Origin of the sequence: Moraxella sp. CTOTU47915, assembly GCF_031986685.1 — a bacterium.
Taxonomy (GTDB): Bacteria; Pseudomonadota; Gammaproteobacteria; order Pseudomonadales; family Moraxellaceae; genus Faucicola; species Faucicola tetraodonis.
Map to the genome: position 1 here is coordinate 1 of NZ_DAMAAE010000005.1, position 57,671 is coordinate 57,671.

General features: G+C 45.7%; 55 protein-coding genes and 2 pseudogenes (1 of these 57 running past the window's edge). 40 read left to right on the top strand and 17 right to left on the bottom strand.

Going from position 1 to position 57,671, the window contains the following annotated elements; translation table 11 throughout:
- On the top strand, nt 1-593 hold a 593-nt coding region (locus RTL34_RS05235; RefSeq protein WP_409455441.1), incomplete at its 5' end, for an AMP-binding enzyme.
- A gap of 59 nt (nt 594-652) precedes the next feature.
- Here RTL34_RS05235 and RTL34_RS05240 read toward each other — a convergent pair.
- Nucleotides 653-1,603, bottom strand: a complete 951-nt coding sequence (locus RTL34_RS05240; RefSeq protein ID WP_219332367.1) for a GlxA family transcriptional regulator — start codon at nt 1,601-1,603, stop codon at nt 653-655.
- Nucleotides 1,604-1,754: 151 nt separating this feature from the next.
- On the opposite strand from RTL34_RS05240, the gene RTL34_RS05245 reads away from it, so the two are divergent.
- From RTL34_RS05245 to urtE, 15 genes and pseudogenes are all read left to right on the top strand, one after another.
- Nucleotides 1,755-3,017, top strand: coding sequence for an aminopeptidase P family protein (locus RTL34_RS05245; RefSeq protein WP_312115170.1), 1,263 nt, complete (start codon nt 1,755-1,757; stop codon nt 3,015-3,017).
- Between the two features lie 77 nt (nt 3,018-3,094).
- The gene (locus RTL34_RS05250; protein WP_312115462.1) at nt 3,095-4,402 is read left to right on the top strand and encodes an MFS transporter; all 1,308 of its coding nucleotides are present in this window, start codon (nt 3,095-3,097) and stop codon (nt 4,400-4,402) included.
- A gap of 152 nt (nt 4,403-4,554) precedes the next feature.
- The gene (locus RTL34_RS05255) at nt 4,555-5,517 is read left to right on the top strand and encodes a DMT family transporter (protein WP_172823595.1); all 963 of its coding nucleotides are present in this window, start codon (nt 4,555-4,557) and stop codon (nt 5,515-5,517) included.
- Nucleotides 5,518-5,646: 129 nt separating this feature from the next.
- Nucleotides 5,647-6,600 carry an urease accessory protein UreD gene (locus tag RTL34_RS05260; RefSeq protein WP_062333399.1) on the top strand — a complete coding sequence of 318 codons (954 nt, stop codon included), beginning with the start codon at nt 5,647-5,649 and terminating at the stop codon, nt 6,598-6,600.
- 50 nt (nt 6,601-6,650) lie between these two features.
- Complete coding sequence (ureA, locus tag RTL34_RS05265; protein ID WP_060995978.1) at nt 6,651-6,953, top strand: urease subunit gamma; 303 nt, start codon at nt 6,651-6,653, stop codon at nt 6,951-6,953.
- Nucleotides 6,954-6,977: 24 nt separating this feature from the next.
- Nucleotides 6,978-9,098: an urease subunit alpha gene (gene ureC, locus RTL34_RS05270; protein WP_312115180.1), complete on the top strand. Its 2,121-nt coding sequence runs from the start codon at nt 6,978-6,980 to the stop codon at nt 9,096-9,098.
- A gap of 238 nt (nt 9,099-9,336) precedes the next feature.
- The gene (gene ureE / locus RTL34_RS05275; protein ID WP_312115182.1) at nt 9,337-9,897 is read left to right on the top strand and encodes an urease accessory protein UreE; all 561 of its coding nucleotides are present in this window, start codon (nt 9,337-9,339) and stop codon (nt 9,895-9,897) included.
- Entirely contained in the window at nt 9,894-10,730 is an 837-nt protein-coding gene (locus RTL34_RS05280; protein WP_312115183.1) for an urease accessory protein UreF, read from the top strand. The genes ureE and RTL34_RS05280 overlap by 4 nt, the downstream gene beginning before the upstream one ends.
- 36 nt (nt 10,731-10,766) lie before the next feature.
- Complete coding sequence (gene ureG, locus RTL34_RS05285; protein WP_100285263.1) at nt 10,767-11,468, top strand: urease accessory protein UreG; 702 nt, start codon at nt 10,767-10,769, stop codon at nt 11,466-11,468.
- A gap of 27 nt (nt 11,469-11,495) precedes the next feature.
- Nucleotides 11,496-12,140, top strand: a complete 645-nt coding sequence (locus RTL34_RS05290; RefSeq protein WP_050325605.1) for a HupE/UreJ family protein — start codon at nt 11,496-11,498, stop codon at nt 12,138-12,140.
- 549 nt (nt 12,141-12,689) lie between these two features.
- The gene (gene urtA, locus RTL34_RS05295) at nt 12,690-13,943 is read left to right on the top strand and encodes an urea ABC transporter substrate-binding protein (protein ID WP_060996033.1); all 1,254 of its coding nucleotides are present in this window, start codon (nt 12,690-12,692) and stop codon (nt 13,941-13,943) included.
- Nucleotides 13,944-14,208: 265 nt separating this feature from the next.
- On the top strand, nt 14,209-15,864 hold the full coding sequence (gene urtB / locus RTL34_RS05300) for an urea ABC transporter permease subunit UrtB (RefSeq protein WP_409455442.1): 1,656 nt from the start codon (nt 14,209-14,211) through the stop codon (nt 15,862-15,864).
- Nucleotides 15,865-15,882: 18 nt separating this feature from the next.
- Nucleotides 15,883-16,929 (top strand): annotated as a pseudogene (gene urtC, locus RTL34_RS05305) (urea ABC transporter permease subunit UrtC); the annotation flags it as partial.
- 231 nt (nt 16,930-17,160) lie between these two features.
- The gene (urtD, locus tag RTL34_RS05310; RefSeq protein ID WP_138018347.1) at nt 17,161-17,979 is read left to right on the top strand and encodes an urea ABC transporter ATP-binding protein UrtD; all 819 of its coding nucleotides are present in this window, start codon (nt 17,161-17,163) and stop codon (nt 17,977-17,979) included.
- A gap of 9 nt (nt 17,980-17,988) precedes the next feature.
- Nucleotides 17,989-18,687 (top strand): urea ABC transporter ATP-binding subunit UrtE, encoded by a 699-nt coding sequence (gene urtE, locus RTL34_RS05315; protein ID WP_007116004.1) that lies wholly within the window; start codon nt 17,989-17,991, stop codon nt 18,685-18,687.
- Between the two features lie 164 nt (nt 18,688-18,851).
- Here urtE and fumC read toward each other — a convergent pair whose 3' ends face one another.
- Complete coding sequence (gene fumC, locus RTL34_RS05320; protein WP_312115190.1) at nt 18,852-20,267, bottom strand: class II fumarate hydratase; 1,416 nt, start codon at nt 20,265-20,267, stop codon at nt 18,852-18,854.
- A 432-nt stretch (nt 20,268-20,699) separates the two neighbouring features.
- Here fumC and RTL34_RS05325 point away from each other — a divergent pair, with 432 nt between their 5' ends.
- Both RTL34_RS05325 and RTL34_RS05330 read left to right on the top strand, forming a co-directional pair.
- Nucleotides 20,700-22,076 carry an MATE family efflux transporter gene (locus RTL34_RS05325; protein WP_312115191.1) on the top strand — a complete coding sequence of 459 codons (1,377 nt, stop codon included), beginning with the start codon at nt 20,700-20,702 and terminating at the stop codon, nt 22,074-22,076.
- 103 nt (nt 22,077-22,179) lie between these two features.
- Nucleotides 22,180-22,311, top strand: coding sequence for a hypothetical protein (locus tag RTL34_RS05330; RefSeq protein ID WP_309574253.1), 132 nt, complete (start codon nt 22,180-22,182; stop codon nt 22,309-22,311).
- Between the two features lie 96 nt (nt 22,312-22,407).
- Here the strand turns inward: RTL34_RS05330 and RTL34_RS05335 are convergent, their stop codons facing one another.
- From RTL34_RS05335 to RTL34_RS05355, 5 genes are all read right to left on the bottom strand, one after another.
- Nucleotides 22,408-23,064: a trimeric intracellular cation channel family protein gene (locus RTL34_RS05335; protein WP_062333426.1), complete on the bottom strand. Its 657-nt coding sequence runs from the start codon at nt 23,062-23,064 to the stop codon at nt 22,408-22,410.
- Between the two features lie 301 nt (nt 23,065-23,365).
- Entirely contained in the window at nt 23,366-24,103 is a 738-nt protein-coding gene (locus RTL34_RS05340; RefSeq protein ID WP_065253868.1) for a proteasome-type protease, read from the bottom strand.
- A 59-nt stretch (nt 24,104-24,162) separates the two neighbouring features.
- Nucleotides 24,163-25,014, bottom strand: coding sequence for a transglutaminase family protein (locus RTL34_RS05345; protein WP_219332375.1), 852 nt, complete (start codon nt 25,012-25,014; stop codon nt 24,163-24,165).
- A gap of 60 nt (nt 25,015-25,074) precedes the next feature.
- Complete coding sequence (locus tag RTL34_RS05350) at nt 25,075-27,225, bottom strand: circularly permuted type 2 ATP-grasp protein (RefSeq protein WP_312115197.1); 2,151 nt, start codon at nt 27,223-27,225, stop codon at nt 25,075-25,077.
- Nucleotides 27,226-27,733: 508 nt separating this feature from the next.
- Nucleotides 27,734-28,582, bottom strand: a complete 849-nt coding sequence (locus RTL34_RS05355) for a LysR family transcriptional regulator (RefSeq protein WP_312115199.1) — start codon at nt 28,580-28,582, stop codon at nt 27,734-27,736.
- Nucleotides 28,583-28,762: 180 nt separating this feature from the next.
- Here RTL34_RS05355 and RTL34_RS05360 point away from each other — a divergent pair, with 180 nt between their 5' ends.
- The 5 genes from RTL34_RS05360 (at nt 28,763) to RTL34_RS05380 (ending at nt 33,883) form a co-directional block, all read left to right on the top strand.
- Nucleotides 28,763-29,167 (top strand): DoxX family protein, encoded by a 405-nt coding sequence (locus RTL34_RS05360; RefSeq protein WP_312115201.1) that lies wholly within the window; start codon nt 28,763-28,765, stop codon nt 29,165-29,167.
- A 53-nt stretch (nt 29,168-29,220) separates the two neighbouring features.
- Entirely contained in the window at nt 29,221-30,027 is an 807-nt protein-coding gene (locus RTL34_RS05365) for a DODA-type extradiol aromatic ring-opening family dioxygenase (protein WP_007115993.1), read from the top strand.
- Between the two features lie 349 nt (nt 30,028-30,376).
- Nucleotides 30,377-32,242, top strand: a complete 1,866-nt coding sequence (locus tag RTL34_RS05370) for an ABC transporter ATP-binding protein (RefSeq protein WP_312115206.1) — start codon at nt 30,377-30,379, stop codon at nt 32,240-32,242.
- Between the two features lie 137 nt (nt 32,243-32,379).
- Complete coding sequence (locus tag RTL34_RS05375; protein ID WP_312115209.1) at nt 32,380-33,264, top strand: alpha/beta fold hydrolase; 885 nt, start codon at nt 32,380-32,382, stop codon at nt 33,262-33,264.
- Nucleotide 33,265: 1 nt separating this feature from the next.
- Nucleotides 33,266-33,883 carry an alpha-ketoglutarate-dependent dioxygenase AlkB family protein gene (locus RTL34_RS05380; protein WP_203172476.1) on the top strand — a complete coding sequence of 206 codons (618 nt, stop codon included), beginning with the start codon at nt 33,266-33,268 and terminating at the stop codon, nt 33,881-33,883.
- 28 nt (nt 33,884-33,911) lie between these two features.
- On the opposite strand, the gene hisA is transcribed toward RTL34_RS05380, so the two are convergent.
- Entirely contained in the window at nt 33,912-34,661 is a 750-nt protein-coding gene (gene hisA, locus RTL34_RS05385; RefSeq protein ID WP_050325620.1) for a 1-(5-phosphoribosyl)-5-[(5-phosphoribosylamino)methylideneamino]imidazole-4-carboxamide isomerase, read from the bottom strand.
- A gap of 146 nt (nt 34,662-34,807) precedes the next feature.
- Here hisA and nhaD point away from each other — a divergent pair, with 146 nt between their 5' ends.
- From nhaD to rplS, 5 genes are all read left to right on the top strand, one after another.
- On the top strand, nt 34,808-36,268 hold the full coding sequence (gene nhaD, locus RTL34_RS05390; RefSeq protein ID WP_312115216.1) for a sodium:proton antiporter NhaD: 1,461 nt from the start codon (nt 34,808-34,810) through the stop codon (nt 36,266-36,268).
- Between the two features lie 301 nt (nt 36,269-36,569).
- Nucleotides 36,570-36,827, top strand: a complete 258-nt coding sequence (gene rpsP / locus RTL34_RS05395) for a 30S ribosomal protein S16 (RefSeq protein ID WP_007115987.1) — start codon at nt 36,570-36,572, stop codon at nt 36,825-36,827.
- Nucleotides 36,828-36,861: 34 nt separating this feature from the next.
- Entirely contained in the window at nt 36,862-37,419 is a 558-nt protein-coding gene (gene rimM, locus RTL34_RS05400; protein ID WP_312115220.1) for a ribosome maturation factor RimM, read from the top strand.
- A 126-nt stretch (nt 37,420-37,545) separates the two neighbouring features.
- Complete coding sequence (gene trmD / locus RTL34_RS05405; RefSeq protein ID WP_312115223.1) at nt 37,546-38,316, top strand: tRNA (guanosine(37)-N1)-methyltransferase TrmD; 771 nt, start codon at nt 37,546-37,548, stop codon at nt 38,314-38,316.
- Nucleotides 38,317-38,440: 124 nt separating this feature from the next.
- Complete coding sequence (gene rplS / locus RTL34_RS05410; protein WP_007115984.1) at nt 38,441-38,821, top strand: 50S ribosomal protein L19; 381 nt, start codon at nt 38,441-38,443, stop codon at nt 38,819-38,821.
- A 126-nt stretch (nt 38,822-38,947) separates the two neighbouring features.
- On the opposite strand, the gene RTL34_RS05415 is transcribed toward rplS, so the two are convergent.
- From RTL34_RS05415 to argH, 3 genes are read right to left on the bottom strand one after another with little or no spacing between them, the layout of a single operon-like run.
- Nucleotides 38,948-39,235 (bottom strand): oxidative damage protection protein, encoded by a 288-nt coding sequence (locus RTL34_RS05415; RefSeq protein ID WP_007115982.1) that lies wholly within the window; start codon nt 39,233-39,235, stop codon nt 38,948-38,950.
- 21 nt (nt 39,236-39,256) lie between these two features.
- Complete coding sequence (locus tag RTL34_RS05420; protein WP_312115226.1) at nt 39,257-39,601, bottom strand: gamma-glutamylcyclotransferase family protein; 345 nt, start codon at nt 39,599-39,601, stop codon at nt 39,257-39,259.
- A 1-nt stretch (nt 39,602) separates the two neighbouring features.
- The gene (gene argH / locus RTL34_RS05425) at nt 39,603-40,979 is read right to left on the bottom strand and encodes an argininosuccinate lyase (protein ID WP_312115464.1); all 1,377 of its coding nucleotides are present in this window, start codon (nt 40,977-40,979) and stop codon (nt 39,603-39,605) included.
- 81 nt (nt 40,980-41,060) lie between these two features.
- Here argH and RTL34_RS05430 point away from each other — a divergent pair, with 81 nt between their 5' ends.
- The 4 genes from RTL34_RS05430 to RTL34_RS05445 all read left to right on the top strand — a co-directional run bounded on the left by RTL34_RS05430 (nt 41,061) and on the right by RTL34_RS05445 (nt 45,193).
- Entirely contained in the window at nt 41,061-42,239 is a 1,179-nt protein-coding gene (locus tag RTL34_RS05430) for a histidine kinase (RefSeq protein ID WP_312115229.1), read from the top strand.
- A 270-nt stretch (nt 42,240-42,509) separates the two neighbouring features.
- Nucleotides 42,510-43,247, top strand: a complete 738-nt coding sequence (locus tag RTL34_RS05435; protein WP_312115232.1) for a LytR/AlgR family response regulator transcription factor — start codon at nt 42,510-42,512, stop codon at nt 43,245-43,247.
- Between the two features lie 176 nt (nt 43,248-43,423).
- A complete protein-coding gene (hemC, locus tag RTL34_RS05440) occupies nt 43,424-44,383 on the top strand; it encodes a hydroxymethylbilane synthase (RefSeq protein ID WP_312115235.1) in 960 nt (319 codons plus the stop codon).
- A 21-nt stretch (nt 44,384-44,404) separates the two neighbouring features.
- Entirely contained in the window at nt 44,405-45,193 is a 789-nt protein-coding gene (locus RTL34_RS05445; protein WP_312115238.1) for a uroporphyrinogen-III synthase, read from the top strand.
- Here the strand turns inward: RTL34_RS05445 and mutY are convergent.
- Nucleotides 45,176-46,405, bottom strand: a complete 1,230-nt coding sequence (gene mutY / locus RTL34_RS05450) for an A/G-specific adenine glycosylase (protein ID WP_409455443.1) — start codon at nt 46,403-46,405, stop codon at nt 45,176-45,178. The two genes, RTL34_RS05445 and mutY, sit on opposite strands and share 18 nt — an antisense overlap.
- Before the next feature lie 201 nt (nt 46,406-46,606).
- Nucleotides 46,607-47,347: a dienelactone hydrolase family protein gene (locus RTL34_RS05455; protein WP_239743485.1), complete on the bottom strand. Its 741-nt coding sequence runs from the start codon at nt 47,345-47,347 to the stop codon at nt 46,607-46,609.
- A gap of 205 nt (nt 47,348-47,552) precedes the next feature.
- Here RTL34_RS05455 and RTL34_RS05460 point away from each other — a divergent pair, with 205 nt between their 5' ends.
- The 4 genes from RTL34_RS05460 to RTL34_RS05475 all read left to right on the top strand — a co-directional run bounded on the left by RTL34_RS05460 (nt 47,553) and on the right by RTL34_RS05475 (nt 51,344).
- Entirely contained in the window at nt 47,553-48,026 is a 474-nt protein-coding gene (locus RTL34_RS05460; RefSeq protein WP_138018364.1) for a YcgN family cysteine cluster protein, read from the top strand.
- A 156-nt stretch (nt 48,027-48,182) separates the two neighbouring features.
- Nucleotides 48,183-49,082 (top strand): CBS domain-containing protein, encoded by a 900-nt coding sequence (locus RTL34_RS05465; protein ID WP_138018365.1) that lies wholly within the window; start codon nt 48,183-48,185, stop codon nt 49,080-49,082.
- Nucleotides 49,083-49,134: 52 nt separating this feature from the next.
- Entirely contained in the window at nt 49,135-50,709 is a 1,575-nt protein-coding gene (gene lnt / locus RTL34_RS05470; RefSeq protein ID WP_312115252.1) for an apolipoprotein N-acyltransferase, read from the top strand.
- A 146-nt stretch (nt 50,710-50,855) separates the two neighbouring features.
- Nucleotides 50,856-51,344: a hypothetical protein gene (locus tag RTL34_RS05475; protein ID WP_159676776.1), complete on the top strand. Its 489-nt coding sequence runs from the start codon at nt 50,856-50,858 to the stop codon at nt 51,342-51,344.
- A gap of 93 nt (nt 51,345-51,437) precedes the next feature.
- Here RTL34_RS05475 and RTL34_RS05480 read toward each other — a convergent pair whose 3' ends face one another.
- From RTL34_RS05480 to hisF, 4 genes are all read right to left on the bottom strand, one after another.
- Nucleotides 51,438-51,965: a dihydrofolate reductase gene (locus tag RTL34_RS05480; protein WP_312115256.1), complete on the bottom strand. Its 528-nt coding sequence runs from the start codon at nt 51,963-51,965 to the stop codon at nt 51,438-51,440.
- A 43-nt stretch (nt 51,966-52,008) separates the two neighbouring features.
- Entirely contained in the window at nt 52,009-52,869 is an 861-nt protein-coding gene (locus RTL34_RS05485; protein WP_144918432.1) for a thymidylate synthase, read from the bottom strand.
- A 31-nt stretch (nt 52,870-52,900) separates the two neighbouring features.
- On the bottom strand, nt 52,901-53,800 hold the full coding sequence (gene lgt / locus RTL34_RS05490; RefSeq protein ID WP_100285369.1) for a prolipoprotein diacylglyceryl transferase: 900 nt from the start codon (nt 53,798-53,800) through the stop codon (nt 52,901-52,903).
- A 129-nt stretch (nt 53,801-53,929) separates the two neighbouring features.
- The gene (gene hisF, locus RTL34_RS05495; RefSeq protein WP_036600629.1) at nt 53,930-54,688 is read right to left on the bottom strand and encodes an imidazole glycerol phosphate synthase subunit HisF; all 759 of its coding nucleotides are present in this window, start codon (nt 54,686-54,688) and stop codon (nt 53,930-53,932) included.
- Nucleotides 54,689-54,780: 92 nt separating this feature from the next.
- On the opposite strand from hisF, the gene RTL34_RS05500 reads away from it, so the two are divergent.
- The 4 genes and pseudogenes from RTL34_RS05500 to RTL34_RS05515 form a co-directional block, all read left to right on the top strand.
- Nucleotides 54,781-55,764 carry a homoserine kinase gene (locus tag RTL34_RS05500; RefSeq protein WP_312115265.1) on the top strand — a complete coding sequence of 328 codons (984 nt, stop codon included), beginning with the start codon at nt 54,781-54,783 and terminating at the stop codon, nt 55,762-55,764.
- 3 nt (nt 55,765-55,767) lie between these two features.
- Nucleotides 55,768-56,535, top strand: a complete 768-nt coding sequence (locus tag RTL34_RS05505; protein WP_065253845.1) for a DUF3800 domain-containing protein — start codon at nt 55,768-55,770, stop codon at nt 56,533-56,535.
- A 138-nt stretch (nt 56,536-56,673) separates the two neighbouring features.
- The gene (locus RTL34_RS05510; protein ID WP_203172463.1) at nt 56,674-57,558 is read left to right on the top strand and encodes a class II glutamine amidotransferase; all 885 of its coding nucleotides are present in this window, start codon (nt 56,674-56,676) and stop codon (nt 57,556-57,558) included.
- Nucleotide 57,559: 1 nt separating this feature from the next.
- Nucleotides 57,560-57,671: pseudogene (locus tag RTL34_RS05515) on the top strand (histone deacetylase family protein); it runs 792 nt beyond the window's last position.

Here is a 57,671-nt window from a genome sequence, read left to right on the forward strand (position 1 = left end):
AGCAAAACCAAGGGATTTGGGTAACTGACACGGACAATCAAACTTGGTTTAATTCAGGCGATTTGGGCTATCAAGATGCAGACGGCTACTTTTTCTTGACGGGTAGAAAAAAAGAGTTAATTATCCGAGGGGGACACAATATTGACCCAAAAATGATCGAAGAGGTGGTTTATCAATATGACGGGGTAGCCGGCTGTGCTGCCATTGGTAAGCCTGATAGATATACAGGCGAGTTACCTGTTTTATTCGTTGCCCCTAAGCCGGGTGTCAGCTTAGACACTGATAAACTCATACAATTTTGCCAACAAAACATTGGCGAAAAAGCGGCGATTCCTAAAGCCATCTACGTGATCGATGCATTACCCTTAACCGCCGTGGGTAAAGTATTTAAACCTGCACTAAAACGTCAAACAACCTTGATGGCTGTTAGTGAATTACTACAACAACACCATATCAAGGCTACTATCAGCAGCAAAGATGACCCTACTTATGGGTTTATTGTGCTAGTCAAGCTAGATGGCGATGCGTCGCATCAACCACAAGCCAAAACAGTGTTAGACCAGTTAGCCATTCATTGGCAGTGGGCTGAATAAGTTTTTTAAATAATTAAGGCAACTACTAAATTAAGCGGTGGTACAAGACGCATTAACCCCTACAGCGTTTTTCGAAAATCACTGGCTGACATATTAAACTGCTGTTGAAAGGCTCTGGAAAAAGATGCCAGATTAAAAAAGCCAGTCGCCATTGAAATGGTGGTCACTGGCATGGTGGTATGTTGGAGTAGATTTTTAGCATAGTCTAATCGTAAATTCAGATAATACTGTTGGGGTGAGACCCCTAGCTGTTTGGCAAACTGCCGCTGTAGTTGTCTTTCAGAAATGCCAACATATTTAGCAATGTCCGCTAGCGTGAGCGGTTCTTCGATATTGGTTTTCATTAATGTGATAGCATCGATGACATGAGCATAGCTATGACTAAGGCTCTTTGGTTTGGGTAAATGTTGGATGCTCGCTGGCTCTCGGATAGTGGTGATGACAAACATGTCTTGAATTTTTTCAACGATTTCTCGCCCAAAGTGCTGCTTGATGATGTGCAGGGTCATATCAAGCGCGCATACCCCGCCAGAGCAGGTATAGAGCCGATCCCCAATGGTAAAAATATGGTTTAAGAATTTTACATTGCCAAATTGTTCCTGAGCCAGTGTAACATTTTCCCAGTGCAGCGAGGCCGATTGATTGGCTAACAACCCTGCATTCGCAAGCGCTATTGCCCCGGTACAAAGCCCCCCTAGCGCAATATCCCGAACGGCTAAACGCTCCACAATACCCTTTAGCGCGTCTGTCATTAAATTTTCGGCTTCATAGCCCCCGCAAATAAACACGAGTTCACAATCAAATAGATGTTTGATTTCAGCGGTATGAGTGACTTGTACCCCATTACTGGCACTGGTCTGATGACCTGCAAAACCACTAATAATCCAGCTATATACGGGCTGACTACTGACATAGTTTGCCATTCGTAACGGCTCGATGACATTGCTAAAAGCCATCATGGTAAAGCCATCAATCAATAAAAAACCAATTTTTTTAATATTCGCTGTCATAAGTAAAGTATTAATAGACAAGCAGTGTTGTCGTAATTAGTCAAAAAAATGTCGTCTTATGAAAAACTGATTTTTTAAATTTACGTATGATGAGGGATGTGGAGAGCAGAGAATTTCTTAACATCAACCTAAACCTCGTGAGGCGCAAACAATGAATCAGTCAGTTGAACATATGATCAATAATGCGGGTAGCCTGGATACTGCACTTAGCATGCCAAGCTTAATCCAAATCAGAAATGGCGAGAAGGTCAAGCCGACTTTTAGCGCCCAAGAATACCAAAACCGCCAACAAAAGCTTAAAGCCTATATGGCAAAAAGCGACATTGATAGCGTGTTATTCACCTCCTATCACAATATTAACTACTATGCCGACTTCTTATATTGCTCATTTGGACGTTTCTATGGTCTGGTCATCGACCAAGACAAAGTAGTGACTATCTCCGCCAATATCGACGGTGGACAGCCTTGGCGACGTACTATGGGCGATGACAATATCGTCTATACCGACTGGCAACGTGATAATTACTTTAAAGCCGTGGCAAGTCAAATCAAAAATAAAGGCAGAGTGGGGATTGAATACGATCACTTACCCATCGAACGTTTGAAAAAACTACAAGACGCCTTGCCCAATGTCGAATTTGTCGATATCAGCCAAGCTTGTATGAAAATGCGAATGGTGAAATCAGCCGAGGAAATCGCCCTTATCAAGCAAGGTGCACAGGTTTGTGACATTGGTGGTGCAGCGCTCGTCAACGCCGTGCATGAAGGGGTTCCTGAGTATGAGGTAGCGTTAGCCTCTACGCAAGCGATGGTACGAGAAATCGGGCAACGCTTTGAGCATGTTGAGCTCATGGATACTTGGACGTGGTTTCAATCAGGTATCAACACCGATGGCGCACACAATCCTGTGACCAATCGCAAAGTGCAGCGCAATGATATTTTAAGCTTAAACTGCTTTTCGATGATTGCAGGCTACTATGTGGCGCTGGAGCGTACGCTGTATTTTGGTGAACCTGATGCGGCAACGCTCAACTATTGGGAAATTAACTGCAAAGTGCATGAAGAAGGCATAAAACTCATCAAACCTGGCGTTCGTTGCTGTGATATCGCCTTGGAGCTCAACAAAATCTATGCCGAATATGGCATTTTAGACCGCCGCACCTTTGGTTATGGGCACTCATTTGGCGTGTTGTCACACTACTATGGCCGTGAAGCAGGGTTAGAACTGCGTGAAGACATTGATACGGTACTTGAGCCAAATATGGTCATCTCAATGGAACCGATGATTATGATTCCAGAAGGTATGGCAGGGGCAGGCGGTTATCGTGAACATGATATTTTGGTTTTAACTGAAACAGGCGCTGACAATATCACAGGCTTTGCTTATGGTCCTGCGCATAACATTATCAGTTAGCTTACTTTAGCATGACTTACTACCAACCAAGGGGAAACTAAATGACAACTTTTGCACTTTCACCCACTGCCGTAGCAATGCAACAACCCGCTGCAGAGCCATATGTTAAAGATCCTGTGTTACTCAAAAAAGCCGCTAAAGCCAGTTTTATTGGTAACTTTGTCGAGTGGTTTGATTACGCATCGTATGGCTATTTTGCCACTGTCATCGCTAGCGTATTTTTTGCTAAAACCGATGCAACCGTCGCATTGATGTCAACTTATGCAATTTTTGCGCTATCCTTTATTGTCCGTCCGTTTGGGGGTATTTTTTGGGGACATATTGGCGATAAATACGGTCGAAAAGCGGCTTTATCTTGGTCGATTTTGATTATGTCGGGTGCTACTTTCTTAATCGGATTGTTGCCAAGCTACGCCACTGTGGGTATCTTAGCGCCTGTGTTGTTGTTATTGCTGCGCATGATTCAAGGTTTTTCAGCTTCAGGAGAGTACGCAGGGGCATCAGCATTTATGGCAGAGTATGCGCCGCCCGACAAAAAAGGGTTTTATACCAGTATCGTACCTGCCAGTACATCCGCGGGTCTATTACTGGGCTCACTGATTGCGGCAGCTATGACCGCCTTTATGGATGCTGACTTTGTACAAACTTGGGGATGGCGTATTCCGTTTTTACTGGCTGCACCACTGGGTCTAGTGGGTCGATATATGCGGTTGAATCTTGAAAAAACCCCGGCTTTTAAGGCGTTTGAAGAAAGCACCATTGAAAAACCGGTGCCAATCAAAAATTTGTTTGCCAACCATAAAAAAACCTTGTGTATTGCGTTTATGTTATGTAGTTTGAATGCGGTAGCTTTTTACTTAATCCTAAGCTATATGCCGACTTATTTATCGACCCAAATGCACATTAATGAAACGCAGTCGCTGCTAGCTGCCTCCATTTCATTAGTCGCTTATATCGGTATGATTTTCACCATGGGTAAACTGTCAGACAAATACGGTCGCAAAACCATGCTGATCATCGCATCTGTGTTGTTTATCGCGTTGACAGTGCCTTTGTTTCATATCCTAAGCCTGGGTGGGTTTTTAACCATTGTGTTGATTCAACTGGTGTTCTCGCTCTTATTATCCGTCAATGACGGTACACTACCGGCATTTTTAAGTGAGATTTTCCCAGTCGAGGTGCGTTATTCAGGTTTTGCTTTCACCTTTAACTCAGCCAATGCCCTACTCGGTGGCACAACCCCCTTGATGGCAACTTGGTTAATGAGCAAAACAGGCAGTCAAATCGCACCAGCTTGGTTATTGGTGATAGCAAGCGTAATTGCACTGGTAGCAACGGTGATGTATAAAAAATCCGATAGTGTGTCTATGTTAGAAAAAGGTTAGAAAAAGGTTAAAAAGATGTTAGAAAAATAATTGATTAATCACGGTTATCAATAACCCCATGAAGTTAATTTAAGTTTTTTCCCAAAGTGGTTTTAGCCAACCTTGTTTGCTAGAATCACTTTTTTTATCCCCCGTTTTTTTAGGAATTGCCAGTGACTCGTAAACCTGCTTTCGCTACCAACCAATCCCCTAACACGCGCAATCATGCGACGATGGGTGGCTTACAAGTCATTGTGGCGGCTATCTGTTGGGGCACGCTGGGTATCTTTACCACTTATCTCCATCAACTGGGTTTTGATAGTGTGCAAATTGCCATTTTAAGAGTGGTGACCGCTGCTATGATGCTACTGATGTTATTGCCATCGTTGTGGACGTCTATTAGGCAGTTATCAGTCGGCGAGATATTACAGTTGAGCCTGCAATCGTTGATTGGTGTGCTAGGCATGACGGTTTGCTATTTTATCGCGGTCAATTTTGTGGGCGCGGGCATTGCGGTATCGCTGCTATATACGGCGCCGATTTTTAGTCTGGTACTGGCATTTTTTTTATTAAAAGAGCCGATAACAAAAAAATCATTTACCTTAGCTTGCATCGCGGTATTGGGCGTGGCACTGACAACGCTGAGTGAAAATTTTACATTGAGTTGGGGGATTGTGTTTGGTTTATTGTCTGGGGTGTGCTATTCACTGTATGGCATTTTAGGAAAAAAAGCCTTACACAAACACTATCCACCGACCTTGGTGTTCTTTAGCTCAGTGGTGATTAGTGCGATAGCTTTATTATTGCTACCGATGACCTATCAAACCTATGCCACAGCGTTTACCATGCCTGCTATCACTTGGTTGTGGGTGATGGGACTCAGCCTAGTGGGTACCGTGATTCCGTTTTTCTTGTATATGTCAGCCCTGCACAAACTCCCTGCGACTAAAGCCTCGGTATTCACCGTGTTTGAGCCGTTTACCGCAATTGTATTGTCGATCGTATTACTGCACCAATCGCTCAATGGCATGCAGTACTCAGGGATGATATTAATTCTTTTAGCCACCCTCCTAAACTCTATCAAATTGCCCATGCAGCGTCATCGGCAACTGACAGAAGTCGACGCTCAAGTCTAATAATAGCCCAACACTCTGTAAATATCCCTAATTTGGGCTTTACCATGCTGGTATCAAGGCTCACTGCCGCAATGTGGCACAGCCCTTGCATTCTATAAAACCATATATTTTTCATATAGTTAGATAGATATGGCTTGGCACTCAGTCCTTACCTTAGCTTTTGACGCCCAACATGCGGGTGAGCATGCGCGCACCAATTTGGTACAACGCCATCACCAAGGCGCCTTGCGGGTACAAAAAGCCTTGTATCCTGAAAGCGGTGAACAGCAAGGTATTTGTCATGTCATCATGCTGTATCCGCCTGCTGGCATCGCCTTAGGCGATAAACTCGATATTGACATTGGCGTAAAACATCACGCCCACGCTGTGATTACCACGCCCGGGGCAAATAAATGGTACGGTAATTTACCGAGTTACACCGCTAACAAGCAAACCGATGATAGCCCATCAGCCAGAAAAACCCAAGAAACCAAAAAAAACCAAGAAACTCAAGAGAATTCAAATAGTTATGCTGTTCAAAATGTCACGGTTTATCTACAAGATGACAGCCGTTTTGAATGGCTACCGCAAGAAAACTGTTTTTATAACGCAAGTTTTGCCCATGCCACCAATCAGTTTTTTATCAGCCCAGCTGCCAGTGTTATCGCTTGGGAAATTAACCTGTTAGGGCGAGAGTATCATGGCGAGCGCTACAGTACAGGCGAGATGCGGTTATCAAACCTATTTTGGCGCGTGGATGAGCAGCCCAAATTGCTGCTTGCTGATACCTTACATCACTGTGCCGAACACGATTGGTTTGGCTCAGCCGTGGGTCTCAATAACCATAGCGTCTTTGCGAGCTTATGGGTTGTGCCAAGCGTTGATGCGCAAAAACAGCTGATTGAATGGGTCAAGCAATTACGCTTATTTATCGACCACCATAGCTTGCCTGTCTCTTGCACCCAAACAGGCGAGGTGATGATTATTCGCTATTTGGGGGATGATGTCCGCCAATGTTTTGACAGTTTTGGTGCAGTTCGTGGTGAGATTCGCACTTTAATGTGGCAACAAGACAGTCATTTGCCCCGAATTTGGGCAACCTAATGGCAGTGAAGGTCTAATTTTTAACACTGAAAAAATAATTGGAGTAACCCATGCATTTAACCCCCGCCGAAAAAGATAAATTACTCATTTTTACCGCAGGACTGGTTGCCGAGCGCCGCAAACAACGTGGCTTAAAACTTAACTATCCGGAAGCAATAGCCTATATCAGTATGTTGGTGCTCGAAGGCGCAAGAGAGGGCAAAACAGTGGCACAGTTGATGGGCGAAGGCACCACGTGGCTTAGGGTTGAGGATGTGATGGATGGTATCGCCGAGATGATTGACGATGTGCAAGTGGAAGCCACCTTTCCAGATGGTACCAAACTGGTGACCATTCACCAACCGATTGTGTAATTTAAACAGTATAAGAGGTAAACCATGAAAGTTGGCGAATATAAGCTAAAAGACCAAGCCATTATCCTGAATGAAGGGCGCGCCGTCCAAACTATTTTGGTCAAAAATACCGGCGACAGACCGATTCAAATCGGCTCTCACTACCATTTTGCCGAAGCCAATGACGCACTGGCGTTTGACCGTGACAAGGCGCTTGGGTTTCGCTTAAATATCTTATCGGGTACAGCAGTGCGTTTTGAGCCAGGGCAAGCGCGATCAGTCGAACTGGTCGAGTTTGGTGGCAATAAGGCGATTTTTGGGTTTGCTGGGCGGGTGATGGGGCAAGCCACCGCATCTGTGGATACCGCAAGTTTACCAAAATCACAAAAAACCGTACCCCGCCAAATGTATGCCGAGCATTTTGGCTTAACCGTGGGCGATAAACTGCGTCTTGCTGATACCGAGCTGTGGCTCGAAGTGGAAAAAGACTTTACCAGCTATGGTGAAGAGGTCAAATTTGGTGGTGGCAAAGTGATTCGTGATGGCATGGGGCAAGGGCAGCGCCCGTTTGCTGAGGTGGCTGACACCGTGATTACCAACGCGCTTATCTTGGATTATACCGGGATTTATAAAGCCGATGTGGCGATAAAAGACAGCCGAATTTGGGCGATTGGCAAGGCGGGCAACCCCGATATTCAGCCCAATGTCACCATTGCTATTGGCGCAAGCACTGAGATTATTGCAGGTGAAGGCAAAATTTTGACCGCGGGCGGGATTGACACCCATATTCACTTTATCGCGCCACAGCAGGCGGAAGTTGCGTTGATGTCTGGGGTGACCACCATGATTGGCGGTGGTTCAGGGCCTGCCCAAGGCACGCTTGCTACCACCTGCACCAACGGCAAATACCATATCGAAACCATGCTCAAAGCCCTTGATGACATTCCCATGAACATTGGGCTACTGGGCAAAGGCAATGTCAGCTTACCGCAGCCGATTATCGAGCAAATCGAAGCGGGTGTGGTCGGTCTAAAACTGCATGAAGACTGGGGCACCACGCCGCAAGCGATTGACAACTGCTTGAGCGTTGCCGAAGAGTATGATGTGCAAGTGGCGATTCACACCGATACGCTCAACGAAAGTGGCTATCTAGAAAGCACGCTAAATGCCTTTAAAGACCGCTGTATTCACACCTTTCACACCGAAGGCGCAGGCGGCGGGCACGCCCCTGATATTTTGCGGGCGATTGGCGAGCCGCATGTGTTGCCGTCTTCGACCAACCCCACGCGTCCATTTACTATCAACACCATCGATGAGCATCTCGACATGCTGATGGTCTGTCACCATTTGAGCCCTGCGATTGCCGAAGATATCGCCTTTGCTGAGAGCCGTATCCGCCAAGAAACCATCGCCGCTGAAGATATTTTGCACGATTTGGGGGCAATCTCGATGATGAGTAGCGACTCGCAAGCGATGGGACGGGTGGGCGAGGTGATTATTCGCACTTGGCAAACGGCGGATAAAATGAAGCGCCAACGCGGATTTTTAGCACCCGATACATTGAGCCAAAATGCGTCTAACAGTGAGCTTCATGACATCGACCCAGTGACCGAAGATACAGTGAGAGAAGATACAGTGACAGAAAATGACAATTTTCGCATCAAACGCTATATCGCCAAATACACCATTAATCCTGCCATTACCCACGGTATTGCCGAGGAAGTCGGTTCGGTAGAAGTCGGTAAATGGGCGGATTTGGTGCTATGGTCGCCCAAATTCTTTGGGGTGAAACCTGACACGATTTTAAAAGGTGGTAGCATCGCCGCTTATCCGATGGGTGATATCAATGCCTCCATCCCAACCCCGCAGCCGGTGCATTATCGTCCAATGTTCGCAAGCCTTGGCAAAGCCACCCACCAAACCAGTATCACCTTTGTATCCAAAATCGCCTTTGATAATAACATCCAACACAAACTTGGTTTGCAAAAAGTGATTCGCCCTGTGCAGGGTATTCGTAACATTCGCAAAAAAGATATGCGGTTTAATAGCTATTGCCCCGAGATGTCGATTAACCCAGAAACCTATGAAGTGCGGGCGGATGGTGAGCTTCTCACTTGCGAGCCGTCGGCTGTGTTACCAATGGCACAGCGGTATTTCTTGTTTTAAATGGGATTTTAACTATGAATGCCAATGTGATGACTAGAACCGAACAATCCCATCTGTGATGGATGTGGCAGTGAGTTTTTTAACAATGTATCGCCAATGAAAAATCTTTGCCCAAACTGTTCGCATTTACTGTATGGGCTTAGCAACTGTGAACATCAATTTAAAGAGGGTCGCTGTCAAAAATGCGGTTGTCATGGGCAAACTTCTAAGTAGCTAGAAAATTTAACAAAGGATAGTAATGAAAATTTATAATCAACGGGTGCAACAATTAACTGACCAACAGCAAACCGATTTGGTCAACCAACAAGCAAACGGGCAGTTTTTGCAGCTCGACTTTGACACACGCCAGCGGTCACGCTTTCGTGCAACCCTGCAAAATGGTGAAGCGGTCGGTATCGACCTGCCACGCACAGGTACGCTCAAAGACGGTGATGTGGTACAAAATGCGTCAGGCGACATCATACAAATTTTTGCCAAACCGCAAACCCTCACCAAAGTCACCGCCGACAATGCTTTTGAACTGATGCGCGGGGCGTATCATTTGGGCAATCGTCATGTACCTTTGATGTTGGTTCAGCATGACAATGATTACGCCCTGTATTTTGAGCCCGATTATGTACTTGCCGATATGCTGGTGAAATTGGGCTTAACCGTGAGCGAAGTGGAACACGCTTTTGAACCCGAAACAGGGGCATATGGGCATGGCGGGCATTCACATGGACATGATAATCGGTTAAGCCATGCCGACACGCAAAGTGCAATCGTCGGCGATTTAACCAAAGCCACGTTTTTTTCATGAAAACAATGACAACAACGTCGCACCTTACACAGACGGCGCCGCCACAACAATTGCTTAAGCTGATGATGCTGGCGTCGAGCAATTTGCCGATTGGTAGTTATACCTATTCCCAAGGCGTGGAGTCTGCCATTGAGCAAGGTTTTATCCATGATGAAGCCAGTAGTTTGGCGTTTTTGCAGGCGTATCAACAAGAGGTCTTACTCAATTTTGAACTGCCGCTGATGGCAAGTATGATGCAGCTATCAGCGCAAAAAAATCACCACAGCTTGGTGGATAGTCTAGCCAATTTTTATGGGGCAAGCCGTGATAGCCATGAGTTTTTATTAGAAAGTCAACAATTGGCGCAGGCATTTTGTGCTTGGCTCGATGGCGTGCTCGACCTTGCGATGCCACAAGATTGGATAGCGCAAGGCTATTTACCGTTATTCGCTCGCTTGGCGTATTTTTGGCAACTGCCCATAGCAGATAGCCTGACGACCTATGCGTTTGCTCAAATGGAAAATCTGACCTTGGCGATTGTCAAAACCTTGCCGCTGGGACAAATGGCGGGGCAACGTATTATTTGGCAATTGGGGCAAGCAATGGATGAACCGATTGCCAAACTTTGCCAAACGCAAGCCAGCAAAGTCAAAACGGCATTGACAACCATCCATCATCGGCAAACGGTTATGACTAAGCTACAAGACATTGCGCCACAATTTTTACAAGCACAGCAGCATGCCCAAACATTACTGATTTTAATCAACCACTTGCAACTATCAGCGTCTGTACCGTCGTTGGCAGAATTATCCTGTCATCATGAACAACAATATAGTCGTCTGTTTCGTTCCTAAAACCTCAGTATTTAATATCATTCACAAGGAAATACCATGACTGGCTTTACCCAAAAAACCCCAACCCAACAACCTCGCTTATCCCCGTTACGTCTTGGCATTGGCGGGCCTGTTGGCTCTGGCAAAACCGCTTTGACCTTGAGTCTGTGTCGCCGTCTCAAAGATGTGTACAACATGGCGGTGATTACCAACGATATTTATACCAAAGAAGATTCGGAGTTTTTGACCCGCCATGATGCCATGCCCGCTGAGCGGATTATTGGGGTGGAAACGGGCGGCTGTCCGCACACGGCGATTCGTGAAGATGCGTCGATTAATCTTAATGCCGTCGCCACCTTGCAAAATCGCTTTGACGGTCTTGAGCTGATTATCATTGAGTCGGGCGGTGATAACTTGGCGGCGACCTTTAGCCCAGAGTTGTCGGATTTAACCATTTATGTGATTGATGTGAGTGCAGGCGATAAAATCCCCCGCAAAGGTGGTCCCGGGATTACCAAATCAGATTTGCTGATTATCAATAAAACCGACCTTGCGCCACTCGTGGGCGCGGATTTGTCGATTATGGACAAAGACGCCAAAAAAATGCGCGGCGATAAGCCATTTGTGTTTAGCAACATGAAAACTCAAGACGGTTTGGATGACATTATCAAATTTATCCAACAACAGGGCATGCTAAGAGCGCTAGAGATTCCGTCACAGCCGGTACAACATTTACCAAGCTCAAGCGAAAATATGTAAAAAATGCGATAAAATCAAGGAGACATAATGAAAACTTTAACCCAAAAAACGGCGTTGGCAACCGCGCTTTTTAGCCTTTCAAGTGTGGCAGTGGCGCATGTCGGTCATGGTTTAAACCATCATGCAGGTGCAAACTCGGTAGATTTAATGGCTGCCGTCACCGCAGGGCTCATGCATCCTATCTCAGGTCTTGACCACGTGGTGCTTGCAGTTGGTATGGGCATGGTGTTTGCCCGTCACAAAAAACTGGGTTTGGGCTTATTGGTGACAAGCTTACTGTTAGGCTTTGCTTTGGTGCAACTATCTCATGTGGCGATTGGCTCATCGATTATTGAAGGTGCAATTTTGCTATCGGTGGTGTTGACAGCGGTCGCAGTTTTGGCGCAGCGCACCAAGATAGCACAAGCGAATCAAAAAAGCTTTTCGCTCATGATGGCGATTAGCTTATTTGGTTTGACGCTATTTCATGGGATGGCGCATGCCGTGGAGATGCCAGTCAGTAGCGTGATTCAAGGCTTTGGCTTAGGCATGATAACCGCGATGTCCGCCTTGTTTGCTGTGGGTGCAGGGGTGATGAATTGGGTAAAAGCGCAAGCCCATGCGCATCCCAAGCTGTCTTGGCTACCTTCAATTATGGCGGCATTGGGTATGGCACTGGTATTGGCTAACTAGGGATTAACAAAATCTTTGATAAAAAGTGCAAGCTGTCTGGCTTGCACTTTTTTTATGCAACAAATTGGGTCATGTCATAAAGACACTGGCGATAAAGCATAATTTGGCGTCAATCAATGCTAGGTGAATGCTAGATGAATGGTAATAGTGCAGAAAACCATTCCAGTTCATCAGATTGGTGAAATCGCTAAGGTTGCCAAAGTTTGCCCATTTTTTACCTAGTAGCAGCATTTAGCCAATAGGCGATTGTTTAAAATAAATTTTTTTAAATTTAGTAATTCAACTATTTGATTTAATTTCTAAAATTTTCAAAAATAGCTTTTAACAGGCAGATTGGCACACTAATTGAATTGTCACTATAGTCAGTTAAGACAACCAGCAACCGATAGCCACAGCCTATCCGTTACGCTCTACCTTAAAACGGCAATCCATCTATTTTAGGAGTGACACATGTTAGACAAAAAAACCACCGAGCTAACCACGACTGAGCCTCAATTAAGCCGTCGTGCATTTGGCAGATCCTTGGTTGCCCTAGCGGTAACGGGCAGTATGATGTTGACAGGTTGTTCAAAACCGCAATCATCAAGTGATGCCAAACCAGCCAGTGGCACGTCAACCACTGCTGCCACCGGTAGTGCGCCTGCCCCTAGCAATGGTGATACCATCAAAGTGGGTATATTACATTCACTCTCAGGTACTATGGCAATCTCTGAAACATCGCTCAAAGACACCGCGTTGATGGCGATTGATGAAATCAATGCCAAAGGTGGGGTGATGGGCAAAAAACTTGAGCCTGTGGTTGTCGACCCTGCCTCAGACTGGCCATTGTTCGCCGAAAAAACGCGCCAGCTACTAACACAAGACAAAGTCGCGGTTATCTTTGGTTGCTGGACATCGGTTTCTCGTAAATCCGTGTTGCCTGTGGTTGAAGAATTAAACGGCTTATTGTTCTACCCTGTGCAGTACGAAGGACAAGAGCAGTCCAAAAACATCTTTTATACGGGCGCCGCGCCCAACCAACAAGCCATTCCTGCGGTTGAATACTTGATGTCACCAGAAGGTGGCGGTGCCAAACGCTTTGTGCTATTGGGTACTGACTATGTGTATCCTCGTACCACCAATAAGATTTTACGGGCGTTCTTAAAGTCTAAAGGCGTGGCAGATAGCGACATCATGGAAGAATATACCCCATTTGGCTTTAACAATTACCAAACCATCGTGGGTAATATCAAAAAATTCTCAGCGGGTAAAAAGACCGCGGTTATCTCCACCATCAATGGTGACTCAAACGTCCCCTTCTATCGTGAGCTTGGTAACCAAGGCATCAAAGCGGCGGATATTCCTGTGATGGCGTTCTCTGTGGGCGAAGAAGAACTTCGCGGTATCGACACCACCCCATTAGTCGGACACTTGGCAGCATGGAACTACTTTGAATCGGTCAAAAACCCTGTAAACATCAAGTTTGTGAATGCTTATAAAAAATACGCCATTGACCACAAACTGCCAAATGCCGATAAAGTCGTGACCAATGACCCAATGGAAGCCACCTATGTGGGTATCAATATGTGGAAACAAGCGGTTGAAAAAGCGGGTTCCACCGACGTGGATAAAGTCCGTGCTGCCATGGCAGGTCAAAGTTTTGCCGCGCCATCGGGCTACACGCTAACCATGGATGCCGAAAATCACCACTTACACAAACCTGTGATGATTGGGCAAATCCGTGCCGATGGTCAGTTTGATGTGGTTTACAAAACCAAAGATGCCATTAAAGCTGAACCTTGGAGTCCTTATATCCCAAAATAAGTATTCCAAAATAAGCTTGAATGAAGTTAACAATCGATGTTGTGACAGCCATACCGCGCATCAATACCCCAGCTGGTATGGCTTATTTTTTTGCCAAAATTTTACGATTTCACCTTTTATTGATTTAAACATTGATCCGTCACACCACCAAACAGATGGACTAATCATAAAGACTAATCAGACAAACTAAGGAGCGACCATCATGCTCAATGGTAATCATTCTCTCGGGCAGTTTTTGCAAAAAAGTAAAAAAATTGTGCTCGGCATGTCGCTAGCGACCACGGTGGGCATTGCGTTGCCAAGCGTGAGTAATGCACAGGCAAGTACCGCTTCGGCCACTACGATAACCAGTACAGTAACCACAGCAGCCACAAACAACGTAACCACAAGCACCATAGCCAGCGCAGGCGATGATATTCAAAAATTTGTAGCCGCCGATTTTGCGGGGCGTCAAGCCATGCTCAACAACTGGACAGGCACCAGCCAATCCTATGACAAACTGGTCGAGCTGATTAACAAAGACGAGCTGTACCGTGATGATGCCGGCAATGTCTATACCCTAGAAAACACCGACCAACTCTACCGCTATCCTACGCATACCTTGGTAAGCAATTGGCCAAGCGACCTAAACCAAGTCACACTCAATAACGCGCTGCGTTCGGCGTTGACCTTAGGGCAAACCAAAGCCAAACTCAAATCCGACGATGCCAGCGAGCGTCTTAAAGCGGTGGATATCCTAGCTGACAATATCGCCACACTCGATAAAAAAACCGTTGCCGATATTTATGCCAATGAAAAAGACAGTACGGTAAAAGCAGCATTGGCGCAACTGCAAGCGCGTATGGATTTGCAATCGGGCGATGAGATGACCCAGATTGCGGCCTTAAAAACCTTGGCGTCCAGTAACAGCCCCGATGTGTTAGCTGATATCGAAGGGATGGCAAAACAAACCAGCCATTCACCTGAGCTCAAGCAAGCCTTACAAACAACCCAAGACAAAGTCAAATCGCGTATCAAAGCCAGTGAGTGGACAGGACACGTGTTTTCTGGCTTGAGCACCGCCAGTATTTTGTTGTTGGCGGCGTTGGGACTTGCTATTACTTACGGTCTATTGGGTGTCATTAACATGGCGCATGGTGAGCTCATTATGATTGGTGCCTATACCACCTATGTGGTGCAAAGTTTTTTTAAGAGCCATTTAGCAGGCTATGTCGATTGGTACATGCTTGCCGCGATTCCGCTGGCGTTTTTGGTGAGCGCCGTTATTGGCATGATTATTGAGCGGGTAGTGATACGTCCGCTATATGGCAGACAGCTAGAAACCTTGCTTGCCACGTTTGGGGTGAGTTTGATTCTGATGCAGTTAGTTCGCATGATTTTTGGGGCACAAAACGTCGAAGTCTCCAATATTTCATGGCTAAGCGGTGCTGTTGCTTTGACCCCAAGCTTGATGCTGCCATACAACCGTATTGCTATTATCGGTTTTACCATTATCGTATTGTTATTACTGGTGTTTTTACTCAAATACACCCGCTTTGGTCTGTTTGTACGTGCTGTGACCCAAAACCGACAAATGGCGCGTGCGGTGGGTATTCGCTCGGCGCGTGTCGATATGATGGCGTTTGGGCTCGGCTCTGGCTTGGCAGGTTTGGCAGGCTGTGCTTTGGCGCAAGTGGGCAACGTCGGTCCTGATTTGGGGCAAAACTACATCATCGATGCTTTCTTGGTGGTGGTGGTCGGCGGTGTCGGTCAAATTTGGGGGGCAGTACTGGCCGCCTTGGGTCTAGGGGTGAGTGGCACCGTGCTTGAGATTGGCATGGGTGCGGTGATTGCCAAAATCATTTTGTTGGTACTGGTGGTGCTATTTATCCAAAAACGCCCACAAGGTCTGTTTGCCCTTAAAGGTCGCTTTGTCGAGTAATCATTGGAGAGTTAAAAAATGCGTATTTTACAATTATTTGCAGATAAACCAGTGAGTCGCTTGGCAATTATGGGCTGTTTTGCGGTGTTGATGGTGTTGCCTTGGTTGCACTTGCTACCTGCTGATTCGGCGCTGCATTTATCCGCTTATTGGGTCACTTTGATTGGCAAAATCATGTGTCTGGCGATGGTTGCTTTGGCACTAGACTTGGTATGGGGCTATGCGGGTATTTTGAGCCTTGGACATGGCTTGTACTTTGCCCTTGGCGGGTATGCGATGGGTATGTATCTGATGCGTCAAGCATCAGGCAACAGCTTGCCCGAGTTTATGCGGTTTTTGAGCTGGGATAAAATGCCTTGGTTTTGGGCAGGCACAGACAACTTTGCTTGGGCGGCGATATTGGTGGTGCTGGTGCCGGCATTGGTGGCTTTTATATTTGGGTTTTTTGCCTTTCGCTCAAAAATCAAAGACGTGTATTTCTCGATTATCACCCAAGCCATGGTGTTTGCCGCATCACTTCTATTTTTCCGTAACGAAACTGGGTTTGGCGGTAACAACGGTTTTACCGGGTTTAAAACTATCTTGGGCATGGACATCGCTGCTCCCATGACGCGCACCTTGCTATGTTTTGCCACAGCATTGGTGTTGATGCTTGCCTACCTTGGCCTACGTTATTTGATGCACAAGCCGTATGGTCGCGTACTGGGCGCCGTGCGTGATAGCGAAAACCGTTTGCAATACCTTGGCTACCGTACCTTATGGTACAAGCTATCTGCGTGGGTGTTATCGGCGATTATCGCAGGGATCGCTGGCGCGTTGTATGTGCCACAAGTGGGCATTATCAATCCCAGTGAGATGAACCCTGTCAACTCGATTGAAATGGCGGTCTGGGTCGCCACAGGGGGACGCGGCACGCTGATTGGGGCGATATTGGGCGCAGGTGTGGTCAATGCGGTGAAAACTTACTTTACCGTAGCATATCCCGAAGCTTGGCTATTGATTTTGGGCGGGTTGTTTGTGGTCGTCACCTTGTTTTTACCCAAAGGCATTATTGGTCTATTGGACAACATCACGCATGGCAAAAAAACAACCAAGCCAAGCGTAAAAAATATGGAAACAGCCATGCAAACAAACATTGAAACAAACGCAGAAACAAAAAAAGAATCTTAGGCGGCAGGGGCTTCAGGGGCGGCAAGGACGTTAGGCTGACCGCCTGCAACCCAGTAGTTAGTTTGATTATACCCAATGACTAATACCCCATAAACACCCCATTAATAACACATCAAAGAGTCTGTTATGAATACCAACGATAATAATATCAATGACTTTGCTGAGAGCAACTACGGACGGCTAAAGTCACAAGAAGCGGATTTTAGCAAAGGCATTGCCCTATATATGGAAGATGTCAGCGTGTGGTTTGATAAATTTCGCGCCTTAAACAACTTATCTTTGTACATCAAAGAAGGCGAGCTGCGTTGTATTATCGGACCTAACGGTGCGGGTAAAACCACGCTGATGGACGTGATTACCGGTAAAACTCGCCCCACGGAAGGGTCAGTGTATTTTGGACAAACCCACAATCTTGCCAGCATGACCACCGAGCAAATTGCCGAAGCTGGCATTGGGCGAAAATTTCAAAAACCCACGGTGTTTGAAAATTTTACCGTCATGGAAAACCTACTGCTTGCCGCACCCAAAGACAAGCGAGTCAAAAAAAGCCTGTTTAGCAAGCTTAACCCGGATGCCCAAAATGCCCTTGACCAGACTTTAGCAACGATTCGCTTGGGTGAGTTTGTCAATAAACCTGCAGGATTGTTGTCGCACGGGCAAAAACAATGGCTGGAGATTGGGATGCTATTGATGCAGCGCCCCAAGCTGATTTTGCTCGATGAGCCAGTGGCAGGCATGACCGATGCCGAAACTGAACGCACCGCCGAGCTATGTTTGGAGCTCAAAAAAGACCATACCTTGGTGGTGGTTGAACATGACATGAGCTTTATTGACACCATCAGTGAGCAAGTGACGGTATTGGCGCAAGGCGCAATTTTGGCAGAAGGCACGCTTGCTGAAGTACAAGCCAACGACGATGTCATCGAAAAATATCTAGGGCGATAGGGGATAGCGATGTTAGAAGTAAACACAATCAATCAATATTATGGCGGCAGTCATATTCTGCGCGATGTCAGTTTGACCGCGCCTGTGGGTGAGTGTTCTGTGGTACTCGGTCGCAATGGCGTGGGTAAAACCACACTGTTAAAGTGTCTGATGGGGGTTTTACCGATTAAATCGGGTCAAATTTTGCTCGATGGCAAAGACATCAGCAAATTGTCGCCTGAAAACCGCGTGCGCGCAGGCATGGCGTATGTGCCACAAGGGCGAGATATTTTTTCAACCTTAACCGTAGAAGAAAATATCTTGATTGGCATGGCAAAGTTTAAAGGCAGCAAAGCCAAAAAAGTCCCGAGCCATTTGTATGAGATTTTTCCTGTGCTCGATGAAATGAGCCAACGTCGGGGCGGTGACTTGTCAGGCGGTCAACAACAACAACTAGCGATAGCCAGAGCGCTGGCATCTGAGCCACGGGTGCTGATTTTGGACGAGCCGACTGAAGGGATTCAGCCATCGATTATCAAAGATATCGGACGGGTGATTCGTCGCTTGGCTGACCAAGGTGATATGGCGATTATTTTGGTCGAGCAGTTTTATGACTTTGCCGAAGAACTTGCCGACAACTATACGGTTATGGCACGGGGGCAAGTCATCGCCCAAGGCATGGGCGGTGATATGCCAGAAAAAGGCATCAGGGAGCTAGTGGCAATTTAGTAAATAGCAAAAGCTTGCGTGAATTAGCTTTTAGCCAGATGACTGTCATCTGGCTAAAAAGCTGCTGATAAAAATTGATTGATTAAAGAGTGCGATTACGCTGCATTAACCTTCACATTACTTTGGACTAATCATTTTTGAATTTTCACATTACTTTGGACTAATCACTTTGGACTCGTCATGGCTTCAGGTTTGACCCACTCATCAAATTGGGCGTCAGTCAATAAACCTAACTCAACGGCAACTTGTTTTAAGGTTTTATTTTCTTTATAAGCAGTTTTGGCAATTTTTGCTGCATTTTCATAGCCGACATGGCGATTGAGCGCGGTGACTAACATCAACGAGTTATGTAGGAAATAATCAATTTTTTCTGTCACAGGCTCGATGCCTACCGCGCAATGGTCATTGAAGCTGTCACAAGTATCGGCCAGTAAGCGAATCGATTGCAGTAGGTTGTAGCCAATGACTGGCATAAACACATTGAGTTCAAAATTGCCCGATGCCCCCGCCATATTGATGGTGACATCGTTACCCATTACTTGCGCCACGACCATCGTCATGGCTTCAGACTGGGTTGGATTGACTTTACCTGGCATGATGGATGAGCCTGGCTCATTTTCAGGGATTTTAAGCTCACCAATCCCACATCTAGGACCTGAAGCCAGCCAGCGCACATCATTGGCAATTTTATTGAGGCTCGCTGCCAAGGTTTTTAGGGCACCTGAGGCAAAAACTTCAGCATCTCTTGCCGCTAACGCTTCAAATTTATTGGGCGCGGTGACAAAAGGCACATCGGTCAACGCAGCTAGGGTTTGCGCGACCTGCTCGGCATAATCGGGGTGAGCGTTTAATCCGGTACCCACTGCCGTACCGCCTAAAGGCAGTTCATACAGACCTTGTAGCGCGGCATCTAGACGAATGAGCGCATGATCTAACTGACTGACATAGCCGCTAAACTCTTGTCCTAGCGTCAAAGGGGTGGCGTCTTGCAGATGGGTACGTCCGATTTTTACAATGCCAGCAAACTGCTCAGCTTTGCTTGCTAAGGTGTCACGCAGTTTTTGCACCGCCGGGATAAGCAGATAGACAATCTGACGCGCCGCCGCTACCCGAATCGCGGTGGGAAAGCTGTCATTGGTAGACTGGGCATGGTTGACATCGTCATTGGGATGAATTGGCTGATAACGACCTTTGCCTTGACCGGCAAGTTCATTGGCGCGGTTGGCAATCACTTCATTCATATTCATGTTTGACTGGGTGCCAGAGCCTGTCTGCCAAACCACCAAAGGAAATTGGTCACGCAGTGCCCCGTTGATGATTTCATCGGCGGCCTGCACGATAAGGTCACGTTTGTCATCACTAATACGCCCTAATTTGGCATTGGTGATGGCGGCGGCTTTTTTGACCAGTGCCATGGCTTCAATCAGCGGCTGTGGCAAGGTTTCGCCACCGATTTTAAAGTTATTGCGGCTACGCTCGGTTTGCGCGCCCCAGTAGGCATCTATAGGGACGTTGACAGCGCCCATGGTGTCTTTTTCGCTGCGAAATTGCTGGGTATCGGTTTGGTTGTCGGTTGTCATTATTGTTCTCTTTTTTAGTGAATTTTTTTGATTCTGTCATTATCAAAGCGGCTGGTTATCGCCACTTATGCATCAAAGCACATATGCACCAAGGCACAGGGTAAAGTTTAACAGAGTTATCGACCATAGAAGTTTGAGAATATGTGTCGTTTGTTATCTTTGTTAAAGTAAGCGGTAAAATGACGGGTGATAACGAAAGATAGTTAACATTTTATTGCGATATGTTGTTGAGCAATCGTTTACTATGAACGAAATTTTGCCAGCGTCGGTAGATTTTTTGGCCTTTCGATACGCTTTGGGTTGCTATCTAGCACTGTATAAATTTACCTAGCGGGTAGGTAGCAAAAAAATAATTAAAATAGCCATCGTTATCATTATCATCATTAAGCATTTATCATTAAGAAGCAATTATCATTAAGCAAATTTGACGGTATGAAAAAAACACAACAACTTCCAGATTTTAGTTCGGTCGGCACGCTATGGCGACCGTTTTTGTTTTTCTTGTTGCCTTTACTGCTGACCAACATCTTGCAATCGCTGTCAGGGACGATTAATACCATTTTTGTTGGGCAGATGCTAGGGGTACAGGCGATTGCCGCCGTATCGGTGTTTGCGCCAGTGCTGTTTTTTTTGATGGCATTTATCATCGGTATCGCTTCAGGCTCATCGATTTTGGTAGGGCAGGCTTGGGGTGCCAAAGAGTTGGATTTGGTCAAACGAATTACCGGCAATAGCTTTGCAATTATTTTGATGTTAGGGGTGATGATTGCGATTGCAGGTAGCTTGCTCAGTCAGTTTATCATTGTACAGATGGGCGTCCCTGCTGAGATTCAAGGCTTGGCAAACCGTTATGCCAAGTTGATGTTGGCAGGAAGTCCGCTACTGTTTTTATTTATCGCTTATACTTCGTTATTGCGCGGGGTTGGCGATTCGGTGACGCCCCTGTTTGCCGTGGGTATTTCCATTGTGATTGGGATTGTGGTGACGCCTGCGCTCATTCAAGGTTGGTTCGGGTTACCCAAGCTAGATATCCAAGCCCCTGCGATTGCGACTTTATTGTCACAGTTGTTGGTATTGCTGTTTTTATTTTTTTATACCCGTGCCAAAAATCACCCCTTACAAATTGATACTCAATTGCTCAAATATATACGCATCCAACCCGACATCGCGCGTAAAGTAATTCGGTTGGGGTTACCTACTGCGTTTCAGATGGTCACGGGCGCGATATCTTGCTTGGTGATTATTGGACTGGTCAATGGCTTTGGTACCAATGCCACCGCGGCTTATGGCGCAGTCAACCAAGTGTTGAGCTATGTGCAATTTCCTGCCATATCGATTGCGATAGCGGCATCAATTTATGCCTCGCAAGCGATTGGCGCAGGTAAGGCGAGCGCCTTAAACTGCGTCACTCGCACTGCCATGATGACCAATCTCATTATTACGGGTGGATTGATTGTTCTGGCGTATCTTTTTTCCCGTTATTTGATGGCGATGTTTATCACGGTGGAAGGCGTGATTATACTAGCGCAACAGTTATTGCACATTGTGTTATGGAGTTTGCTTTTTTTTAGCAGTGGCATGATTTTTAGTGGCATGATGCGCGCGACTGGGATGGTGTGGCAGCCTATGTTTATCAGTATCGGCAGTATCTTATTGGTAGAGATTCCCAGTGCGATTTTACTCAGTCGTCATTTTGGACTGCAAGGCATTTGGTGGGCGTATGTGGCAAACTTTATAGTGATGAGCGTGTTACAAGGCTTGTACTACCAATTTGTTTGGAAGAAAAAAGCAGTCGAGCGATTGGTGTAAGCAGTATTTATTTCAATCTGGCAAAAGTAAGCTATCTAGATACCGACACCGACTATTGTCCAAAACCGCATACGCTAAGCTTAGATAATGATATAACGAGATTTTGCTGTATCATTATCTTGCGGCTGCAGCACTTGACATCCCAACCCCAACCGACCATCATGCCTATCTGACTTACCAGCTTGACGTCATCAAATGCGAGCATCGGTATTATTTGCTTGATTTAGCCGCTTGATAAAGCCTTATATTTATTAACGGATTGGCACAGCCAAGCCAAATTTGATAACTACCAAAAGTGATGGCTAAATGTGTTGACTACCTAATTCGTTAGCTAAGAGGCGCTTTTTTTCCAACCGGGTAAATGATAATTAAACGCCAGCGCGGCAATACGCAGCCCTGTGGTGGTGACGGTACTGATGAACATAATCACCCAAGCGGCAAGCGAGCTGTAAACCGCCAAAATCGCATACACCCAGCCGCCAACCAACGCACACATAGCATACGGACGATGGTCAAAAAACGCGGTGGGCATCTCACCACAGGCAATATCACGCATCACCCCGCCAAATACCCCAGTAATAATCCCCATGATGACTGACACCGCCATCGGCATACCGCTTGCCAGTGACGCTTGTACCCCAGAGGCGACAAACAAGCCTAACCCTAACGCATCTGCCAATTGAATCGCCGCAGGGGTGATACGAAACGGACGGCGGCTATTGACTAGCATCACCACAATACAAAGCGCAAACACCAGCCATAACATCAGCTCTTGGGACACCCAAAAAAACGGCCGCCGCTCTAGCAAAATATCACGCAGCGTGCCACCCCCATACGCCGATAAAAATCCCAGCACCGCTACCCCAAACATATCCATACGTTTGCGCACGCCTGCCAAGATACCTGACAAGGCAAAAGCAATGGTGCCAATGACTTCTACGGCGATTCTGAGTGATTCACCCCAAGGTGCCAAATCAGTTAGCTGCATAGCATAAAAACCAAACAATTATAAAAAATCACATCATACCATACCCACCAAAATAACCGCCTAGCAAAAACCCAAGGTATTTGCATTATCTATGGCAAGGCAATTGAACTATAGTAAAGCAATTGCCTAGGACTGGTCGATATAGACGGGAACGGATTATGTCAAGAGCGGTATATGCCAAAAATGGTATAACCAAAAGCGCGGTATAACCAAAAGCACGATATAAATGGACAGGGGATGACACAGTGAAGAACCTGCTAGATGGTTTGACGTGGGTTGATTTTTAACTGTATGACAGTTGCTATTGCCAATAGCTCACCGGTGAGTCTTCAAGTTCATTTAGAATTTTTCTTAGCCCATCTGACCAGTGTTGGCGTATGCTGGCAAAGTACTCATCGTTTTCATCAATGCGAAACCCTTGTGGCATCTGTAGGCTGTCATTGTGATAGACCAACACATCAATGGGCATACCGACGGATAAGTTGGAGCGGATGGTTGAATCAAAAGAAATCAGAATGGCTCGCATCGCTGATTTGAGTGATGCGTCATAATTCATGGAACGGTCTAAAATAGGTTTGCCGTATTTACTTTCACCTAACTGGAAAAAAGGCGTATCGGTTGTTGCTCTGATGCAATTGCCTTCAGGGTAGATAAAATAAATTTCGGGGGATTGTCCTTTGATTTGTCCACCCAAAATAAAACTGCTTCTAAACTTAGTATCCGTTTCTTGTGCGATGGTTTGGGCATGGATGGTGGTCTCTCGCAGGCACTCACCCACCAATTGCGCGGCATCATACAGGGTAGGGACGGTATGCAGATTACGCTCTTGCGCAAGTTTGATGGCGTTATCTAATTTGGTAAATACCGCTTGTGACGTCGCCAAGTTGCCGGCGGTTTGTAGCACCAAAAACCGCTCGCCTTCAATGCCGTATTGATACATTTTGCGAAACATCGATACTTGGTCGACGCCCGCGTTGGTGCGAGTATCACTGGCGAAAATCATCCCGTCTTTAAGTCTGATGCCCACACAATAGGTCATGGTTGTTCCTTTTTAGCAAATACTGGTTTAGCAAATATTGGTGAATTAATAGTGGCAAATTACTGCTGCGCTGCAAACTGCGCGTTAAGCTGCGGTATGTACTGGGGGCTTGTAGATACCATGACTTGACTATACAGTCGCTCGTCACCGCCCCCTGTTCTCACCCCGCGCACTGGCGCCGCATCGGCATAGTCACGCCCAAAGGCGATGTAGACATGGGAGTTGGGGGTAAAATGTTGGTTAGAGATATCAAAGGTGTACCAATTACCCGCAAGCCAGACCTCTGCCCATGCATGGCTTGCCATATGCGCTTGGGTCGCTTCATAAATATAACCCGATACATAGCGCGCTGCAATGCCTTTATCCCGTAGCAGCGCCAAAAATACATGGGTATGGTCTTGGCACACCCCAGCCGCCATCGCAAACGCTTGCTCTGCTGTGGTGCCGACATGGGTCACGCTTTTGGTATAGGGCATTTTATTGAGCAAGTCTTTTGCCAATGATTTGAGGATAGCTAACTGCGCATCAATGTCCTCACTTTGCAAAAACTGCTCAAGCGCGTCATGGGCAAATTCACGCATGGCTTCGGAGCATTGGGTCAGCTTGGTGGGTACGGCAAAAATCTGATACGGCACTTGCTGATTGTCAGGGATAAATAAGGTATCAGCGTTAATTTCTACTTCCCCAAAGGCTTGAATTTGCAAGTTGTTGTGCGGTTCGTGACGGCTTAGGGTGAGCCATTGGTTGCCAAAGCCGTCCGTTTGCATTTGTGCAACCTTAGGCAGCATCACTTGCCAGTTATGAATGGTTTGGTGGGGTAGGGTCATCGGCGTCATGCGGATGTATTGCACACTGCGTAAGGCAAGTTGTTCATAAAAATAATTGGTTTGGTGGCTGATTATAAGTCTCATTGTACTCTCACTAACTGCTTATTTTTGTCAAAATGATGATAGTCATCTAATAGTTTTGGCTTATACACCTTGCTGTAAAATATTTGAAAACGCGCCCGATAGTGACTGAAAGTCTTTGGGTTGATTAGACTTTAACAGTTGATTGACCAATCGATCCAGCTCACGCCAGCGGGTGTTTTCTGGCAAGGTATTAACAACCTCTTTAAGTCTTTGCACGCACTCACGGCAATCTTTTTTCATCAATATATGACAGTCCAGCGATTCAAAACATTGTCCGAGTTGCCAAAATGTGACCACAATCGGGTTTTCTTGTTGCATCGACGCATTGCAGGCATAGAGCTGTAGGCTGGCGGCGCGGTACGCTCCCGTATTGGCTAACCGTTTGATGAGGTTATAGAGTTCAGCCGTATCTTTGCCAATAACGCCTTTGACATCTTGGACATTTTGCTCGATAAAGCCAATGGTTTCAGGCACCTTTTTGTTGGCAAGGTAGTCATACAAGGCATCGGCATCGGCTGAAATCGGCAAGCCAAGATTGTGCACGATTGCATCGACGTCTGTTTGGCTACACTGGTCATTTGACAGCCGGGTAATGATTTGTTCATAGTAGCGTAAGCGCTCACTGTATCGACCTAGCCACACTAAGTAGCTCGCTGTTGATAACAGTAAAATTAAGCGATTATGGTTGATATTTTCATACGCCAATAAAGTCGATGATTGCGATTTTCGTTCATGGTTGGTTTGAATGGCGCCCAAATGAGCGGTGCCTTGTTTGCCGCTGAGTTTGCCATTGACGGTATCGACCACCCAAGTGTCTTTTACCCCACCGCCTTGGGATGAGTTGACCACCAATGAGCCTTCGGTCATTGCTACCCGCGTCAATCCGCCTGGTACAATATCCACTGTGCCATCGCCATGTGACAATACAAAAGGACGCAAATCAATATGGCGCGGTGCGATGCCACTGGCAACCGCGGTTGGGTTGGTGGACAAGCTAATGGTCGGCTGGGCGATAAACCCTGCTGGGTTGTCTAGTAAGCGTTTGCGGTAAGCGGCAATTTGTTCTTTGCTTGACGTCGGTCCTATCAGCATCCCATATCCTCCCGAGCCCTGCGTTTCTTTAATCACCAACTCTGGCATATGGTCGAGCACATATGCCAACTCATCGGCATCACTGCATTGATAGGTTTGCACATTGGGTAAAATCGGTTTTTCACCCAAATAATACTCAATTATTTTGGGTACAAACGGATAAAGGCTTTTATCGTCAGCAATCCCTGTGCCTGGGGCGTTGGTTATCACCACATTGCCTGCACGATACGCACTCATCAGCCCTGACACCCCCAAGATTGAATCGGGTAAAAACGCCAACGGATCCAAAAACGGGTCGTCAATACGGCGATAAATCACATCGACTTGTACCTTGCCGCGTACCCCTTGGATGTAGACATGGTTGTTTTCTACAATCAAATCATAGCCATGCACCAAGGGCACATTCATCTCACGTGCCAAAAACGCATGTTCATAATAGGCACTGTTAAAACGCCCTGGGGTGAGTACCACGATTTGTGGGTCGTATTTGTTGGTGGTGCTTGATAGACACGCCTTTAACCGTTTTGGATAATCCGCCACCGGCAACACCGACTGAGATTGGTAGAGTTTGCTCAGTAGGGTTTGCGACACATTGCGGCTCTCGAGCATATAAGAGACGCCAGAAGGGGTGCGTAAATTGTCCTCAAGCACACAATATTGTCCGTGCTGGTCGCGAATCAAATCAATGCCACTAATATGGGCATAGACGGGTTTATCCAAGTTGATACCCAGCATCCACGGCTCGTAGCCACTGTTTTTAAACACAAACTCGCTTGGCACAATGCCTTCTTTGACAATCGTCTGTTCGTGATAAATATCATGGATAAATTGATTGAGCGCGCGGATACGTTGTTGGCAGCCTTGTTCCATCACTTGCCATTCTTGGATGTCAATGATGCGAGGGATGATATCAAAGGGTATCATGCGCTCAATGTTGCTGGCATCGCTATACACAGTGAAGGTCACGCCGCGGCGATAAAAAATATCCGATGCTTGGTTATTCAAACTAATTAACGTGTCTGAATTCATCTCTTGAAGCCAAGCACCAACCTGTTGTGCCGAATGTCTATATTGCCCATCGGCGAGTTGCAGTTCATCAAATGCTTTGGCAATTGGCATTATTGGCTCCTTATTCATGACGAAAGATGACATAGTTTTTGCCTCACGATGGCACACATTTTCTTGACAGATTATTCCATAAATAACTTATTAAATAATTCATCAAATTTCATGCCAAAAAAAACAAAGCGAAAGGCAGTTAAATAGTTGAAAAATAGCTTAAAAATCGCTCAAATTTGCACCAAAATTAGTCGAATTATTGAAGTTGGTGCAGTGTAAAACAAAAAATCTATGCCATAGGCGCATAAAAATCATGACATGAACCAAATTGATGCAAGAGAAATATTTTGGTGAAAAATTAAACAAATATTTTTCTACTAAATTGTTGTTATATGAAAAATTTTTTTATTAAAAATTGTTGCAATACATCATCAGATAATGCGCATACTAATAGCAATAGTCAATACCCAACTTGTACAATTCAAACAACATGAACTAGTCGGATGCCCGCTTCATTGATTACTCGACGCTAAAGCTCATGACCTAAAGGATAGAAACAGTTAACAGGCTAATCGTTTTGTATTAAGTTCTCCCCCAAAAAATCAATTAATAAGCGTATTTTTAAATTTAAAAATGCTCGATTCATATACACCGCATAAATCGCTACGCTGCTAAATGGCTGCTCAAACAATTTGACCAGTCGTCCTTGCGCAATCTCATCCTCAATCAGCCATTCGGGCAATATTGCAGCGCCCATGCCTGTCAGCGCCATCTGTGCCATCATCACAGTGTTATTACTGCTGTTATAGGGTTTGAGGGTGGTTGCCATGTGCGTATAGTTGGGTAAAATCCCGGGCAGGTCACTGAGCTCGTCTGCAGACGTAGGCGGCTCGTGCTGTGCAACAAAACGCGGACTTGCGACATAATAAAAATCTATTTTGCCCAGCGGTTTGACAATTAAATTATCTTGTGGCGTATTGACTACTCGCAGGGCTAGGTCATAGCCCTCAGCAATCAAATCGGTGAAGCGATTTTCCAAATCAACCGTTAGCTCAATTTTGGGATAATCTTGCTGGAATTTGGCAAGCAGATTGACAAAATAGGGCGTGGCAAACCATACCGGTGCAATGATTCGCAGTTTTCCTTCCGGCAATACACTGCCATCGTGTGCCTTGGTTTTTGCCTGCTGCAAAATATCTAGGGCGTGTACCGCTTCAGCGTAGTATTGTTGACCGACTTCAGTGAGGCTCAAATTACGGTTGTTGCGATGTAATAGCTTGGCTTGCACATAGGCTTCAAGGTGTTGTAAGTGTTTGCTAGTCATGGCAAGGGACATATCGAGTGCGTCAGCGGCTTTGGTAAAACTGCCTTTTTCTACGATGGTGCGAAATACTTGCAAGCTTTTGAGCGTATCCATGTGTATCCTTAATTCAGTTAATGCTTCAAGTGAATTAACGCTTGAATGCGTCATTTCAATTATCAACTAATAAGAAATAATATATCAATATTTTATGTGTTTTTCTCTTAATAAGATATCAATATAATGGCGCCATCACATATATTCATGACCGTAATTTTAGAATAATAGGACACAACAATGAACAATGTTTCTCGATACCAACCTTATGTACTTGGCTTGCTTCGCATCGTACTGGGCTACACCTTTATGCTACATGGCATGGCAAAATTATTTGGGGTGCCGCATGTGGCGATGTTTGATGGTTTGCAATTGTTTTCGCTGATGGGCTTAGCAGGCGTGTTAGAATTGGTCGGCGGTGTGTTATTGATTTTGGGCTGGTTCACGCGTCCTGTCGCTTTTATTCTGTCAGGTCAAATGGCGGTGGCATACTTTATGATGCACGCGGGCATTGATAATTTTTGGTTGCCACTGCTCAACCAAGGGGAAGCCGCTGTGTTGTATAGTTTTGATTTCTTATACTTATCTGTCGCAGGCGCGGGTGCTTTCTCGATTGATAATCGTGGACAAACTGTCAGTGCCTAGTTAATAAAATTTTAGGTGATAAAAGTTTTAGGTGATAACAATAGGAGGTCGCCATGAAGGGTTTAACATTAACTGATGTATTCGGCGCAAGCATTGACGAGCCAACGCTGCCGAGTTTATTTATCTCGCATGGGGCACCGACGATTGCGATCGAAGATACGCCGTTTACTCAGGCGCTGCATCAGCTCGGCGCAGCTTTACCAAAGCCAAAGCTTATCCTCATCATGTCGGCGCACTGGGAAAGTGGCGAGTGGCTGATCAATACCAATCCAGCCCCCAGCACCTTGCATGATTTTGGGGGTTTTCCTAAAGCACTATTTGAAATCCAGTACCCCGCAGCCGGTCATCCGGCGGCTGCGCAAAGTATCGCCAAGCAGCTAGCGCAAATGCAAGTGGCGGTTAAAGTGGTCGATAATCAACCATTTGATCATGGTGTCTGGACACCGCTGCTACACATGTACCCCAATGCCGATGTGCCAATCGTGCAGGTGTCATTGCCACACGGGTTTAGCCCCAGTCAGTTGTATCAGCTTGGGCAGTTGTTTGCGCCGCTACGACAACAAGGGGTGTTGATTGTGGCATCGGGCAGTATTACCCATAACTTATACAATGTGCGTTTTAACAGCCAACAGATTGAGCCGCAAGCCAAAACCTTTAAATACTGGATAATAGATCAGCTAAAAGCCAATGACAAAACAATGTTTGATTGGCAGGCGCATAGTTTGGCGCGCCACAATCACCCAACGCCCGAGCATTTACTGCCTGTATTTTTTGCGCGGGGCGCAGGGGATGTGATGTCGGTAGTGCATGAAAGCTTTGCTCACTACAATCTGGGTATGGATATCTATCGGTTTGATTAGTGGATAAAAAGGCGAATTAACCGCAGTAAATTTGCCTTATCATCAATCTATCGCGCAAGCTTTACAAGGCTTCATAAGAATGTCATTTGCATAGCTTATGATTTTACCATTTTTACCCAATATCATAGCGGTTGGCTAAGCTTCAAAAAAAGCCTCAAAAAAAGCCATTATTCTAGGATAATGGCTTTTTTATGGCGACAAAAAAGTTTTGATAACTACCCCTTAGGGATTAAGTTGAAAATTGTTTACTTGTATGTAAAGGATTGTAGCTAGCCGTCAGCAACGCTGCTATCAATCCTCAATATCTGCTAAAATAATACAGATAATTTTAAACTACTGATAATCAATTATGGGTTTATTTCGTTTTTTTGAAAATCGTCTGGAAGTCTATCCAGAAGACAATTACAACCTACCGACGGATAATTTTTTGAAGTTTCTGTGGGCGTGTACCAAGGGTCTGCGCGGTTGGATTTTTGCCTTCATGTTCTTGACGGGCTTGATAGGTGTGTATGAGTCGCTACTTTATAAGTGGATTGGCGATATCGTCAACTGGCTGGGCGCTTATACGCCCGCTAATCTGTGGGCAGAAAAAGGCGATAGTTTGCTAATGATGGCGGCTGTGTTGGTGGTCAGCCCGATTTTGGTGGGCTTAAGTTCGCTGATTCATTTTCAGACCCTGCAAGGCGTGTTCCCGATGCAGATGCGCTGGCGTTTTCACCGTCAAATGCTCGGTCAATCCATGCAGTTTTATCAAGACGAGTTTTCCGGTCGGGTGTCTGCCAAGGTGATGCAAACCGCGCTTGCGGTGCGCGATACCATTATGACCATTGCCGATATGCTGGTGTATGTATTGGTGTATTTTGTCAGTAGTGGCATTATTTTATTTCACCTTGATGGTTGGTTACTCATCCCATTTCTGTTATGGATGGTGATGTTCTTTGCCACTGTGGCGTATTTTATCCCCAAGCTTAAAAACTCTGCCAGTCGCCAAGCCGATGCCCGTGCCTTGATGACAGGGCGGATTACGGATGCGTATGCCAATATCACGACGGTAAAATTATTTAGCCACTCTCGCCGTGAGCTAACTTATGCCAAAGATGCGATGAGCCAGTTTTTGGATACGGTGCATGACCAAATGCGCTGGGTGTCCCGCCTTGAGCTGGTCAATCATTTGATTAATGTGGTATTGGTCGGTACTACGGTAGCGCTCGGTTTGTACCTGTGGTATTACAATGGCCTAAGCGTGGGGGCGATTGCGGCAGCGACTGCGATGGCGATGCGTCTTAACGGCTTGACCCATTGGATAATGTGGCAAACGGCGGCATTGTTTGAGAATATCGGTACCGTGCAGGACGGCATGAAAACCTTGTCAAAACCGCATACCGTGGTAGATAAGCCGAATGCTAGGGATTTACTCATCACGCAAGGCGAAATCAAATTTAGCCATGTCGATTTTAATTATGGTCGCAGTGGCAATAAAACCAATGACACTGATGCCAAGCAAAAACTACTCGATGATTTTAACCTTGAAATTAAGGCAGGTGAAAAAATTGGTCTAGTGGGGCGCTCTGGGGCAGGTAAATCAACCTTGGTGAATTTGCTACTGCGTTTTTATGATGTCGATGGGGGCGCGATTTTGATTGATAATCAAAACATTAGCGATGTCACCCAAGAGAGCTTACGCCAACAAATTGGCATGGTCACTCAAGATACCTCATTACTACACCGCACCGTGCGAGAAAATATTGCCTATGGTCGCCCAGATGCCACCGATGAGCAAATCATCAGCGCCGCCAAACAAGCGCATGCATGGGAGTTTATCCAACATCTAAGCGACGCAAAAGGCAATGTCGGCTTGGATACCCAAGTCGGTGAACGAGGGGTCAAGCTCTCGGGCGGACAACGCCAGCGCATTGCCATCGCTCGAGTGATGCTCAAAAATGCCCCGATTTTGCTGCTGGATGAAGCGACCTCAGCACTCGATAGCGAAGTGGAATACGCCATCACTGACAGTCTTAACGATATGATGGCAGGCAAGACCGTGATTGCGATTGCCCACCGATTATCGACAATTGCGTCGATGGATAGATTGGTGGTGATGGATAGAGGACAAATTGTCGAGCAAGGTAGCCATGCCCAGCTTTTAGCTCAAAATGGAGTGTATGCCAAATTGTGGGCAAGACAAAGTGGTGGTTTTCTTGGGGAAGATGATTAAATAAAGGTACGGCTAACTTACGTTAGATTTGATATAGCCCAATGGCAAGGGTGAATGCCAAGTCACAAAAGGGGTGGCCATAACTTTTCACTGGGTCTTATAATCAAGTGACTAAGTGATTAATTAGGACAATTGGCATGGAAGAACAACGCATCAATCTAAACGGCAAAAACGCCAAATACTATAACATCAAAAACCCCACTGCCAGCCAGAATGCCCATTTTTACGGCGGTAACGGTTTTGCATTAGGCGTCTATGAGCCACTCTTGAGCGACTTAGCGCAACATCTTAACATCACCGCGCTAACCATGCGGGGTGAATGGTACGATAAACCGACCGAAAACGCGCTGACGCGGGAACAAGATGCCGATATCTTGATTGAGTTCTTGCAAGCCACCCTAGCAGAGCGAGACGGCAAGCCCGTCATCGGTATCGGACATTCGCAAGGGGCAACTGCCACCACCATGGCAGCTGCCAAACGCCCAGACTTGTTTAGCGCGCTTTATTTGCTTGAGCCTGTCACCTTTACCAACCAGCAAGGCAAGCTTTACAGCCTAGTGCCACGCATGGTAAAAATGACTCGAGAACCCTTTAAAAGCACCCAAGTTAAACAAGCCGACTGGCCCAGTGTGGATGCGTATTATCAGTTTCTTCGCCGTCATAAAGCGTACAAACGTATCAGTGATGAACACCTTTTAACCTATGCCAAAAATAGTTTAGAGGCAGGTGAGCAGGCGGAACTCACGCTACGTTTTTCACCCAAGCAAGAACTCGCCAATTATTGTGGCACACCGCTGATTATGAAACCGTTACAACAGCTTCTTGCCGACAACAAAGTGCCTGTGCAGTTAATTATCGGTAAGCCGTCGATGTTTATCAGTCAACAAGTGCGTCAAATGTGGGATACATTCGTGCCCAAGGAGCAAATGACGGTGCTCAATGACTATGGACATTTACTGCCACTTGAAGCACCAGAATTATGCGCCAAGCTCATTTTTCAAAAGCTGAAGTTGACAAGCTAACATGAGTTTATTTGCCGCCAATCCCAACGAGAATTTGTTGCCCTACGATGGCATTGTCAATGATTTTGGGCAGGTTTTTGACAGCCCCGCTTATGAGCCCAATGCGCTTTATCGGCATTTTTTAACGCAGTTACCTTGGCAGCATGACGTTGTCACAATTTTTGGCAAAACCCATGTCACCCATCGCCAAATCGTGTGGATGAGTGAAAACGATTATCACTATTCTGGACAACGCAAGACGGCAACGCCTTGGACCGCGGATGTTTTGGCATTAAAACAGCACATAGAATTGCTACTGGCTGAGCAACAGATGAGCGCAAATTTTAACGCCTGTTTGTTTAATTATTACCCCACAGGCGATGATGGTATGGGCTACCATGCCGATAATGAAAGCGAACTGGGTAATGAACCCATTATCGCGTCTGTCTCATTAGGGGCAACGCGTAAATTTGTATTCAAGCACCGTATCACCAAGGAAAAAGTCGAGATTCCTTTGCAAAATGGACAGCTAATTGTCATGCGTGGACAAACCCAGCGCCATTGGTTACACAGCCTGCCTAAGACCAAAAAAGTAACGGAAGGTAGAATTAATCTGACCTTCCGTCATATAGCGAATTAAATAGCATTTAGCTATTGAGTAGCGCCTGCTAGCTATCGAGAAGCGCCTGCGCCGCAGCAATATCGAGGGTACCTTCATAAATGGCACGCCCTGTAATAATACCTTCAAGATAATCACTGTAGGGTTTTAGATTTTCGATGTCTTGTAAGTCCGTCACCCCACCTGAGGCAATCACCGGAATACCGCCTTCTTTTGCCAAGTTAACCGTTTGCTCGACATTGACGCCTTGCATCATGCCATCACGCGCAATATCAGTATAGACGATAGAAGATACGCCTGCATCGGCAAAGCGTTTTGCCAAATCCACCGCTTTGACATCAGTCACATTTGCCCAGCCATGCGTCGCTACCATACCATCTTTGGCATCAATACCCACAATGATATGACCGGCAAATTCTTGACACGCTTGTTCAACAAATTCAGGTTGTTCGACTGCTTTGGTACCGATAATGATATAGGTCAAACCCGCTTCTAAATAATGACGGATGGTGTCAAGGCTACGGATACCGCCACCGAGTTGAATGGGTAAATTTGGGTAGGCTTTAGCAATCGCGGTGACAACGTCTTTATGCACAGGCACGCCATCGAAAGCACCATTTAAATCCACCAAATGCAGGCGTCGAGCGCCTTCTTTTACCCAGCGACTTGCCATTGCGACAGGGTCGTCACTAAATACGGTATCGTCTTCCATACGCCCTTGTTTTAGGCGGACACATTTGCCGTCTTTGAGGTCAATGGCAGGGATAATTAAAGTTGGCGTAGTTGATAACGTCGTCATGGGGTTGTCCTGTTGTCGGTTGGCGCAAATTGAGCAAGGTTGGTCAAAATGCGTGTCGCTAGAATTTGGCGATAATTTTACCGTATAATGCCAACTAAGGTTAAGATATTTTGCATGTGGGTATTAGCATAACAGGGGTAGCGATAATGTTATACGTGGTGATAGCAGGGATTTTTATATTAGGGTATATGGCGATTGCCTTTGAGCATAACATCCATGTCAACAAAGCTGCCAGCGCGCTACTGACTGCGATTGCGTTATGGGTACTGCTGACCTTTGGTATCGATACGCTTGTTGCCAACCATTCGGTGACCGCCAGTCTTGCCAATCATCAAGATTCCTTGCATTTTGTCGGCGAGCAGTTACGTGAGCATTTGGCAGAAATCGCCGAGATTTTGTTCTTCTTGATGGGCGCGATGGCGATTGTTGAGCTGATTGATGCGCATGATGGCTTTCGAGTGATTACCGATAAAATCCATACCAAAAATGCCAGTAAACTACTCGCGATTATTACGATTATCACCTTTTTTCTCTCATCGTTACTCGATAACTTAACCACCACCATTGTGATGGTATCACTGGTATCAAAAATCATCGATGACCAAAAAATGCGATGGTATTTTGCCGGTCTTATTGTGATTGCGGCCAATGCAGGTGGCGCTTGGTCACCTGTGGGTGATGTCACCACCACCATGCTATGGATTGGTGGGCAGATTACCGCAACGGGCATTATGGCAAATGTGTTTATCCCAAGTATTGTATGTACATTAATCCCAATGGGTTTGGTGATGATGCGACTCAAAGGTCAAACCGTGAACGCGCCTGTACTGCCAAGCGGACAAGAATCTGACAGTGAATTGGCTAGCATGCCTATAGAGCAGCGTATTGAAAGCTTACGTGCTACCATCAAATCAAACGCCCAAGACAGCATCAGTCAAAAAACGCGCATGACAGTGTTACTGCTAGGTTTGGGTGCATTGGCATTTGTGCCAATTTTTAAAACCCTTACCCATTTGCCCCCTTATGTGGGCGTGTTGTTTGGCTTGGCAGTACTGTGGATGGTCACTGAAATCATGCACCGTCACCAAGATCATTATATTCGTGAGCGTATCGGGGTTGAAGGCGTGCTAAGCCGTATTGATATTCCCAGTATTTTATTTTTCCTCGGTATTTTATTGGCGGTGGCAGCGCTTGCCACTGCGGGCATACTCGGTGACGTAGCAAAATGGCTGGATGCCACTTTTGGCAATGTGTATCTCATCAATGTCATGATTGGTTTGTTATCCTCAATCGTGGACAACGTGCCTCTGGTAGCAGGGGCAATGAATATGTATCCGCTGACCACCGATGCCAGTATCGCGCAAGCGGCGACAGCTGAAGCAGTGCGCCTTGAGCTATTTCGTCAAGATGGCATGTTTTGGGAGTTTTTGGCTTATTGTGCGGGGACAGGCGGTAGCTGTTTGATTATCGGCTCGGCCGCGGGCGTGGCGGCGATGGGTATGGAGAAAATCCCGTTTATGTGGTACATGAAAAAAATCACTTGGCTTGCACTGATTGGCTATCTGGTCGGGGCAGGGGTGTATGTGCTGATTGAAACCATGATTTGATAATACGATAATTGGCTATTCAATCATAAAAGGCGCAAATAAGCGCCTTTTTTATGGATTGGATTTATGGACTGGCGGGTGATGGCATCGCTTCAATGTGATTAAACTTGCACTAAATATAAAAAGTCAAAATTTACCCCAAAAAGCTATTGATTTTGATAAAAATATGCTAAACTATTGCCCTTTTTGGTGTACCTAAACTTTGCTAAAACTGTATTTATGCCGTTTTTCAATTGTTTGGGTCTTTTAGGCTCTAACCACTGAACTAGATTCAATTGATTGCATTCACAGAGAGAACATTATGGTAGTTATCCGTTTACAACGCGGTGGTGCGAAAAAACGCCCATTTTATCAAATCGTGGTAACCGACTCACGCAATGCCCGTGACGGTCGTTACATCGAAAACATCGGGTTCTTTAACCCACTAGCGCAAGGTCAAGAAGTGCCACTACGCATCAACGCTGACGCTTACCAAGCATGGATCAACAAAGGCGCACAACCTTCTGATCGTGTTGCCGCTTTATTTAAAGCAGCTAGCAAAGCACAAGCAACTGCTTAATTTTTTATAAAAATTAAGTAGAGCGGACTTTAATATGGCAAAACAACCGACAGACTTGCATACCAATGAGGCTAACGCATCGCTGTTTAAAATCGGCGAGCTAAAAAAGCCTTATGGCATTCATGGCTGGCTATGGGTATTTAGCTTTACTGAAGACCGTGAAGCGATATTTGATATGCAGCCTTGGGTCATCAATACTGCCATGGGTCAAAAGACCTTAACGGTAAAAAACTGGCGACAACAAGGTAAAGGCTACGTGGTACAACTTAACGAAGTACCCGACCGCAATATCGCAGAAACCATGTTTAGCGTGAGCCTTTGGGCAGAAAAAAACAATCTGTCTGAGCTTGCAGAAGACGAATATTATTGGTCAGATTTGATTGGTTTGACGGTGATTAGCCAGTCAGAAAATGTCATTTTAGGACGTGTAAAAGAGCTGTTTGAAACAGGAGCCCATGCCATTATGGTAGTCGAGTCGACTGCTGATAGTGTGGACGGCGAAGAACGATTGATTCCTTGGCACAAACAGACCATTGGCGAGGTGAATTTAGCCGAGCAGACCCTGATGGTTGATTGGGGCAGTGATTATTAAACGTTGATAACTAGCATTGATGATTAACATTTGCGTATTCATCCTTGATGGGTGCCTAGCATTTATTCGATGTGAGTTGTCAATCAACAAGGCGTTGTTAATGCCAAGCTAAAGTGAGTGTAGCGTATGTTTTTTGCGGTAATAACCATTTTGCCCGAAATGTTTGCTAGTATTACTGACTTTGGCATCACTGGGCGGGCGCTGGCTCGCAAGCAAGCGGAAATCTTGCTGATTAACCCAAGAGACTTTACCACAGACAATTATCGGCGTATCGATGAGCGTCCGTTTGGTGGGGGTCCTGGCATGGTGATGATGGCAGAGCCGTTACAAAAAGCCATCGACTACGCCAAAACGCAAGCCAATGCGCGCGGTAAAACCTGTCCTGTGGTATATTTATCGCCACAAGGCAAGACACTGAGCGAAAGCAGGGTGCTTGATTTTTGCCAATATGACGGCTTGATTTTGTTATGCGGTCGTTATGAAGGCATCGATGAAAGACTACTGAGTCAGTCTGTCGATATCGAGTGCTCAATTGGTGATTATGTGCTGACAGGCGGTGAATTGCCCGCGATGGTATTGATGGATAGTGTGATACGCCGATTGCCCAATGTAATGGGCGATGATTTATCGGCGCAGCAAGACTCCTTCGTGGATGGCTTGCTCGATTGTCCACAATATACTAAACCGACTGAATATCAAGGGATGAAAGTGCCGGACGTGCTGTTGTCAGGGCATCATGCCAATATCGCCAAGTGGCGATTTATTCAGCAGGCAACACGCACCCAGTTAAGACGTCCTGATTTGTGGCAAGCCTTTGTGCCAACCAAACAGCAACAAAAATGGCTGACAGAAGCAGCGCAATCTGCTAAAGACAGCAACCCAGATTCATCCACTTGACGGATGCCCTAATCGTGTCGATTGCTATCAAGGCACATAAAATTAGCGGGGAGTATGCGCATTTGCTGACATCAACTAACCTTAGTCAGCTTAGCCTCTGTCCCCAGTGAGAGGAGAAAATCTCATGAGTAACAAACATCCTTTGGTTCAACAAATCGAAAATAGCCAGCTTAAGCAAGACGTACCAAGTTTTGGTCCTGGTGACACTGTTGTCGTACAAGTAAAAGTGCGTGAAGGCGACCGTGAGCGTCTACAAGCATTTGAAGGTGTTGTTATCGCTAAACGTAACCGCGGCTTAAACTCTGCGTTTACCGTACGTAAAATCTCTAGTGGTGTAGGTGTTGAACGTGCGTTCCAAACCCATTCACCACAAATTGCAAAAATTGAAGTAAAACGTCGTGGTGATGTACGCCGTGCCAAACTTTACTACCTACGTGACCGTTCTGGTAAATCAGCACGTATCCGTGAAAAACTGTCAGTGCGTAAAGAAGAAGCGCAAGCTTAAGGCTTTAACTGCGTTATTCATTATCTGCCTAAATGGGTTAAACTTTGATTGTCATGGTTTAATCAACACCAAAAAAGCAAAAACCCCAAATAACTCTACTTGGGGTTTTTTGTTGTTAGCGCTTATTTATTTTTGCGCCGTCCATCCTTTTGGGCGTTCGTAGTCTTCATTATCCAAAAATTTATTGCGCTGTTCGGTAATAAATTTTTTGGCTTCTGGGTCAATCATGCTTAAGTGATTTTCATTGATGAGCATGGTTTGGTGCTCTAGCCATTCGTTCCACGCCTTGGCAGACACGGTGTTTTGCAATTCTTCACCCAGCTTGTTAGGAAACGGCGGTTTTGGCATTTTGGGTAGCTTTTGTTTGTATTTACGGCACATGACCATGTGGTCAGCGGGGTTATAAGTTTCCATTTGTTATCCTTTTAATAGTTTTTAGTCTATGTCGCTTGCATCGGCATAAATCCAAGCGGTAGCGCCACTGTCAAAGTGACCTTCCACTCGTGCGTAGGCATCGACTTCGTAGCGGTCGGCTTGGGCAAGCTCATCATCGGTAATGTCAAAAATCACACCTGCCACTTTGTCGGTTGGATTATTGGTTTTAAGTAGTATCGGATGAAAACGTTTGCCACTTGTGGCGAGCACATTGTCATCGGTAATTTCGATTTCACCCAACTGGTAGCCAATAAGTTGGTCTTTATTACCCACCAGTGTACGCCCAAAGGTAGCAAGCTGTACATTTTCTTGTTGTAATGTGCCATACGAGAACAGTTTTGGCATATTAATGACCTAATTGTTCGATACGCTGACGCCCACGCTCAATCGCCATTTTGACTTGATTGGGCGCTGTACCGCCGATGTGGTTACGGGCATTGAGCGAGCCTTCAAGGGTCAGATATTCAAACACGTCCTCACCAATTAAGTCGCTAAAGCCTTGAAGCTCATCGAGCGATAATTCACTCAAATCCACGCCTTTTTGCACACCTAATGCTACTGCTTTACCCACTACTTCATGCGCGTCGCGGAAGGCTAAGCCTTTACGCACTAGATAATCCGCCAAATCGGTGGCGGTCGCATAACCTTTCATGGTCGCGGCACGCATATTTTCTTTGTTTGGAATCAAGTTTGGTAGCATATCAGCAAAAGCAAGTAGAGAGCCTGTTACAGTATCTACCACGTCAAATAACGGCTCTTTATCTTCTTGGTTGTCTTTGTTGTAAGCCAGCGGTTGGTTTTTCATCAATGTCAATAGGGTAATCATATCGCCAAACACGCGTGCAGCTTTACCCCGTACCAGCTCTGGCACATCGGGGTTTTTCTTCTGTGGCATAATCGATGAGCCCGTGCAAAAACGATCAGGGACGACCACAAACCCAAATTGCGCTGACATCCACAAGATGATTTCTTCACTCATACGTGACAAGTGCATCATTAACAGGCTTGCGCTACTGGCAAATTCAATGGCAAAATCACGGTCGGATACGGCATCCAGCGAGTTTTGACAAATCCCTTCAAAACCCAAAAGCTCGGCAGTATATTCCCGCTCAATCGGATAAGTCGTACCTGCCAGCGCTGCGGCGCCTAGGGGCATTTGGTTGATACGTTTTCGACCATCAATCAAGCGCTCGCTATCACGCATTAGCATCTCAAACCATGCCATCACATGATGACCAAAACTGACAGGCTGCGCGGTCTGCAGATGGGTAAAGCCTGGCATGATAGTGTCGGTATGCTGGCTTGCCAAATCCAGTAAGCCCGTTTGTAGACGTTTTAACAATCCTAAAATAATATCGGTTTGGTCACGCAGATATAAACGGATATCGGTCGCGACTTGGTCATTACGGCTACGTCCCGTATGCAGTTTTTTGCCGACATCGCCAATAATAGCGGTTAGACGAGACTCCACATTCATGTGCACGTCTTCAAGCGCCACCGACCACACAAATTTGCCATCGGCGATTTCTTGTTTGATTTGGGTCAAACCGCCAACGATTTGGTCTTTGTCTGCCTCGGTGATAATCCCCGCTTTGGCAAGCATGGTGGCATGAGCAATCGAGCCTGCAATGTCTTGATTGGCAAAACGTTGGTCAAATCCGACAGACGCGGTAAATTCAGCGACAAAACTGTCGGTGGCTTCGCTAAAACGTCCACCCCACATACTAGATGTGCTAGAATCAGCGGAAATTTGATTGCTCATAATACGTCCATTTTTTGTGTAAGTGTGAAAGGAATAAAAATAATGAGATTGCTGGAGCTGTTATTTCCCTCTGCAAAATCTAGGGCTAGTATAGCAAAAACTGAGGATGCCTCACAAATTTCACTCAAGCGGATTAAAGAGCCGCTCACCAGCACCTTTTTCCTGCCCAATATGAGCGAAAAACAGACCATCAAACTGTGGGCAAGCTATATCGCGTTTTTTTCACTGGTTTCGATTTTAACCTATTTAACTTTTACTAATGATATCAGTTTGATTATCCGCCATAGCATTGAAACGGTGGTCATTACTATCTTAACTGTGACGGGTGAAATGGTTTTTGTGGCGAATTCTGCCAAAAAATTCAAAGAATTTAATTGGCGTTCAAAACAAATTACCGCCTATCTGCTATCGACTTCGTTTATTATCGTGCCGGTACTGAGCTTGCTAGGTCGGTTGCTGTTATTTTTCACACTGGGCTATGAAGTCAGTTTAAATACGCTGATACTAGAAACCCTGGTCAATACTTTATGTGCCTTTTTGATGATAGCGGTGCTGCTCACTTATTTTGAGATACAGTATCAAAATATTCGCCGCGCTGAACTGCGTACCCAACAAAAACTCATCGAACAAAACGAGCAGTTAAAGGCGCGTATCACCCCGCATTTTTTCTTTAATTTACTCAATACTATGCAGTACTTGATAGAAACCGATCCGTATGAAGCCGAGAGAATGATTCGTCATATCTCAAATTTGTATCGGGTGAGCTTTGATGAAACGCGTGAGATTGCGCTACTTGATGAGATGGAGCTATGCGAAAGCTATTTGAGCATCGAAAAATACCGTTTTGATAAAAAGCTGAAGGTAACTTGGCATTTGCCCGATGAAGATTTGCTCTATGACATGGTGATTACCTCGTTATCGCTACAAATAGTGATTGAAAAACTGATCGTACTGATTGTTGAAAACAGCACCGACCCCATTCACATTATTATTAGTATCGATTGGCAAAACGATGTGGCCAAAATTGATATCGAAATTGAGCTACCGGCAACGACGTATCAGCTGATTTGTCAAGATATTCGCCAAAAACTACAGTTTAATAGCCAAGTGGCAATTTTGCGTCAGTATTTTGGTCATGAAGCCAGCATTCACTTTGAATTATCTGATCAATTGTTAATCACTCAAATTCGCTATCCCCTCAAAGATGTCGCAGCTTTTTAGCCCATTTATTTTGTTAGTCGGAATTGGCATAAAAAATTCACCAATCTAACGCGGCATTTTACATTTTATTTAACAAACTATGATATATTAATTTGCATCTACTTAATAAAATGCGTTTATTAGTTTATCTAATCAGTTAAGCGCTATTTTATAAGAGTTTGATTGCTCACCAAGCGGTTTTGTTGGATTTGGCATAAGATTTTGAAGTACGTAAGATTTGTAGGGTTAAAGGCATGAGTTTTTGACCTCAAAGGAGCAAAGGAGTAAACAGTGAGAATTGTGATCTGTGACGATGAGCCACTAGCCCGAGAGAGGTTGGCGCGTATCGTAAGAGAAGAGGGACATGAGGTAATTGCCCTGGCAGCCACAGGTATTGAGGCCATTGCAAAAGTCAAAGAACTCGCACCCGATGTAATTTTGTTAGACATTCGGATGCCAGGAATGGATGGTATCCGCTGCGCCCAAGAGCTCAATGAGCTTAATAATGCGCCCGCCATTATTTTTGTGACCGCGTATGACCATTACGCGATTGCCGCATTCAAAGCACACGCGGTTGGCTATTTGCTAAAGCCTGCCAACAAAGAAGAAGTGTTACAGGCGCTAGCGAGAGCATCAACGCTTAGTAATGCACAGCTCAATGAAATCAGTCGATTAGAAGATCCGCTAGCACAGTCAAATCGTCAGCATATTGCGGCGCGTACCCATCGTGGTGTGGAGCTGATTGCGCTGCAAGATATTTATTACTTTACGGCTGACCAAAAATACGTGCAAATCCGTCATAAAGGTGGCACGGTTTTAATTGATGAAACGCTCAAAGAGCTTGAACAAGAATTTGGTGATGCGTTCTTTCGTATCCATCGCAATGCATTAATCAATCTTAACTACCTAGAAATGCTTGAAGCGATTGACCAAGGCCAGTACCAAGTGTGTTTCAAAGGCTTGCCCGACAAGCTTGCCGTCAGCCGCCGTCATTTGCCATTATTACGCGATAAAATCCAATCAATGTAGCGTAGTAGCGTAGTCTTTCGCATGTTTCCCTATGCTTTAGCGAGTAGTCAGAGAAATTATCCTGACATTTTGCTATACTGTTGCCTAACTCGCTGAATTAATGACAGATACCCATCTGACAAATGCCTAGCTTAGAGAGTTAGGCATTTTTATCGAATGCTAAAAAAGACACTGCTATGACTACGTTAACCACTTTAAATATCGCCACTCGCCAAAGCCCGCTTGCCTTATGGCAAGCCGAACACATCCAAGCGCGTTTGCAAGCGCTGTACCCAAGCCTGACCGTCAATCTAGTACCGATGGTCACCAAAGGCGATAAAATCCTAGATACCCCGCTAGCCAAAATCGGCGGAAAAGGTCTGTTTGTCAAAGAGCTTGAGCAAGCCTTGTATGAAAAACGTGCTGATATCGCCGTGCATTCGCTCAAAGACGTACCCATGGTGCTCCCTGAAGGTCTGACGCTTGGCGCATATTGTGAGCGTGAGCAGCCAACCGATGCGTTTATATCAAATCACTATGAAAGTATAGATGCGTTGCCACAAGGCGCTAAACTTGGTACATCAAGTTTACGGCGTCAATGCCAAATCCAGCAATATCGTCCTGACTTAGAGATTATCAGCCTACGCGGCAATGTAGGCACGCGCTTATCCAAGCTAGATGCAGGTGAGTATGATGCCATTATTTTGGCAACCAGTGGCTTGACGCGTTTGGGGCTTACCGATCGTATCCGCCATGAACTCGATACGCATATCAGTCTGCCCGCGGTCGGACAAGGTGCGCTTGCCATTGAATGCCGAAGTGATGATGCCGATGTGCTGGCACTACTAAAACCGCTCAATGACGAGCCAAGCCGTCTATGCGTGATGGCAGAACGCGCCATGAATCGTCATTTACAGGGTGGTTGCCAAGTGCCGATTGCAGGCTTTGCTACCATTCAAGATGGACAAATTTATTTAAAGGGTCGGGTCGGCAGTGTAGATGGTAAAACCTTGTTAAAAGCAGAGCATCATAACGCGTTAGTTGATGACGCAAGGGAGTCTGAGCAAATTGCTGAAGCCATGGGCGTGGTGGTGGCTGAAGCGCTCATTGCACAAGGTGCGGACAAAATCTTGGCGCAGATTTATCAAGACCGCTGATATTGAACGATACGCATAGCCATGCAATTTATCAATACCAGACCTGATCAGAGAGCCAAGACGCTAAGCCTATTTTTGCGCCAACATGGCATTGCAGTGATTGACCTGCCGCTGTTGACATTGGTAGAAAAGCCCTTGACAGTGGCAGAGCGGGCAGTTTTACAATCGATTGACCGTTATCAAGTGGTGGTGCTAGTCAGCGAAGCGGCAGTAAAGTATGGCTTAGCGAGGCTTGCTACCTTAGTCAAGCTAACGGAATTGTCCAAAAAGATTACATGGGTGGCGGTGGGTGACAAAACCGCAAATTACTTTAACCAAACCTGGCAGCAGCTCACAGAGTTGCCACCACCTACCATTATTTTTCCTGATGAAAAACGCGCGCAAAACAATGAAGGGCTATTGAATTTGCCGGTAATCCAAGCGCTTGGTAAAGGCGATTATTTGCAGGTATGGCGCGGCATCGGCGGACGAGAATTATTGGCAGATACATTGGCGGCAAAAGATGTGCAAGTACATTTGCTAAACTTGTACCAACGGGTTCTACCAAGCACAACCACCCAAACATTTGCGATTTGGCAACAAACGCAGAGCCACAACCAACCCATCATTGTACTCATCTCAAGTTTGACCGCCTGGCAAAACTGGCAACAACTAACAGCAGGTACTGAAATGGTTGCTAGTTGTTATTATTTGGTATTGCAGTCGCGTATTGCAGAGCAAATGTTATTACAGCCGGCCAATCTTAACATAACCATTATCCCTGATTTAATGCCTGCGACGATTCTACACGCATTAACCACTCACCAATAGCTGCATGGCTTTCGGTTTGGCTAAGCTGTTTTGCGCTGAATCATCTACCCATGACAGCGTTTGCAGCGCTTGTTGTAGTGCTTGAGTCAGCCGCATACCCTGCTCTTTCGTCAGCGTCATGGTTATTGGGGTTAAAAACCAATGAAAATGGGTAAGGCTATGTTTGACAGTATCAGTACTATCTAAGTTAACCTGCTCGATATTTAGCAGCTGCTCAGCTTGTAAGAACTCAAAAATAATCTGCTCAGCCGTGTTGTATTCGGCTTCAAACGTCGCTTCTTGCTGCCAGGTTGCCAGTAGCGGCGCGACTGTATTTTTTGCCCCCTGTTGTTTTTTGACAAAGGCCAATGGTAAACACCACAGTCCACCCCAAATCCCAGTGTCAGGACGTTGTAGCCACAAGGTTTTGTCATCGCAAACCAGCTTTAACGCTAGCGAAAACTTAGAGGGATTGGGCGATTTTTTACTTTTTACTGGATAAAAACTTTGCTTACCTTGGGCATTTGCCACGCAGTCGGCTTGCACGGGACACAGTAGGCAGGCAGGTTTGGCTTTGGTGCATAGCGTCGCCCCCATATCCATCATCGCTTGGGCGTAGTGGCCGCTGTCACGGGTCGGTGTTAGGCGCTCGGCAAGTTGCCAAAGCGCTTTGGTTGTGGCAGTTTTGGTGATATCGCCGTCAATACCAGCCCAGCGGGTCAGCACACGTTTGACATTACCATCGCAAATCACTCCTCTGTCACCGCCATATTGGTCAGCTCTGACACCCATCGCCACAATCGCGCCTGCCGTAGATTGACCCACCCCTGAAATCTGCTCCCAGTGGGCAACCGTTTGCGGAAATTTGCCAGTTTGCTCGATGATATCCACCAGCTGCTTGGCACCTTTATGCAGGTTGCGCGCACGCGCATAGTAACCCAGCCCTGCCCAATGCTCAGCGACTTGCTCCCAAGATGCGTTTGCCAAATCCTGCACGGTGGGAAAACTTGCCATAAATCGCTCAAAATAAGGAATGACCGTCGCCACTTGGGTCTGCTGTAGCATGATTTCAGATAACCACACCGGATAGGGGTCTGGCGTGTCAAGCTGATGCTGCTGCCACGGCAAATCATGACGCCCGCTATGGTCAAACCAGGTCAAAATGCGTGGTGCAAAACTATCAAGCTGCGCTTCGGTATGACTGTGTTTTAAGTGCTGATTGGGACTTGGCATCGTTGAGTGGCTGGTATTCGGATGTGCGTTCAAAATTCACCATCGGGTTACTATCGTGATAGCTATATAAGACTTTCTAGTTGGGATTCAATGCTGACTGATAAGATGGCTAAAAATCTTGACTAAAACTGGGACATAGACATAAAAAAAGCAATATCATGAGGGATATTGCTTTTGCTGTTAGGATGGAACTGGCATATGTTATACAAGATTGTCTTGCATAAACGCAATCATTTCATCCCAGCTGGCTTTTGCGGCATCGGCATCATAGCCCAAATCCACGCCATTTTCTTCGGCGCGTTTGTCAGCATTAGGATTGGTAAAGCCGTGTTTAGCGCCTTCGTACACATCGACTGTGTACTCTACATCGGCGTTATCCAACTCTTTTTTTAGTCCTTCAATGGCATCCATTGACACCATGCTATCGGCTTCACCATGTGCGACCAATACTTTGGCGGTGAATTTGCCTTTTTGTGCCGGTTGTTTTGGGGCAGGGTTGCCGTGGAAAGTCGCCACTGCTTTAAGCGGGAAGCCTTCACGCGCCATGTCTAAGGCGATTTTGCCGCCAAAGCAAAAACCAATTGCGCCCAGACGGTTTGTGTCAACGGCTTCGAGGTCGGTAAAGTCATCCATAATGAGTTTACAGCGCGCCATCAACATGTCTTGGTCAGCGAGCATTTGGCTCATCCATTCATTGGCTTGGGCGGCATCTGTGGTCAGTTTACCTTCGCCATACACATCCATGGCGACGGCAGCAAAACCCGCTTCGGCTAAACGCTCAGTGACTTTTTGTGGGTGCTCAACGACGCCCCACCATTCAGGCGCCACCAAAATCGCTGGGGCAGGATTGTCGTGGCTCGCTGATTCTGGTAGACAGACATAGCTTTTGAGCTCCACGCCATCGCTGGTGGTAGATTCGAGTTGTAAAATTTGAATTGGCATCATAAATCCTTATGTTATGGTAAATGATATGATTGGTTGCTATTGTTATAAGACACTGGCGTTATAAAAACGCTGGATTCATACGCTAATGAGAGCGTGGCAAGTCAGTGCAACGGTTAATACAGGCACTACTGTATACTGAAATCATCGTATTTTCCGTTATAATACTGTCACTGTTTTATACAAGCCAAAAGTTGGAAACATAATGAGCCAATCTGTTACCTTACGCCCGCAATTTTGGGAGCGATTTTCGTTAGAACAATTGACCCAAGCTGAATGGGAAGCCTTGTGCGATGGCTGTGGGGCGTGTTGTTTGATTAAATTTAAAGACGATGACACCGATAAAGTTGAATACAGTGATGTCGCCTGTCGACTGCTTGATTGTGCCACAGGGGCTTGCCAGCATTATCCAACAAGGCGCGAGTATGTGCCCGACTGCATCAGCCTAACCATCGATAACATTGGCGAGATGTACTGGCTACCGGCAAGCTGCGCCTACAAGCGCTTGTACTACGGGCAGCCACTGCCAAGCTGGCATTTATTACTTACTCAGGATGCCGCCGTGACACAAACTATGATGCGCCAAAAAAATATTAGCGTGGCAGGACGCTGTCAGTCCGAAACAGAGGTTTCTGAAATAGAGCAAGAAGAAAGGGTGATTCATTGGATTCGCCAATAGTGCTTGGCTATTCGAGACTTTACTAGCACCGAGCAAGCTGACGGGTGAGTAAAATCAGCCAATAAATACAATAAAATTAAGAAAAATACCATTGCAATCATCATGGGCTTAAGGTAAGGTAAAAAAATCTTTCGCCATATGAGGGTCTCGTCGGCTATGTCAGACGACAATTCGAGTTCACACCTGTCAAACAAACAGCAAGGCAGTAGCTGGTCACGCGGTCTGAAACGCTGGCTATCCACCGCCCCTGAAACCCGTGATGAACTAGTCAAATTGGTACATGATTCTCGTCGATTTTTGGCGCCCGACACCGTCGATATGTTAGAGGGCGTGCTAGATTTACCCGCTATTCAAGTGCGAGAAATCATGACCCCTGTCAGCCACGTTGCAGGCATCACCCAGCACCAAAACTTGCAAGACATCATGTCGCTCTATATGGAAACCGCCCACTCGCGTTATCCTGTATTTATCGATGACAACAAAGACACGGTAATGGGTATCTTACTTGCCAAAGATTTGATTCCGTTTTTGGTCGCCAAGGCGCAAGGTCAAAACATTAACCATTTCAATCTTGAAGCGATTGTACGTCAGCCAATTTATATCAGTGAAACTGCGCGTTCTGACAACCTGCTGCGTCTGTTTCAAAAAAATCAAATTCATATGGCAATCGTCATCGATGAGTTTGGGGTGACAGCAGGCGTGGTGACGATGGAAGACTTACTCGAGGAAATTGTCGGTGATATCATCGATGAGCATGACGACATCGAAGAAGATACCGATATCAATCATATAGTGCCTGTGCCCAACCAACCTGATACATGGATTGTGCAATCCATCACCTCAGTCTCAGACTGTAATGAACAGCTAGGTACCCATTTTGATAGTGAGGATGTCACTAGTATGGGTGGACTGGTCATGCAAGAGCTTGGCGAAGTCAATGAGGTATTGGGTCAAACTGTCTTTATTGACGATTGTCGTTTGACGGTATTGTCAGCAGATGGTCGATTTATCCAAGAAATTGAACTGGTTAAAAGGTATAATCAGCTCGACGATTAGTCCAATTACTTATGTTTGCAAAACCGTTTAACCCTAAAGGCAATACCCGCCAATGCGTCTTACTACCCAGTCCCTAAAAAAGCAACTTTCTGTACAATCTCATCACGATAGTGCCAAATCTGCAAATACCAAACAGCCGCTGTTACCCAAACTGGTGCTGGCTTGGCTTGCGGGTGCGGCATTTATCTTTGCGTTAGCGCCTTACGATTTTTGGCTAGTGGCACTGTTATCGCCACTGGTGCTGTATTGGCTGTTATTGCCCACAATGTCAAATTGGCGGGCATTTTGGCTCGGTGAAATGTATGGTATGGGATTGTGGAGCGTGGGCGCGTTTTGGTTGTTTACCTCCATTCATACCTATGGTGATACCCCTACCTTGTTAGCCTTGCTGATGATTGGGTTTGTTGGCTTGGGGATGGGATTGTTTCATGGTGCCTTGGCAGTCATTTTTAATCGCTTTGTGGCAAAACAGCCGCTAAGCTTTGCATCATTATGGGTGGTACAAGAGTGGTTAAAAACCTGGCTATTTACAGGTTTTCCTTGGCTATTTGTGGGCTATGCTTATACAGCGCAACCTTGGCTGACGAGCCTTGCCCCAATTTTTGGGGTGTTGGCGCTGAGCTTTGTATCAGTGTTCGCCTCAGCCAGTCTGGTGGAAGCGGCGCGAAAAAAATACCGTTTTTTAATTCCCTCATCTGTGATGTTACTGGCAAGCGTGGCGCTGTGGCTTATTGCCCCGCAATGGACGACCCCCAAAGGCACACCAAATCTAAAAGTCTCTTTAGTACAAGGCAATATTCCGCAGGACTTAAAATGGCTGCAAGAATACCAAATCCAAACGCTGGGTATCTATGCAGGTTTAAGTAAAACGGAATGGGGTCAGGACATTATCTTATGGCCAGAGTCGTCGATTCCGATGTTTCAAACCGACGCCATGCCCTTTATCAGTCAAATTGCTGCCCAAGCCCGCGAAAGCAATAGCGCATGGCTCACCGGTATTCCGTATGTGGATGTCAATGAATACGACCCAAAAGTTGATAAATACGAGCCATTTTACAACAGTGTGATTGCTTTGGGCGCCGATGCCAAAGGCTTATACAAGAAACAAAATTTGGTACCCGTGGGCGAATATATCCCGTTTGAAGGTATGTTAGATTGGGCATTACCAAACTTGATGGGCGGCACCATGAGTTTTCGCAGTGGGTCTGCGCACCAAGCGCCCTTGCAAGTCAAAAACCACCCAGTCGGGGTGGCGATTTGTTATGAAGTCGCCTATCCTGATACCACCCGCCGCAATGCCAAAAATACCGACTTTTTATTGACCGTATCCAATGATGCTTGGTTTGGCACATCGGCAGGTCCATTACAGCATCTACAAATGGTGCAAATGCGCTCGATTGAAACCGGTCGCTGGTTTATGCGCGCGACCAATACTGGCGTGACCGCCATTATCAATGATAAAGGCAATATTGTTGCCAAAGCGCCAGCATTTGAACGCACGGTGCTACGGGGTGAGATCCAATCGCGCGTTGGTAATACGCCATTTATGCGCTGGGGTAGTTATCCTATCTTGGCACTGGCAGCGCTCTTGCTACTGATTAGTTGGCTGGTTCGTAAAACACGTTAAAAACCTTAAATGCAGTAAGGTTTTGTCACCAATTGCAAAAATTTAGTATATAATGGTTACAAAGTTCCGTATAATAGTTATAAATTAGATTTGAATTCATTTAGATTCAACAACTCTTGCCCCAATGATTTACAGTGAGGTTTACGATGGCTCATCATGAAGTCGTGGAAAACAATGTCAAAAAAGAACTTAGTTATTCTTTAATTGGCGTTTTAGCGTTTCTAGGCGTGGTTTTATTAATCCTTATTTCAGCAATTGTTCGCCCTGCTGGTAACCACGTTGACGTTGCAAAACTCAATGCTGAAGTGGAAGCCAAAGCCGCCGCATCTGCTGCCGCCGCTGCCAAACCAGCGGGTTCGACGCCTGCGGCAACCTCACCTGCGGCAGGTGAAACCACCACCGCCACTGCCAATGCAGACACCGCAACAGGTCCAAACGCCACGGTTGCCAGCCCAGACAATGCCTCTATGACGCCATCTTCTGCACCAACGGCTACTGCAAAGACATCGACCATTGAAGCGCGTAATGCCTCAACGGCTGAAGCCAAAGCAGAGATTAAAGCCAAAACAGGTGAAACCCCAAATATCGCACCACCTGTTGCCTCAGCGGTCAAATCTCAAGAACAATCAAAATAAGACATTGATACCTACATAAAAAACCACAGCTACATAAAAAAACCACGTTAGATAACGTGGTTTTTTTTGTGCGCTAAGTCGCCATTGTCAAACTTAAGCTTTTTGGTAAGTGACAAACTGATAGCTTAACGCGCTTTGCTCATCCGTGAATTTTTCACTTTCTGATGTTTTGACAAAATCACTGGTAATCTCTGGATAAAACGCCGCTGCATTGTCAATCACAGTATCGACATGGGTGATTTCTAAGCGATCACTAAACAGTAGGGCTTGTTGGAAGACTTTTTCGCCACCAATTACCCAAATCGTTTGCAAACCTTTACCATGGGCGAGCGACGAGGCTTGGGTCAGTGCGTCATCTAGGTTGTGCATCACAATGACGGCATCATCATCCACTTGGTAGTCCAAATTGGTGGTAATCACAAAATTGGTACGGTTGGGCAGGGGTTTTGCCCCCATGGATTCAAAGGTCTTACGACCCATAATCACGATACCGCCACTGGTATGTTTTTTAAAATGTTTCAAGTCCTCAGATATATGCCAAGGCAATTGATTGTCTTTGCCAATGGCGCGGTTTTGGCTCATCGCCACGATTTGGGCGACTTCCACATTAGAATAACTCATGATTTATCCTTATTGTTGTGAGTTTTGGCATTGGGCTGCAAGCTTATACGGAGACTTCAGCCTTAATTGTGGCATGGCTTTGATAATTTTCAATTTTTATATCGTTAAAATCAAACGCAAAAATGTCAGTAATGTCAGGATTGAGCCAAAGTTTGGGTAGGGCAAACGGCTCGCGGCTAAGCTGCTCATGCACTTGCTGTAAATGATTGTTATAGATATGACAATCACCGCCCGTCCACACAAACTCACCGACGCCAAGCCCCGTCACATGGGCTATCATATGGGTAAGCAAGGCATAGCTGGCAATGTTAAAAGGTACCCCCAAAAACAAATCCGCCGAGCGTTGGTACAACTGACAAGATAATTTGCCATCTGCGACAAAAAACTGAAACAGGGTATGACAAGGGGGCAAGGCGACTTCGTTGGCCTCCAATGGATTCCAGCCAGAGACAATCAAACGGCGCGAGTTTGGGTTGTTTTTGATTTCATTGACCACCCAACTGATTTGGTCAAAACCGTCTGAATGGTAGCTGCCGTCCGCTTTTTTGCTTGCCCCGAAGTTGCGCCACTGGTGTCCGTATACCGCGCCAAGTTCGCCTTCAGGCTTGCCAAAGCGGGCAGTTTGCTCGGCGGTTGCCCATTCATTCCAAATGCGTACCCCATTGTCCTGCAAGTATTGGACATGGGTATCGCCTTTTAAAAACCAAAGCAGCTCATAGATCACGCTTTTGGTATGGATTTTTTTGGTGGTCAGTAGTGGAAAACCCTCATTCAAATCAAACCGCATCTGCGCGCCAAAATAGCTGATGGTACCCGTGCCCGTACGGTCGCCTTTTTGTATGCCGTTATCTAGCACCAGTTTCAGTAAATCCAAATAGGCTTGTTCGTTTTTTGACGTAATCATGGGTGATGAGTTCCTTGGTTAGTTTTCTTTGTTAGTCCACATTCTTTTGACTGCCCCAATCATAGATTTGGTTTTTATACGCCCAAATCAATAAAACCAAACCACCGATAATCATCGGTAGGCTTAACATTTGCCCTTTTGTCATCCACCCTAACAAAATAAAACCTTGGTCAGCATCAGGTTGGCGGAAGAATTCGGTAATAAAACGCGCAATACCGTAGCCCATCACGAATAAGCCACTGACTGCCATACGCGGACGCGGCCGGCTGGCAAACCACCAAACCAAAACAAACAGTACCACGCCTTCAGTAAAAGCCTGATACAACTGTGACGGATGGCGGGGGAGTAACAAATAATTGTTGCCATCAATCATAAAGGTTTGCGCAAGGCTTTGCAGGGCAGGGCTTTGTTTGAGCAGTTCATTGTCTTCATTGACCGCTTGCGGGAACAGCATCAGCCAGTTGTAACCACCGTCAGACACCCGACCCCACAATTCGCCATTGATAAAATTGCCAATACGCCCAAACAGTAGTCCGGTTGGCACGCAGGGAATAATAAAATCTAGCACATTCCAAATGTTCTTTTTATATTTGCGGGCAAAAAATAGCATTGCGATGGCAACACCCAAAAATCCCCCATGAAACGACATACCGCCTTGGTTGATTTTGAACAAATACATCGGATTGGCTAAAAATTCGCTTAATTGATAAAACAGCACATAGCCGATACGACCGCCTAGAATCACGCCCATCGCCCCATAAAATACCAAGTCAGCGACCATGTCGGCATTCCAGTCTGGGCGTGATTTAGTGCGATACCAAGCCAACGCATAAGCGGCAGCAAAAGCCAGTAAATACATCAGCCCGTACCAGTGGGCTTGGATAGGTCCCAAATGCAGAGCGACAGGATCCCATTGCGGGTGAGTTAAAATTAGTGGAAACATGGCAATTTAGTCATTATCGAAAATGCCAATATCATAGCAGTTTTGGCTAGTTTGGGCTATTTTTTGTTGTGCGCTTTTAGTTATTACCAACGGCTATCGTTCTCACAAGGCGCACCGTTACAAACGCATTTCAATGCCTTGCTGTGCCATAAACTGCTTGGCTTCCCCCACGGTATATTCGCCAAAATGGAAAATACTCGCCGCTAGTACCGCATCAACACCACCTTGCAGCACCCCATCTGCCAAGTGTTGCAAATTACCGACGCCACCCGAGGCAATCACTGGCACATTTACGCTATCGGTAATGCGCTTCATCAAGGCGATATCATAGCCGTTTTTGGTACCATCTGAGTCCATCGAGGTCACAAGCAGTTCACCCGCCCCAAAACCTGCCATTTTTACCGCCCATGCCACCGCATCAATGCCAGTCGCTTTGCGTCCCCCATGGGTAAAGATTTCCCATTGATTGTCACCCACTTTTTTGGCATCAATCGCTACTACGATACACTGACTGCCAAAACGTGCTGCCGCTTCACCGACAAATTCAGGGTTAAAAATTGCCGCCGAATTAATTGATACTTTATCCGCGCCCGCGTTTAGCAAGTGACGAATGTCATCGACTTTACGCACCCCGCCGCCCACGGTCAGCGGTACAAATACGGTTTCTGCCATGCGTTCTACTGTGTGATAAGTGGTGTCGCGTCCATGATGGGTAGCGGTGATGTCCAAAAAAGTGATTTCATCCGCGCCCTGTTCGTTGTAGCGCTGCGCCACTTCAACAGGGTCGCCCGCGTCTTTGATGTCGACAAATTGCACACCTTTGACCACCCGGCCATTGTCAACATCAAGGCAAGGGATAATTCGTTTTGCTAACATATTCGATTTCCTTCTATAATAGCCGTAAGTTTATCAAATTTACTTTGCCATTACCGCAGTTTTATCGGTGTGCTGCGCTTCAAGGATGCCTTATGTCTGTATATACCCAGTTGACTGACCAACAATTCAGTGATTTTTGCCAACAATTTGGCGTGGATTTTGCCAAAGCCATACCTATCACACAGGGTATCAAAAACAGTAATTGGTTTATTGAAACAACCACGGACGAAGCCGGCGAGCCGTCTTATGTATTTACCTTGTTTGAAGAACGCAAACCGCATGAAATTCAAAAAATGGCGATTATCCTAAACCGCTTAAAAGACCAGCTACCCGTAGCCGCACCGCTAGCCGCCAAAAACGGCGAGTTTTTGCTGTATTTTGACAACAAAGCCATTGTAGTGTCACCAAAACTCTCGGGCGGTCACCCGAAAGCAACCACACCTGATATGTGTCGTCAAATGGGCGAGGCTTTAGCCGTTCTTCATCAAACCTTGCAAACCTTGACCCCTGCACAAAACTATGGCGTTGAGTTATATCCTTGGCATCTGGTGCGTGACCGTGAAACCAAGTTTATGCCAAGCGATGAAGCCAAACTGATGAATGATATTTGGCAAGCCTACGAAACTGTAGCGAGCAAAAATTTGCCAACAGGTTTATGTCATCTAGATATGTTTGCCGATAACACGCTGTGGGATTTTAGTGATGAAACCCAGCCAACACTCACAGGTTTGCTTGATTTTACCGAAGTCAGTGTTGAACATTTTGTGATGGATGTGGCGATTACCATTAATGATTTTTGCACCACTTGGGGTAACGCCAATGATGGCGAAGCGGTGAATTTTGATGACGCCAAAATGCAAGCGTTTTTACAAGGGTACGAGAGCAAACGCGCTTTGAGCGATGATGAGAAAGAGGCATTGCCGATTATGCTTGCCATGGCGGGCGTGACGTTTTGGCTGCTGCGTTTGAATGTGATTTATTATAACCGTCAGCAAGGTCGTACGGGCGATAATATTATGGTGAAAAATCCTGATTTGATGAAACGCTTGGCGGCATACCATTGGGCGAGAAAATAACAAATGTATATTGTTTATGTTGATGAAAGTGGTGATATAGGATTACAAAATAGCCCTTCTAATTATTTTTGCTTGAGTGCAATCATTATTCATGAAAGTAAGTGGGACCAAACCTTGAATTCAATCATTGACTTTAGGCGGTTTCTGAGAGAAAAATACGGGTTCAAATTACGTGAAGAGATTCATTGCTCACATTTTATTCACAAACCTGCTGAGTTCCAACGAATCGCCAAATCCATGCGTTTAAGATTATTGAGAGATGTAATTGATTTTCAAGCAAATTTATCAAACTATCAAATCATCAATGTAGTGGTAAATAAAAAGAATAAACAAATAGGCAGTGACATTTTTAATTTGGCATGGCAAACTTTAATTCAACGTATTGAAAATACATTGCAGTATCGAAATTTTATTGGTTCAACGAATATTCAAGATACTGCCATGTTATTTGTTGATAAAACTGATGAAGTCAAGCTAAGAAATCTCACCCGAAAAATGCGGCGTTATAATCCCGTTCCTAACAGCTTTAATCTAGGTGCTGGTTATCGTATCTTACCAACTAAACTAATTATTGAAGACGCAATTCATAAAGATTCTGCACATTCTTATTTTATTCAGTTAGCAGATGTTAATGCATATTTTCTCAGTCAAAAGTTTCAACCAAATCAGTATATTAAAAGAAAAGGTGGTAAAAATTACCTTGACCGCTTGCAACCAGTATTATTTAAACAGGCAAGTAAGAAAGATTTACTAGGAATTGTTATTCGCTAAAAAAGAAAGGTTCAGCTTTCGCTGAACCGATGAGTCCTACTGTAAAGTCTAGCTTTAGGTCAGACTACATCGTTATGATAGCATTTGCTATGAAATAGTTCAAGGAACTAAACCAAATATTACAAAAAGTGAATTTTAATGTGCCAATTATTAGGAATGAATTGTAACACACCCACCGATATTCATTTTAGCTTTGCGGGGTTTCGTCAGCGGGGCGGGCAGACCGATATCCATACCGATGGGTTTGGTATTGTGTTTTTTGAAAAAAATCCCGACCCATCGCAGTGTAATCGTAAAGCTGGGATACGTCAATTTCACGATGACAAGCCAAGTTTCTGCTCACCGGTGGCGGATTTAGTCAACAGTTATCCGATTAAGGCGATGAATGTAATTAGCCATATTCGCAAAGCCACGCAAGGCACAAATTGCTTGGCTAATACCCACCCCTTTGTCCGTGAGGTATGGGGCGAGGAATGGGCGTTTGCGCATAATGGGCAGCTGCAGATGGGTTTTATTGACCAGCTCAGTCCTGTGCCCACCCACTATCAGCCCGTAGGTACAACCGATTCGGAGATGGCATTTTGTTATCTGCTCAATCGCCTCAAATCACAATTTAGTGAGCCGCCCAGTGACGAGGTGTTATTCCAGTTTTTGACCACGATTTGTCGTGAGTTATCGGCGTTGGGCTTGTTTAATTGTCTCATTAGCAATGGCGATTGGCAGCTAGCGTATGCAGGAAGCTTGCTGTTTTTTATCACCCGTAAAGCGCCATTTGGTGAGGCAAAACTCGCTGACAGTGAGCTGGCGATTGATTTTAGCGAGGTAACCTCGCAAACCGATAAAGTGACCTTGATTACTACCATTCCTTTGACTTACAACGAACACTGGCAACAGCTGTATGTGGATGAATGTTTGATGTTTCGGGATGGCGATATTTTATTTAAAGATACCCCTGATAATCCGATCCGCTTAACCATTGAAGAAGGCATTGCCATCGCCCGCAAAGTGGGGGCGAGCTTATAATATGATAAAGGTCGCTTATTCTGATATTTTCAAATATGACGTCCCCGAACGCCATCGTTTTCCTATGCAAAAATATCCGATGATTGCGGCGCGGTTATTGGCGGAGGGTACAT

What these genes read in the sequence shown, in the direction of transcription:
- RTL34_RS05240 (WP_219332367.1), bottom strand. Translation starts at nt 1,603, where the DNA reads ATGACAGCGAATATTAAAAAAATTGGTTTTTTATTGATTGATGGCTTT.
- RTL34_RS05245 (WP_312115170.1), top strand. Translation starts at nt 1,755, where the DNA reads ATGAATCAGTCAGTTGAACATATGATCAATAATGCGGGTAGCCTGGAT.
- RTL34_RS05250 (WP_312115462.1), top strand. Translation starts at nt 3,095, where the DNA reads ATGCAACAACCCGCTGCAGAGCCATATGTTAAAGATCCTGTGTTACTC.
- RTL34_RS05260 (WP_062333399.1), top strand. Translation starts at nt 5,647, where the DNA reads ATGGCTTGGCACTCAGTCCTTACCTTAGCTTTTGACGCCCAACATGCG.
- ureA (WP_060995978.1), top strand. Translation starts at nt 6,651, where the DNA reads ATGCATTTAACCCCCGCCGAAAAAGATAAATTACTCATTTTTACCGCA.
- ureC (WP_312115180.1), top strand. Translation starts at nt 6,978, where the DNA reads ATGAAAGTTGGCGAATATAAGCTAAAAGACCAAGCCATTATCCTGAAT.
- ureE (WP_312115182.1), top strand. Translation starts at nt 9,337, where the DNA reads ATGAAAATTTATAATCAACGGGTGCAACAATTAACTGACCAACAGCAA.
- RTL34_RS05280 (WP_312115183.1), top strand. Translation starts at nt 9,894, where the DNA reads ATGAAAACAATGACAACAACGTCGCACCTTACACAGACGGCGCCGCCA.
- ureG (WP_100285263.1), top strand. Translation starts at nt 10,767, where the DNA reads ATGACTGGCTTTACCCAAAAAACCCCAACCCAACAACCTCGCTTATCC.
- RTL34_RS05290 (WP_050325605.1), top strand. Translation starts at nt 11,496, where the DNA reads ATGAAAACTTTAACCCAAAAAACGGCGTTGGCAACCGCGCTTTTTAGC.
- urtA (WP_060996033.1), top strand. Translation starts at nt 12,690, where the DNA reads ATGATGTTGACAGGTTGTTCAAAACCGCAATCATCAAGTGATGCCAAA.
- urtB (WP_409455442.1), top strand. Translation starts at nt 14,209, where the DNA reads ATGTCGCTAGCGACCACGGTGGGCATTGCGTTGCCAAGCGTGAGTAAT.
- urtD (WP_138018347.1), top strand. Translation starts at nt 17,161, where the DNA reads ATGAATACCAACGATAATAATATCAATGACTTTGCTGAGAGCAACTAC.
- urtE (WP_007116004.1), top strand. Translation starts at nt 17,989, where the DNA reads ATGTTAGAAGTAAACACAATCAATCAATATTATGGCGGCAGTCATATT.
- fumC (WP_312115190.1), bottom strand. Translation starts at nt 20,267, where the DNA reads ATGACAACCGACAACCAAACCGATACCCAGCAATTTCGCAGCGAAAAA.
- RTL34_RS05325 (WP_312115191.1), top strand. Translation starts at nt 20,700, where the DNA reads ATGAAAAAAACACAACAACTTCCAGATTTTAGTTCGGTCGGCACGCTA.
- RTL34_RS05335 (WP_062333426.1), bottom strand. Translation starts at nt 23,064, where the DNA reads ATGCAGCTAACTGATTTGGCACCTTGGGGTGAATCACTCAGAATCGCC.
- RTL34_RS05340 (WP_065253868.1), bottom strand. Translation starts at nt 24,103, where the DNA reads ATGACCTATTGTGTGGGCATCAGACTTAAAGACGGGATGATTTTCGCC.
- RTL34_RS05345 (WP_219332375.1), bottom strand. Translation starts at nt 25,014, where the DNA reads ATGAGACTTATAATCAGCCACCAAACCAATTATTTTTATGAACAACTT.
- RTL34_RS05350 (WP_312115197.1), bottom strand. Translation starts at nt 27,225, where the DNA reads ATGCCAATTGCCAAAGCATTTGATGAACTGCAACTCGCCGATGGGCAA.
- RTL34_RS05355 (WP_312115199.1), bottom strand. Translation starts at nt 28,582, where the DNA reads ATGGATACGCTCAAAAGCTTGCAAGTATTTCGCACCATCGTAGAAAAA.
- RTL34_RS05360 (WP_312115201.1), top strand. Translation starts at nt 28,763, where the DNA reads ATGAACAATGTTTCTCGATACCAACCTTATGTACTTGGCTTGCTTCGC.
- RTL34_RS05365 (WP_007115993.1), top strand. Translation starts at nt 29,221, where the DNA reads ATGAAGGGTTTAACATTAACTGATGTATTCGGCGCAAGCATTGACGAG.
- RTL34_RS05370 (WP_312115206.1), top strand. Translation starts at nt 30,377, where the DNA reads ATGGGTTTATTTCGTTTTTTTGAAAATCGTCTGGAAGTCTATCCAGAA.
- RTL34_RS05375 (WP_312115209.1), top strand. Translation starts at nt 32,380, where the DNA reads ATGGAAGAACAACGCATCAATCTAAACGGCAAAAACGCCAAATACTAT.
- RTL34_RS05380 (WP_203172476.1), top strand. Translation starts at nt 33,266, where the DNA reads ATGAGTTTATTTGCCGCCAATCCCAACGAGAATTTGTTGCCCTACGAT.
- hisA (WP_050325620.1), bottom strand. Translation starts at nt 34,661, where the DNA reads ATGACGACGTTATCAACTACGCCAACTTTAATTATCCCTGCCATTGAC.
- nhaD (WP_312115216.1), top strand. Translation starts at nt 34,808, where the DNA reads ATGTTATACGTGGTGATAGCAGGGATTTTTATATTAGGGTATATGGCG.
- rpsP (WP_007115987.1), top strand. Translation starts at nt 36,570, where the DNA reads ATGGTAGTTATCCGTTTACAACGCGGTGGTGCGAAAAAACGCCCATTT.
- rimM (WP_312115220.1), top strand. Translation starts at nt 36,862, where the DNA reads ATGGCAAAACAACCGACAGACTTGCATACCAATGAGGCTAACGCATCG.
- trmD (WP_312115223.1), top strand. Translation starts at nt 37,546, where the DNA reads ATGTTTTTTGCGGTAATAACCATTTTGCCCGAAATGTTTGCTAGTATT.
- rplS (WP_007115984.1), top strand. Translation starts at nt 38,441, where the DNA reads ATGAGTAACAAACATCCTTTGGTTCAACAAATCGAAAATAGCCAGCTT.
- RTL34_RS05415 (WP_007115982.1), bottom strand. Translation starts at nt 39,235, where the DNA reads ATGGAAACTTATAACCCCGCTGACCACATGGTCATGTGCCGTAAATAC.
- RTL34_RS05420 (WP_312115226.1), bottom strand. Translation starts at nt 39,601, where the DNA reads ATGCCAAAACTGTTCTCGTATGGCACATTACAACAAGAAAATGTACAG.
- argH (WP_312115464.1), bottom strand. Translation starts at nt 40,979, where the DNA reads ATGTGGGGTGGACGTTTTAGCGAAGCCACCGACAGTTTTGTCGCTGAA.
- RTL34_RS05430 (WP_312115229.1), top strand. Translation starts at nt 41,061, where the DNA reads ATGAGATTGCTGGAGCTGTTATTTCCCTCTGCAAAATCTAGGGCTAGT.
- hemC (WP_312115235.1), top strand. Translation starts at nt 43,424, where the DNA reads ATGACTACGTTAACCACTTTAAATATCGCCACTCGCCAAAGCCCGCTT.
- RTL34_RS05445 (WP_312115238.1), top strand. Translation starts at nt 44,405, where the DNA reads ATGCAATTTATCAATACCAGACCTGATCAGAGAGCCAAGACGCTAAGC.
- mutY (WP_409455443.1), bottom strand. Translation starts at nt 46,405, where the DNA reads ATGCCAAGTCCCAATCAGCACTTAAAACACAGTCATACCGAAGCGCAG.
- RTL34_RS05455 (WP_239743485.1), bottom strand. Translation starts at nt 47,347, where the DNA reads ATGCCAATTCAAATTTTACAACTCGAATCTACCACCAGCGATGGCGTG.
- RTL34_RS05460 (WP_138018364.1), top strand. Translation starts at nt 47,553, where the DNA reads ATGAGCCAATCTGTTACCTTACGCCCGCAATTTTGGGAGCGATTTTCG.
- RTL34_RS05465 (WP_138018365.1), top strand. Translation starts at nt 48,183, where the DNA reads ATGTCAGACGACAATTCGAGTTCACACCTGTCAAACAAACAGCAAGGC.
- lnt (WP_312115252.1), top strand. Translation starts at nt 49,135, where the DNA reads ATGCGTCTTACTACCCAGTCCCTAAAAAAGCAACTTTCTGTACAATCT.
- RTL34_RS05475 (WP_159676776.1), top strand. Translation starts at nt 50,856, where the DNA reads ATGGCTCATCATGAAGTCGTGGAAAACAATGTCAAAAAAGAACTTAGT.
- RTL34_RS05480 (WP_312115256.1), bottom strand. Translation starts at nt 51,965, where the DNA reads ATGAGTTATTCTAATGTGGAAGTCGCCCAAATCGTGGCGATGAGCCAA.
- RTL34_RS05485 (WP_144918432.1), bottom strand. Translation starts at nt 52,869, where the DNA reads ATGATTACGTCAAAAAACGAACAAGCCTATTTGGATTTACTGAAACTG.
- hisF (WP_036600629.1), bottom strand. Translation starts at nt 54,688, where the DNA reads ATGTTAGCAAAACGAATTATCCCTTGCCTTGATGTTGACAATGGCCGG.
- RTL34_RS05500 (WP_312115265.1), top strand. Translation starts at nt 54,781, where the DNA reads ATGTCTGTATATACCCAGTTGACTGACCAACAATTCAGTGATTTTTGC.
- RTL34_RS05505 (WP_065253845.1), top strand. Translation starts at nt 55,768, where the DNA reads ATGTATATTGTTTATGTTGATGAAAGTGGTGATATAGGATTACAAAAT.
- RTL34_RS05510 (WP_203172463.1), top strand. Translation starts at nt 56,674, where the DNA reads ATGTGCCAATTATTAGGAATGAATTGTAACACACCCACCGATATTCAT.